Annotated in this window: 47 protein-coding genes, 2 pseudogenes and 1 riboswitch (1 of these 50 running past the window's edge); of the genes and pseudogenes, 6 read left to right on the forward strand and 43 right to left on the reverse strand. The window is 37.9% G+C overall.

From position 1 onward, the window contains the following. Positions 1-429: 429 nt before the first annotated feature. The 20 genes from FC84_RS07790 to FC84_RS07885 all read right to left on the reverse strand — a co-directional run bounded on the left by FC84_RS07790 (position 430) and on the right by FC84_RS07885 (position 28,571). Positions 430-864, reverse strand: coding sequence for a Fur family transcriptional regulator (locus FC84_RS07790; RefSeq protein ID WP_057757481.1), 435 nt, complete (start codon positions 862-864; stop codon positions 430-432). 17 nt (positions 865-881) lie between these two features. Further along, complete coding sequence (locus FC84_RS07795; RefSeq protein ID WP_083479594.1) at positions 882-3,065, reverse strand: LTA synthase family protein; 2,184 nt, start codon at positions 3,063-3,065, stop codon at positions 882-884. A 120-nt stretch (positions 3,066-3,185) separates the two neighbouring features. Beyond that, positions 3,186-4,214: a lysylphosphatidylglycerol synthase transmembrane domain-containing protein gene (locus tag FC84_RS07800; RefSeq protein WP_057757483.1), complete on the reverse strand. Its 1,029-nt coding sequence runs from the start codon at positions 4,212-4,214 to the stop codon at positions 3,186-3,188. 9 nt (positions 4,215-4,223) lie between these two features. Then, positions 4,224-5,243, reverse strand: coding sequence for a glycosyltransferase family 4 protein (locus FC84_RS07805; RefSeq protein ID WP_057757485.1), 1,020 nt, complete (start codon positions 5,241-5,243; stop codon positions 4,224-4,226). Beyond that, positions 5,240-6,445 (reverse strand): glycosyltransferase family 4 protein, encoded by a 1,206-nt coding sequence (locus FC84_RS07810; protein ID WP_057757487.1) that lies wholly within the window; start codon positions 6,443-6,445, stop codon positions 5,240-5,242. The genes FC84_RS07805 and FC84_RS07810 overlap by 4 nt, the downstream gene beginning before the upstream one ends. Before the next feature lie 327 nt (positions 6,446-6,772). Then, the gene (locus FC84_RS07815) at positions 6,773-7,513 is read right to left on the reverse strand and encodes a hypothetical protein (RefSeq protein ID WP_057757489.1); all 741 of its coding nucleotides are present in this window, start codon (positions 7,511-7,513) and stop codon (positions 6,773-6,775) included. A 17-nt stretch (positions 7,514-7,530) separates the two neighbouring features. After that, positions 7,531-9,420 carry an ABC transporter ATP-binding protein gene (locus tag FC84_RS07820; RefSeq protein WP_057757491.1) on the reverse strand — a complete coding sequence of 630 codons (1,890 nt, stop codon included), beginning with the start codon at positions 9,418-9,420 and terminating at the stop codon, positions 7,531-7,533. Next, the gene (locus tag FC84_RS07825) at positions 9,413-11,149 is read right to left on the reverse strand and encodes an ABC transporter ATP-binding protein (RefSeq protein ID WP_057757494.1); all 1,737 of its coding nucleotides are present in this window, start codon (positions 11,147-11,149) and stop codon (positions 9,413-9,415) included. Before FC84_RS07825 ends, FC84_RS07820 begins: the two co-directional genes overlap by 8 nt. Further along, the gene (locus FC84_RS07830) at positions 11,142-11,816 is read right to left on the reverse strand and encodes a TetR/AcrR family transcriptional regulator (protein ID WP_057757496.1); all 675 of its coding nucleotides are present in this window, start codon (positions 11,814-11,816) and stop codon (positions 11,142-11,144) included. The genes FC84_RS07825 and FC84_RS07830 overlap by 8 nt, the downstream gene beginning before the upstream one ends. 242 nt (positions 11,817-12,058) lie before the next feature. After that, positions 12,059-14,692, reverse strand: a complete 2,634-nt coding sequence (gene mgtA / locus FC84_RS07835; protein ID WP_057757498.1) for a magnesium-translocating P-type ATPase — start codon at positions 14,690-14,692, stop codon at positions 12,059-12,061. A gap of 296 nt (positions 14,693-14,988) precedes the next feature. After that, a riboswitch (M-box (ykoK) riboswitch) is annotated at positions 14,989-15,166 on the reverse strand. Positions 15,167-15,238: 72 nt separating this feature from the next. Next, a complete protein-coding gene (locus tag FC84_RS07840; protein ID WP_057757500.1) occupies positions 15,239-17,527 on the reverse strand; it encodes a glycoside hydrolase family 65 protein in 2,289 nt (762 codons plus the stop codon). Positions 17,528-17,703: 176 nt separating this feature from the next. Next, entirely contained in the window at positions 17,704-19,491 is a 1,788-nt protein-coding gene (locus FC84_RS07845; protein ID WP_057757501.1) for a glycoside hydrolase family 13 protein, read from the reverse strand. A 133-nt stretch (positions 19,492-19,624) separates the two neighbouring features. Further along, positions 19,625-20,479, reverse strand: a complete 855-nt coding sequence (locus FC84_RS07850; RefSeq protein ID WP_057757503.1) for a sugar ABC transporter permease — start codon at positions 20,477-20,479, stop codon at positions 19,625-19,627. Between the two features lie 4 nt (positions 20,480-20,483). Next, positions 20,484-21,833: a carbohydrate ABC transporter permease gene (locus tag FC84_RS07855; RefSeq protein ID WP_057757505.1), complete on the reverse strand. Its 1,350-nt coding sequence runs from the start codon at positions 21,831-21,833 to the stop codon at positions 20,484-20,486. Positions 21,834-21,915: 82 nt separating this feature from the next. Further along, positions 21,916-23,133, reverse strand: a complete 1,218-nt coding sequence (locus FC84_RS07860) for an extracellular solute-binding protein (RefSeq protein ID WP_057757507.1) — start codon at positions 23,131-23,133, stop codon at positions 21,916-21,918. A gap of 241 nt (positions 23,134-23,374) precedes the next feature. Then, the gene (locus FC84_RS07865; protein ID WP_057757509.1) at positions 23,375-25,051 is read right to left on the reverse strand and encodes an alpha-glucosidase; all 1,677 of its coding nucleotides are present in this window, start codon (positions 25,049-25,051) and stop codon (positions 23,375-23,377) included. A gap of 294 nt (positions 25,052-25,345) precedes the next feature. After that, positions 25,346-26,338 (reverse strand): LacI family DNA-binding transcriptional regulator, encoded by a 993-nt coding sequence (locus tag FC84_RS07870; protein ID WP_057757697.1) that lies wholly within the window; start codon positions 26,336-26,338, stop codon positions 25,346-25,348. Positions 26,339-26,449: 111 nt separating this feature from the next. Further along, positions 26,450-27,214, reverse strand: coding sequence for an ABC transporter permease (locus FC84_RS07875; protein WP_057757511.1), 765 nt, complete (start codon positions 27,212-27,214; stop codon positions 26,450-26,452). Continuing rightward, positions 27,192-27,848 (reverse strand): ABC transporter ATP-binding protein, encoded by a 657-nt coding sequence (locus FC84_RS07880; protein WP_057757513.1) that lies wholly within the window; start codon positions 27,846-27,848, stop codon positions 27,192-27,194. The genes FC84_RS07875 and FC84_RS07880 overlap by 23 nt, the downstream gene beginning before the upstream one ends. Before the next feature lie 258 nt (positions 27,849-28,106). After that, entirely contained in the window at positions 28,107-28,571 is a 465-nt protein-coding gene (locus FC84_RS07885) for a hypothetical protein (protein ID WP_057757515.1), read from the reverse strand. A 222-nt stretch (positions 28,572-28,793) separates the two neighbouring features. Here FC84_RS07885 and FC84_RS07890 point away from each other — a divergent pair, with 222 nt between their 5' ends. The 3 genes from FC84_RS07890 to FC84_RS07900 all read left to right on the forward strand — a co-directional run bounded on the left by FC84_RS07890 (position 28,794) and on the right by FC84_RS07900 (position 31,823). After that, complete coding sequence (locus FC84_RS07890) at positions 28,794-29,009, forward strand: DNA-directed RNA polymerase subunit epsilon (RefSeq protein WP_057757517.1); 216 nt, start codon at positions 28,794-28,796, stop codon at positions 29,007-29,009. Beyond that, entirely contained in the window at positions 29,009-30,706 is a 1,698-nt protein-coding gene (gene rnjA, locus FC84_RS07895) for a ribonuclease J1 (RefSeq protein WP_057757519.1), read from the forward strand. The genes FC84_RS07890 and rnjA overlap by 1 nt, the downstream gene beginning before the upstream one ends. A 169-nt stretch (positions 30,707-30,875) precedes the next feature. Continuing rightward, positions 30,876-31,823: a diacylglycerol/lipid kinase family protein gene (locus FC84_RS07900; protein ID WP_057757521.1), complete on the forward strand. Its 948-nt coding sequence runs from the start codon at positions 30,876-30,878 to the stop codon at positions 31,821-31,823. A gap of 100 nt (positions 31,824-31,923) precedes the next feature. On the opposite strand, the pseudogene FC84_RS07905 reads toward FC84_RS07900, so the two are convergent. After that, positions 31,924-32,106, reverse strand: a pseudogene (locus FC84_RS07905) (winged helix-turn-helix transcriptional regulator); the annotation flags it as partial. A gap of 208 nt (positions 32,107-32,314) precedes the next feature. On the opposite strand from FC84_RS07905, the pseudogene FC84_RS07910 reads away from it, so the two are divergent. Further along, positions 32,315-33,446, forward strand: a pseudogene (locus FC84_RS07910) (NADH-dependent flavin oxidoreductase). An 85-nt stretch (positions 33,447-33,531) separates the two neighbouring features. Here the strand turns inward: FC84_RS07910 and recD2 are convergent. From recD2 to FC84_RS07955, 9 genes are all read right to left on the reverse strand, one after another. After that, positions 33,532-35,982, reverse strand: coding sequence for an SF1B family DNA helicase RecD2 (recD2, locus tag FC84_RS07915; RefSeq protein WP_057757523.1), 2,451 nt, complete (start codon positions 35,980-35,982; stop codon positions 33,532-33,534). Positions 35,983-35,984: 2 nt separating this feature from the next. Then, positions 35,985-36,620, reverse strand: coding sequence for a tetratricopeptide repeat protein (locus FC84_RS07920; protein ID WP_057757525.1), 636 nt, complete (start codon positions 36,618-36,620; stop codon positions 35,985-35,987). An 18-nt stretch (positions 36,621-36,638) separates the two neighbouring features. Beyond that, entirely contained in the window at positions 36,639-37,307 is a 669-nt protein-coding gene (locus FC84_RS07925; protein ID WP_057757526.1) for a histidine phosphatase family protein, read from the reverse strand. A gap of 247 nt (positions 37,308-37,554) precedes the next feature. Beyond that, the gene (gene mnmA / locus FC84_RS07930; RefSeq protein WP_057757528.1) at positions 37,555-38,676 is read right to left on the reverse strand and encodes a tRNA 2-thiouridine(34) synthase MnmA; all 1,122 of its coding nucleotides are present in this window, start codon (positions 38,674-38,676) and stop codon (positions 37,555-37,557) included. A 14-nt stretch (positions 38,677-38,690) separates the two neighbouring features. After that, on the reverse strand, positions 38,691-39,035 hold the full coding sequence (locus FC84_RS07935; RefSeq protein WP_057757530.1) for a DUF1831 domain-containing protein: 345 nt from the start codon (positions 39,033-39,035) through the stop codon (positions 38,691-38,693). A 130-nt stretch (positions 39,036-39,165) separates the two neighbouring features. Further along, positions 39,166-40,317 (reverse strand): cysteine desulfurase family protein, encoded by a 1,152-nt coding sequence (locus tag FC84_RS07940; protein WP_057757532.1) that lies wholly within the window; start codon positions 40,315-40,317, stop codon positions 39,166-39,168. A 2-nt stretch (positions 40,318-40,319) separates the two neighbouring features. Continuing rightward, entirely contained in the window at positions 40,320-41,033 is a 714-nt protein-coding gene (locus tag FC84_RS07945; RefSeq protein WP_057757534.1) for a 5'-methylthioadenosine/adenosylhomocysteine nucleosidase, read from the reverse strand. A 43-nt stretch (positions 41,034-41,076) separates the two neighbouring features. Continuing rightward, complete coding sequence (locus FC84_RS07950; RefSeq protein ID WP_057757536.1) at positions 41,077-41,388, reverse strand: hypothetical protein; 312 nt, start codon at positions 41,386-41,388, stop codon at positions 41,077-41,079. Further along, complete coding sequence (locus tag FC84_RS07955; RefSeq protein ID WP_057757538.1) at positions 41,378-41,944, reverse strand: NUDIX hydrolase; 567 nt, start codon at positions 41,942-41,944, stop codon at positions 41,378-41,380. Before FC84_RS07955 ends, FC84_RS07950 begins: the two co-directional genes overlap by 11 nt. A 270-nt stretch (positions 41,945-42,214) precedes the next feature. Between FC84_RS07955 and FC84_RS07960 the strand changes: the two genes are divergently transcribed. Together FC84_RS07960 and FC84_RS07965 are read left to right on the forward strand one after the other, a co-directional pair. Further along, positions 42,215-43,222 (forward strand): 5-bromo-4-chloroindolyl phosphate hydrolysis family protein, encoded by a 1,008-nt coding sequence (locus FC84_RS07960; RefSeq protein WP_057757540.1) that lies wholly within the window; start codon positions 42,215-42,217, stop codon positions 43,220-43,222. Further along, a complete protein-coding gene (locus FC84_RS07965) occupies positions 43,215-44,417 on the forward strand; it encodes a toxic anion resistance protein (protein ID WP_057757541.1) in 1,203 nt (400 codons plus the stop codon). The genes FC84_RS07960 and FC84_RS07965 overlap by 8 nt, the downstream gene beginning before the upstream one ends. Before the next feature lie 89 nt (positions 44,418-44,506). Here FC84_RS07965 and FC84_RS07970 read toward each other — a convergent pair whose 3' ends face one another. The 13 genes from FC84_RS07970 to FC84_RS08030 all read right to left on the reverse strand — a co-directional run. Then, the gene (locus FC84_RS07970) at positions 44,507-44,743 is read right to left on the reverse strand and encodes a cold-shock protein (protein WP_151425898.1); all 237 of its coding nucleotides are present in this window, start codon (positions 44,741-44,743) and stop codon (positions 44,507-44,509) included. Positions 44,744-44,768: 25 nt separating this feature from the next. Beyond that, positions 44,769-47,555, reverse strand: coding sequence for an isoleucine--tRNA ligase (gene ileS / locus FC84_RS07975; protein ID WP_057757545.1), 2,787 nt, complete (start codon positions 47,553-47,555; stop codon positions 44,769-44,771). A 252-nt stretch (positions 47,556-47,807) separates the two neighbouring features. Beyond that, entirely contained in the window at positions 47,808-48,578 is a 771-nt protein-coding gene (locus FC84_RS07980) for a DivIVA domain-containing protein (RefSeq protein ID WP_057757547.1), read from the reverse strand. A gap of 19 nt (positions 48,579-48,597) precedes the next feature. Beyond that, the gene (locus FC84_RS07985) at positions 48,598-49,398 is read right to left on the reverse strand and encodes a YlmH family RNA-binding protein (protein ID WP_057757549.1); all 801 of its coding nucleotides are present in this window, start codon (positions 49,396-49,398) and stop codon (positions 48,598-48,600) included. 32 nt (positions 49,399-49,430) lie between these two features. After that, positions 49,431-49,706 carry a YggT family protein gene (locus tag FC84_RS07990; protein ID WP_057757551.1) on the reverse strand — a complete coding sequence of 92 codons (276 nt, stop codon included), beginning with the start codon at positions 49,704-49,706 and terminating at the stop codon, positions 49,431-49,433. Next, a complete protein-coding gene (locus FC84_RS07995) occupies positions 49,706-50,146 on the reverse strand; it encodes a cell division protein SepF (protein ID WP_057757553.1) in 441 nt (146 codons plus the stop codon). Before FC84_RS07995 ends, FC84_RS07990 begins: the two co-directional genes overlap by 1 nt. A 33-nt stretch (positions 50,147-50,179) precedes the next feature. Next, positions 50,180-51,424, reverse strand: a complete 1,245-nt coding sequence (gene ftsZ / locus FC84_RS08000; RefSeq protein WP_057757555.1) for a cell division protein FtsZ — start codon at positions 51,422-51,424, stop codon at positions 50,180-50,182. A gap of 32 nt (positions 51,425-51,456) precedes the next feature. Further along, positions 51,457-52,920, reverse strand: a complete 1,464-nt coding sequence (gene ftsA, locus FC84_RS08005) for a cell division protein FtsA (RefSeq protein ID WP_057757558.1) — start codon at positions 52,918-52,920, stop codon at positions 51,457-51,459. 127 nt (positions 52,921-53,047) lie between these two features. Then, complete coding sequence (locus FC84_RS08010; protein WP_151425861.1) at positions 53,048-53,989, reverse strand: cell division protein FtsQ/DivIB; 942 nt, start codon at positions 53,987-53,989, stop codon at positions 53,048-53,050. Positions 53,990-54,023: 34 nt separating this feature from the next. Beyond that, complete coding sequence (gene murG, locus FC84_RS08015; RefSeq protein ID WP_057757565.1) at positions 54,024-55,136, reverse strand: undecaprenyldiphospho-muramoylpentapeptide beta-N-acetylglucosaminyltransferase; 1,113 nt, start codon at positions 55,134-55,136, stop codon at positions 54,024-54,026. Then, positions 55,133-56,518 carry a UDP-N-acetylmuramoyl-L-alanine--D-glutamate ligase gene (gene murD, locus FC84_RS08020; protein ID WP_057757568.1) on the reverse strand — a complete coding sequence of 462 codons (1,386 nt, stop codon included), beginning with the start codon at positions 56,516-56,518 and terminating at the stop codon, positions 55,133-55,135. The genes murG and murD overlap by 4 nt, the downstream gene beginning before the upstream one ends. A 12-nt stretch (positions 56,519-56,530) precedes the next feature. Then, positions 56,531-57,496, reverse strand: a complete 966-nt coding sequence (mraY, locus tag FC84_RS08025; RefSeq protein WP_057757571.1) for a phospho-N-acetylmuramoyl-pentapeptide-transferase — start codon at positions 57,494-57,496, stop codon at positions 56,531-56,533. A 71-nt stretch (positions 57,497-57,567) separates the two neighbouring features. Next, positions 57,568-57,671, reverse strand: the end of a protein-coding gene (locus FC84_RS08030) for a penicillin-binding protein (RefSeq protein ID WP_057757574.1). 2,077 nt of this gene lie beyond the right edge of the window; the window shows 104 of its 2,181 coding nt (coding positions 2,078-2,181); its start codon lies off the right edge, out of view; its stop codon occupies positions 57,568-57,570.

Raw genomic sequence — 57,671 nt, forward strand, 5'->3', positions numbered from 1 at the left:
GACTCATAAATTAATTTACTAGCGAATTGACTTCGTTAATGTTTGTTTATTACTAATGTAATAAATCCTGCACATTACTCGAAACTTTGTTCAGTTTTCAAAGGCCTACTGTGTCGCGATGACAACTTAATTATCATATCATGTAACACATCATCATGTCAACAAAAAGTTTTAATTAATTTATTTCTTAATGACTCACTCGCTGTTGACGACTTTTAAAAGTATACAGACTTCCGCAACTATTGTCAACAATAAATTCCAAAAAAAGCTAGGTCCCCAAGAACTAATCAATAGCAACCACCCACCTTAACCTTATTTAGACACATTTTCGTTAACACCATCCATAATTAAAACTCAATATTGATCTCACTAAAAAACAAAAATAGTGCTAAGTAAAATTTTGCTTTTACTTAGCACTATTCCTTATATCTATTTAGCCCTTTTCTGGCAATCCGGACAGATTGCATAAACTTCAATATTATTTCCTACCGTCTCATAACCAGTTAAATTGGTTACTAGTCGCTCAATTCGATCTAAATCCGGATAGAAAACATCTTCAACCTTACCGCACTTCTGACACACCACATGAAAGTGACGCACACTCACATAATCGAAGTGACTAGGTTCATTACTATATTTAAGTTCTTGAATGACACCTAAATCAGTGAATAAACGTAAATTATTGTAGACAGTCGCAATGCTAATATCTGCAACATGATCTTTGAGTTGGTTGAAAACATCTTCTGCAGTTGGATGGCTATGCGAATTAACTAATGTTTGTAAAATAGCCTCGCGCTGTGGTGTCATTCGAATCTTATTTTGTTGTAATAAAGCTCGAGCGTGATGATATCGCGCATTAGTCATTGATTTCACACCTAACTTTAATTGCTTGACGAAGAACTACTTGAAGAATCACCGGTACTAGAACTAGAGTTAGCATCACTATTTGCTGAACTGCTTGAGCTGCTATCACTACTCTTATCAGCTTCTTTTGAATCTGCTTCTAATTCTGGTGCATCAGTCTTATATAAATCTAAACTTGACTTACCGTCATTTTGATAAAGTAGACTAGTCTTTTCCTTCTTTTGCATCTTCTTGAGTAATTTTAATGATTTGCTGAGTTTATACGTGTAATCTTTAGCATCCACTGTCTTAAAACCCTTCGGTGTATAGAAGCGTAGTAAATCACCATTAATGACACTATCGGATAATGATAATTCTGTTGCCACATGATTAGTTAAACTCTCTAATTCTTTTTTAGTCGCCGCGTCGGGTTTCCTAATCAGAGACCCATCACTTGTATTATAGTACTTACTGCCAACTTTGGTGTACTTAGGTGTTACAAAATCGCCACTACGGAAAGCAACAGTCTGATTGCGGTCAGTTGCTAATAAATCCTGACCGAATTGAATATAGTCACTGTTATCAATACCTAATAAATTCTCAATTGTTGGTAAAACATCAATTTCGCCACCATAAGTATGGTTAATGCCACCCTTTAAGCCGTCCATATGAATCATGAATGGTACCTTTTGCCATTGAGCAACGTCAAAATCATTAGCTTTATCCTTGCCTAACAGCTTGGCAATGGCCGGCTTATGATTACCAGAAATTGCATAGTGATCACCATAGAAGACCAACATACTATTCTTATCAAGGCCAGTTTCTTTCAGCCAAGCCATGAATTCACCAATAGATTGATCCAAGTAACGCGCCGTCTGTACATACCCATCAACAGTCTTATCTCCAGTTGTCGTCTTGGCGATAGACTGATTCTTCTTATCTAATAGATAAGGATAGTGGTTCGTCACCGTGATTAGCTTAGCATAGAATGGTTGTGGTAACTGTTCAACATACTTCATGGAGTCTTTCATGAAGATTTTATCCTTTAGTCCGTAACCAACATCAAAGTTCTTACCGCTTTGGAAGTAGCTCTTACTAAAGAAATAATCATAACCCCAAGCCTTATAAGTATTATCCCGATTCCAGAAACTTGGCACATCGCCGTGGAACGAAGCAGTCGTGTAACCCTGGCTTTGTGAAAGAATCGCCGGTGCTGCTTGCCAAGTATTGGTAGAACCAGCAGTAACCATAGCCGCACCTTCAGAAAGGCCAAACAATGAAGTTTCTAACATTAATTCAGCGTCAGCCGTTTTACCTTGACCAACTTGATTATAGAAGTTATCAAAACTCAAGGTATTGTTTTCATGATAAATCTTATTCAAATTAGGTGTAACTTCTTGACCGTCAACTTTGTAATCAATCAAAAACTGTTGGAAACTTTCCAAATGAATAACAAAAACGTTCTTACCTTTGGCAACACCCTTATAGGTTGGGTTACCTACAACATGATTGTTTTTAATGTATTTTTGAACGGTCTTCATGTCACTTGCATCGGCATTGGCACGAACCGCACTTGTCTTAGTTGCTTTAACCACATCATAAACTGCATATGAATTAAGTCCCAAGTACTTAACAATGTAATTATTATCAAAAGTTCGCGTTAATAAACCAGACCGATCACTATTAGCCATGGTTAAATTAAAACCGAATAAAACAACTGCCAATAGTGAAACTAATCCAGCCACTGGTTTTTTAATCGGACGAATATCAACTTTTTGTAGTTTTGTTGCTAATAGGACAATGAGAATCACTAAATCAACAAACACTAAAAAGTCTGAAGGGTTAATAATGCCGACAATACTTTTACCTAGGTTATTGGAAACCGATCCTGAGCCCTTAATTAACGTTGTTGTTAAAAAGTCCGAAAATTCTCGATAATAAAGAATGTTCGCAAACAACCAAAATGTTGTAATAAAATCAATTACTAACATAATGATGTAGGATTTACGCCCTTTGAAATATAAAGCAATCCCAAAAAGTAAGATGGTGGTTGGTAATGGGTTTAAAGCTAATAAAAACTCTTGGACACTGCCACTTACGCCTAAGTTAAACTTTGTTTTATAAGCGTAATAAGTTTTAATCCAGAATAAAATAACTGCGAGTATGAAAAAGCCCCAGCGACTATTCCAGAACGCTTTTAATTTCTCAGCGAAAAACTTCATGTAAATCCTCCGTATATACTGCCAAATTCAAAATCATTCTAAATTCTAGCAAAAAATAGACCTTAAACTTAGACTCTTAGATAAATCGTAAAGAATTCTTTACTGAATATTCATATCTTCTTATTTAATTGGTCTTTTAAAAATTCGTCGAGGTCGAATCCCCATTGCAACAATTCCTAACAGCATGCCCAAATAGAATGTAATCAAACGCCACAATAACATACCTAAAATCAAAGCAGTCTGTCCAGGGATAAATGTGGCAAACAGGGTTTTAAAACTATATTCAGCACCACCAGTACCACCGGGAATAGGAAAGATCGACGTAATCATAACAATCATAACATGCATACAAAAAACCGTGATCAAATCAGCATGGGGAACATTCAAAGCTAGCAAAACGAAATAAGGTATTAAATAATACGCGATTAACTGAACCAGCGTGAGCAATGATGCTTGAATTACCTTTTTCTTCTCGCGCTTTAATTGTAGACTTTCTTCATGAAAAGTTTCAATTTTTTGCATCGCTTGATTGCGCCAACGTTCAACCTTATCCGAGTGAATAACGCAGCTTAAAAGATTGAAAAAACCCTGCGTGACGCCCTTGGTGAAACGATAGTAAAACATAATCATTAATAAAGCCCCAATGGTAATCACGTGTAATGCGAACCCACCGGCAATTAATATCGCTAAGCCACTGAAATTTGTCATTACCTGTTTAAAGCCTACCAACATTGTTAGGACAAAATTAATGAGTACCATTAATTGATAAATGATAAATTTCATTAGTAAGACAGAGCTGGCCCGCCCGCCTTCATAGCCAACCTGAATTAAAGCCACCAGTTGGGCCGGCTGACCACCAGATGAAAATGGGGTAATAGCGTTAAATAAGGCTTGAATTGGTGGCACCCGCAAAAAATTCCAAGCTGGTTGGTGAGGCTCCCCTGGCTTTTCAATTAATTTCTTTAAAACTAAGGCCTCCGCGACAAAAGAAAACAGCATCAATAAGACAGCCACGCCTAACCAAGTCCACTGTAAATGGGCTAACCCATGTTGTACCTGTTGAAAATTGGTCTCCTTTGCCTCACGCCAGAAAATGAAGACACCTAAGGAAATCATAATCACCAAGGCAATTTTATTTTTACGACTCATATTTTCCTCTTAAAATTTCGCTTGCGCGGTATAGAAATCGGCCCAAATTTTAGCCAGATGTTCAGGAGAATATTCTTGGGCGGCTTGTCGTGCTAATTGTTGATAATGCTTATAGAAGTCAGCATCCGTCATTAGTTTTTGTAGCGCTTGGTTAAATCCTGTTAAATCATCAGCACCAACATATTTACCTGCAATAATTGCTTCATAAAGTTCCAAGTTACGTAGTAAAACTGGAACGCCACAACTAAAAGCTTCCAATACTGACATTGGAAACAACTCGTCAAATGATGGCAAGAAGAACAAATCTGCTAAGTTCAAATAATCCGCAATTTCAGTTCGTTTAACAATGCCAGTAAAAATAACATTCTTAGGTGGATTTTCAACAATCTTTTTGAAATGATCATACCCATCAGTCATCGGTCCAAAAGAAAAGCCCCCCGCCCAAACAAATTGAACATGGGGATTTTTCTTAGCCAAATTAACAAAATCATCAACGCCCTTACGCTCTTGGACTTGCCCAGAACCAAAGACAATAAATTTATCTTTAGGGAGTTGGTATTTTTCACGTAACGCTAGTTTATCTTGAATAGAGCGATCAGGAAATTCCACTGGTGAAACAAAATTAGGAATATAGGTGATTTTTGACTTGGGAATACCATAAGCTTCGATTTTAGGAATAAAGCTAGGATTAACAACCACCAATTGATCCATTCGCTTATAAAATTTAATCATATACCAATAGAAAATTTTCTTGGCAAATTTAGGCATTCTTAAAGAACCTTCAATTGTTTCCGGTAAAAAATGAACATAGCCAATGGTTCGGCCCCGCTTCTTAGAAAAAGTCGATAAAAAGAATTGTGGATCAATCGTATGATAATGTGTAATATCCGCTTGACCATGTTTGTTAATCGTTACGGTAAATTGATCTTGCAGGCGATCTTTGAGTAAACCAACTAATTCTAAGTAGGCACTCCCCACACCTTGGCCAGCCACTTTGTCAGCTGATGAGAACATGTTAATTCGAATCATAAGTGCTCCTCACTGCGACCAGTTAAACTTAGTCGATTAATATTGGTTAAATTATAGCTATCAATTGCATCGTGATAAAACGCCAATATAGAATCACCAAAATGGTCTGCAGAAATTTCATATAACTTATCTTTACGGGGCTGAGGATCGGCAAAAGCATGCGGATGACGAATATAATTCTCGATTTGCGCCTCCATCTCAGGTAAATCCCGAAAAGTAGTACCAATATCAGGATCATCAAAGACACTATCTGTATATTCACCACTACGTACAACACATTTCAAACCAGCTGCCATTGCTTCAATATAAGTTAAACCTTGTGACTCAGTATCACTTGAAGAAACAAATAAATTAGCTAGTTGATAATACGGTGCAATTTGTTCATGCTTCACTTCACCGACAAATGTTACGGCCGAATCAATTCCTAAATCGGCAACTTGCTCCTCTAACTCTGCCCGTTCTGGCCCATCACCCACAATTAAAAAGCGTAAGTCAGGTAATTGTTTTTGTAAATCAGGAAAAACTGATAGTACTTGATCAATTCTTTTCTCACTAGCAAGGCGACTTAGGGTCATGATAACTGGTGTTTGCTCAGTATAACCTAGTTGTTGGCGCAACTGCACAACTTGCTCTGAATAATCTTGATCATAAGCAGTAATATCAATTCCTGTGGGAATAACTCGAATCGGTATTTTGACACCATAACGCCGCAATGATTCAGTTACTCGTTGGCTAGGTGCTACAACTCCATCCATATGGTTAACAAATGCGCGAACGAATTGTTTAACATGATAAGGTTTTAGTAAATGACCATTTAAGACATAGTGTAAATAATCTTCATACATTGTGTGGTAAGTGTGAACACACGGAATCTTCAAGTTTTTGGCAACAAATTTACCAATCCAGCCCATAGAAAATTCGGTTTGCGTATGTACAATATCTAAATCGAGCTCTTTAGCCACTTCTAACGCGTGAAACAGACCTCTAACAGCTACGCGGCGATCAGTGAAGGAAACAAACGGTACACTAGCAAAGCGAAAAACGTTCGGTTCTACTTCTTCTTTATCAACGCCTGGATCTGTCGTTGTAAAAATATAAACATGATGCCCTTTGCGCTCTAAATCATCTTTTAATGTTCGAATTGAAGTCGCTACACCACTAACTTGAGGAAAATAGGTGTCAGTAAATAGACCAATATTCATGCCTCTTCCTCCTCCGCTCATTATTCATAATCAAATTATAGGGGTAATACTAAACCAATGCAATTCACAACTATAATTCTAACAATATTGTTCGCTATTCGTAACAGACTATGGGCTGAAAAAGTGACATTCTCAACGAAAATGACGCCTTTTTAATAATGAATTAACAATTAACCAATTAAGGTATTTAAAATTCAACTCAGCAGCGCTATACTAAAGTTACCTTGGCAGGGGCAATTCATTGCTCGATTTAAAAAGAAACTCCCAACGTTTAGCTTTAAGCTAAATATTGGGAGTTTCTTTTTGATGATAGTATTTGTTTAAAATTTATTTCTTCACTAGGTACATATATAGCCCTTTATCAGAGAAACTAGTTTCAAACGTAATGCCCTTATTATGGATATTATCAACTGTCGTTTGCCCGTTTTGAGCATCTTTAGCTAATTTTTGGTAATCTTTCAAGACTTGTTTACCATCTGCACCTACTGCTGTGGAAAGTACAGTTAAGCGCATGGCAAAATCTTTCATCTTCGTCTTGTCTTTCATGTACTTCACTGGAAAGACATAGGCGATCCCAACAACTTGTTGGTTTTGCACGTTGGCCCGAATGCGAATGCCATCATGATTGTAAAAATCTACCAAGCCATTTTTTTGTGTCATAGGTAAAGGATCCGCCACAATCTTCATTTGCTGATTGATCATATTATACTTCATAGCAAATTCTGGATAAGTTGCTATCGCCTTTGTCTTTTTCACACTAACTTTTTTAGTTGTTGTTTGACCAGCTTTTTTAGCTTTAACAGTTACTGTTGTTTTCTTCAATTGACCCGGAACTTGAATAACAAAAGTACCATCGTTATTAGTTCCTTTTTGAATAGTTCCGTCACCAATTTGATAAGTAACTTTAGCGCCTTTGCTAACTGTTCCTTTTACAACCGCCACTAATCCATTTGTTGCATAAGTGTCTTTAGTTGGATTAAGTTTGACTGTTCGGCTCTGACACCCTGCTAATACAGCAACAGCAGCAACAGCCAAAGCAAGACTGGCGATTAATTTTTTAATTTTCATTGTTAATTTCCTCCAGTCTAAATGGCAACGTTGCCTGAGAATTGTGAATTATACAAGTCTGCATAGAAGCCGTTTTCAGTCATCAACTGATCATGCGTACCAGTTTCAACAATTGAACCGTGATTCATGACTAAGATATTATCTGCATCACGAATTGTTGAGAGACGATGGGCAACAACGAAGCTTGTCCGTCCCTTCAACAAACGATTCATCGCGTGTTGAATATGCATTTCTGTCCGTGTATCAACAGATGAGGTTGCTTCATCAAGAATTAGAATTTCTGGATCCGCAACAAACGCACGCGCAATCGTCAACAATTGACGTTGACCTTGAGAAATATTAGATGCTTCTTCATTAAGAACAGTATCGTAACCGTCAGGTAATTGACGGACAAACTCATCAACGTGCGCTGCTTTAGCGGCTGCAATAATTTCGTCATGAGTGGCATCTTCACGACCATACTTCAAGTTATCGTAAATGGTACCGGTAAATAGCCAAGTATCCTGTAAGACCATTGCAAAGTGACGTCGTAAATCTTCACGGCCCATGTTACGCGTATCGGTACCTTTCAAACGAATTGAACCGCCGCTCACATCATAGAACCGTTCCAACAGATTAATGATCGTTGTCTTACCAGCACCAGTAGGACCAACAATTGCCACCATCTCACCTGGTTTAACGTTTAAATTATAATCTGTTAACAACAAATCTTTACCTTGATAGCCGAATTGAACATGATCCATCGTCAAAATATCAGAAGTTGTTGTATCATCAGGAACATCAACTTTAGGGTTCGTCATATCAGGTTCATCAAACACTTCAAAAATTCGTTCTGCAGAAGCAACTGTTGCTTGAATCGTATTAGCTAAGTTAGCTAATTGGGAAATTGGTTGAGAAAATTGTTGCGTGTATTGTAAGAAGGCTTGAACATCACCTAAAGTCATATTACCATTGGCAACTTTAACCCCACCAAGAACAGCCACAAAGACGTAGCCCAAGTTATTAACAAAGGTCATCAATGGCATAATCAAGCCAGAAATCATTTGAGCTTTCCAAGCTGAAGCATATAACTTTTCATTTTCTGCTTCAAACTCATTAATTGCTGTTGCTTCATGGTTAAAACTCTTATTAACAATGTGGCCGGCATAGTTTTCTTCAACTTGATCGTTGAGTAAACCTAAGCTCTTCTGTTGGGCAGCAAAGTATTTTTGTGAGCGCGGTGCAACCACACCTACAACGATTAAACTTAATGGAATCGTCGCAATTGCTAACAACGTTAATTGCCAGCTAATAGTTAGCATCATCCAAAGCGTCCCGACAAACATCACCGTACTGGTAATCATTTGGGTCAAGCTTTGTTGTAACGTCCCGGCAATATTATCCATATCGTTGATAGCACGAGACATAATATCACCGTTTGAATGGGTGTCGTAATAATTAATTGGTAAAGTCTGCATTTTTTCTTTCATTTGCTTGCGCAGACGATAAACCGTATCTTGAGAAACTCGCGTCATTACGAACTGCATAACAAAGTTTAACAAAGCTGAAGCTAAATACATAAAGATAACGGTAATAACAATTTCTTGAATCTTGTCAAAATTGACTGGATAGTGATTCATGGCAATGCCGGCTTTTTGATTGGCTGCACCACGCATTACACCTTTAAAAATTTCAGTTGTTGCTTTACCTAAAATCTTAGGCGTTTGTACTTGAAGAACTTGGGAAGCGATGGCAAAAACCATGACCACAACCAAAGCAACACTATATTTAGACATATAACCAAATAAGCGTCGAGTTGTGCCCCAGAAGTTTTTGGGTTTGTCACCAGGCATTGCCATACCATGACCGCCAGGACCATGGCCACCTGCTGGACGAGTTGTGCTAGTCTTTCTTGATTGCTCACTCATTCTTGTCATTCCCTTCCTTAATTTGTGATTCAACAATTTCACGATACGTTTCGTTATTTGCTTTTAATTCTGTATGTGTACCTAAGCCAACCATCTTACCATCGTCAAGGACAATAATTTGATCTGCGTCAGCAACCGTCGAAACCCGTTGACCAACAATAACCACAACGGCTTTTTGAATCATAGTATCTTCGCGTAAGGCCTGACGTAAATTAGCATCAGTCTTAAAGTCCAAAGCTGAGAATGAATCATCAAAAACATAAACTGAAGCTTTTTTAACTAGCGCCCGCGCAATTGCCAAACGTTGTTTTTGTCCGCCAGAGAAGTTATTACCACCCTGTTCGACAAAAGTATCAAGTCCGTCTGCCTCTTTAATGAAATCAGCAGATTGGGCAATCTCTAAAGCATGCCATAGTTCATCATCAGTTGCGTCCGGGTTACCGTAACGTAGATTCTCACGTAATGTTCCCTTAAACAAGACCGCCTTCTGTGGCACTAATGAAATTTGATCTTGTAAAGCATGTTGATCAACATCTTTAACATTTAAGCCCTTGACCTTTACGGCTCCTGTTTCAACATCATAAAAACGTGGAATTAAATTGATTAAAGTAGATTTACCAGAACCAGTACCACCAATAATTGCCAGCGTCTGTCCAGCTTTAACATGTGCGTCAACACCCGTTAATGCTAATTCTTCAGCACCGTGATAACGGAAGTTAACTTGGTCAAAGTCTAAACTAGCTGCAGTATCATCAGTAAAGACTTGTGGTTGATCATTATCTTTAATATCAGATTTCAAATCAAGCACTTTGTTAATCCGATCAGCTGATGCTTGACCACGAGGAATAAAGACAAAGACCATTGACAACATCATAAAGCTCATTAAGATTTGCATCGCATAAGTCATGAAGGCTAACATATTACCAACTGCCATTGCTTGGTTAGCAATCAAATGACCGCCATTCCAAATAATCGCAATATTAGTACCACTCATAATCAAGGTCATCAAAGGAAACATGACCGCCATAATCGAATAAACTTTACGAGCATTTTTGGTGTAATCAATGTTAGCATCATCAAAACGTTTTTGTTCAAATTGATCACGAACAAAAGCACGAATAACGCGAACACCTGTTAAACCTTCACGAAAAACTAAGTTTAAGCGGTCGGTTTTAGTTTGCATAGCTTTAAATAATGGCACTGCAAAAAACATAACAATACCAACAAAAACAACCATGATTGGGATAACAACAACGAAGATACTAGTTAGTTGGGCATCTTTTTGATACGCCATAAAACTTGCACCAACTAACATAATTGGTGCCATGATCATCATTCGCAACGTCATCATAGCAACGTTTTGAATCTGAACCACATCGTTTGTTGTTCTCGTAATTAATGATGAAGTCCCAACCTGATCGAACTCATCATTAGACATGTTCAGAACTTTACTGTAGATGTCTTGGCGTAATTTCTTACCTAATCCTTGTGACGTCTGAGCAGCAAGTAAAACATTTCCAAATGAAAAAACAACTGATAAAACAGAGACAGCCAACATCTTCATGCCGGCACTCCAAATATAATTCGTGTCGCCTTTAGCAACACCGTAGTTAACTAAGTCTGAAGTTAAATTTGGTAAGTATAAACTCGTGATAACCTGGCCGACCATAAACAAAACAGCAAATAAAACAGCCCAGCCAGACACGCGCTTCTTGGCAAGTTTAAGCATTCAGTTCCCTCCCTGTATCTTCTATTAAAACACCGTGTTCAAGCCAATCCAGCAACAAATCGAACTTGGCTTTAAATGGTTCTGTCGCTAATTTCTGACTTGAATCACGCTGTGCTATAAAATAATGTGCAAATGATTGCCCCATGAAACTTAGCAATGTGTGAAATAACAAATCAAATTCATCCCTTGAAACGCGAAGTTTCGTAAAGTCTGTCTGATCTTTAATATTTTGCTGCCATTCCGGTAAATTTACCTGATGATTCTGAGGGCGATGATGAATATCCCGTTTCATCAAATGATGATAACCTCGATAATCCATTTCCATAATAACGTTTTGCAATAACTGACTATCAGCAGCAGTTGTAAAACGATCTAAGGTTCTATGGAAGGTTTTCTTAACCGCAGCAAAAAAATCGCCATTTTGCACCTTCAAATTGTAAGTAAGATCATCCTTAAAAGATTGGCGGAACGTTTCTATTAAATAAAAATAAAGATCTTCTTTATCTTTGAAGTATTGATAAAAACTACCTCGTGGAATTTCAGCTAATTTAATAATATCGGTTACTGTAACTTGAGAATATGGAGCGTTTGAAAAAGCTTGACGCACCGCACCCATAATTTTATTTCGTTTAGTTTCCGGTAATCCTAAAAAAGTTTTACTCGGCATCTTACGCCTCCTTCCTTAATAAAGATAATTAATTAATGTAAATAAAAAAATGACACCATGTCATGTGACAAAGTGTCATTATAAACTGATTATTTTATAAAAGCAACAAACTAGCTAAATTTTGGGCATTTATTTTTAAATTAACAGCAGTCAAAAATAATTTCATTAACTTTAGAAAATGACCACAAAAATTTACAGAAAACGAAATTCATTAACTTCATTATAAGGTAATAAGTTAAACACTATAATAATTCCGCATATTTACGAAGGTACAATTGTTTAACAAACGTCACTAAGATTAAGTAGGCCAGCACCGTTGCCAATAACCAAGGCCCGTAATTAATTGGCAATGCTGCTAGTCCGATATCACGACCCAGTCCTGTAAAAGGTAGCAGCGAGCCAAAAGTAATTTCTACTGCTGATGCAATTAACAATGGTTTAGCTGCTGTACTTTGTAAGAATGGTACTTTAGGTGTCCGTAAAGCATGTAAAACTAGTGTCTGTGTCCACATTGACTCAATAAACCACCCAGCATGAAATAAAGCGGCAAATGCCAACTGTTGTTGTGCGGATAAGGTTGGGTAAGCTCCACCGATAACTGTTGGGCAAATAACAAAATACATTAAAGCATAAGTTGTAATATCAAATATTGAGCTAGTCGGTCCAAACCAAACCATAAATTTACCAATACTATCAGCAGTCCAACGTTTGGGATGTTGTAAAAACTCAGCATCCATCTTATCCCACGGAATCGCCATACATGACAAATCATAAATTAAGTTGAGTAAGAGTAACTGAATGGGCAACATTGGCAAAAATGGTAGAAAAATACTTGCAACTAATACTGAAAACATATTACCAAAATTAGAGCTTGTTGTTGCCTTAATATACTTCATGGTATTACCAAAAGTTTCGCGGCCAACTAATAACCCGGATTCAAGCACACGTAAATCTTTGTCAGTCAAAATAACATCGGCAGAATCTTTAGCCACATCCACCGCGGTATCAACAGAAATCCCCACATCAGCCACTTTCATCGCCGGCGCATCATTAATACCATCACCCATAAACCCAACCGTGTGACCATTTTGCTTTAGTAATTGCATAATGGTCTTTTTTTGTTGAGGATTCAATTTGACAAAAATTTGATGACGCTCAACAGCATCGGCCATCTGCGCCTCATCTAGTGAATTCAACTGTTCACCAGTAATTAAGGCCACGCGACCAAGCCCAACTTTTTGAGCCATCGCACGTGTCACTAGTGCATTATCACCAGTTAGCACTTTAACATTAACGTCTAAATTATTTAATTCTTTAATCGCTGTCTTTGCACTTGCTTTAGGTGGATCCAAAAAAGCAAGATAGCCAAGCAAAATCATTTCCTTTTCATCGCTGACTTCAAAATTAGTTTTAGTTGCTGGATATTCTCTTTGAGCAAGACCTATGACCCGTAACCCCTGGCGATTTAAAGAAGCAACTTGATTTAAAACTTGCTGAGTCAAATCAATATCTAACGCCTTAATTTGTCCCTTGATTTTAATTTTAGTTGCAACCTCCAACATCTCTTCCATAGCGCCTTTAGTAATTAAGTGAACTTCATCATCGCCTTCGCGCACAGCCACGCTCATACGCCGACGTTGAAAATCAAAGGGAACTTCGTCAACTTTTTCAAATTGAGTTAGCACTTGTTGCTGCTTTTGAGCAGTTGTAATAATGGCCGTATCCATTAAATTTTTTAAGCCAGTTTGTAAATTGCTATTTAAATAAGCTTGTTGTAAAACCGCTGAATCTATTTGTCCATCACAATTTAAATACGTATCTAAGATAATTTGATCTTCAGTTAAAGTTCCCGTTTTATCTGTACATAAAGTATCAATTGCCCCAAAGTTTTGAATAGCGCTAAGATGTTTAATAATCACATTTTTATCGGCCATCTTTTTAGCACCACGAACTAAATTAGTCGTCACAATCATCGGTAACATTTGTGGTGTCAACCCCACAGCTACTGATAATCCAAATAACAACGCTTGAGTCCAGTCACCCTTTGTAAAACCATTAATGATAATAACCGTTGGTGCCATTAAAGCCATGAAGCGAATCAAGAGCATCGAAGTTTTTTGCACCCCAATATCAAAACTAGTTGCTTCAGGTTTTTCGCCCAGATCTTTAACCACACTGCCATAAACAGTTTGATCACCGGTTGCAATAACGATTGCTTGACCAGTACCGCTAACCACGTTACTTCCCATAAAGACTAGGTTAGGATAACTTGTTTCAGTCGCTGCTTCCGTAACTTCAACATCAGCTTTTTTCTCAACAGGATAACTCTCGCCTGTTAGTGCTGCCTGTGAAATTGTTAAATCTTTACTTGTTAACAGCCGCATATCCGCTGAAATCATATCCCCAGCTGACAGTTGAATTAAGTCACCACAAACCAAATTATCCATGTCAACTTCGCAATCTTTGCCGTCACGTTTAACGATAATCTTAACTTGAACAAGCGACTCCATTTGAGTTGCAGCTTGATTAGAACGTACCGACTGTATTAATGACATTGTGCCACTAATAAAAACCATCACGATAATGATGATGACACCAAATAAACTCTTATCTGCCGGTGCTGCGTGAACATAGTCTGTAAAAAACGAAATCACCGCTAGCGCAATTAAAACGAGTGTAAAAGGTGTAATGTAAGCTTTAATTGCTTCGACAATAAATGGTGTTTTCTTTTGATAAGTGAGTTGATTACTCCCATATTGCTGACGTGCAGCTTTAACTTGTTCAGCCGTTAGCCCTGTTTTAGGTGTCGCAAATTTTTGCTCAACTTGTTCTTTGGTTGCCCGAGCAAATGAATCGTAATCAATTTTTTTCTTCATAATGTTTCCTCCAATTCATGATCAAAACGAGTTAGAGAAACAAAGAATTAAGGACGAACGATCGTCACAATAACCAATGTTTCAACAATCAACTGAAAACTGTGACCATCATCCATCAACTTTCATCTCACTTTCTTGGTTAGTTGTCATCCAATGATTAAAGATTAGTAACATAATTTTACCAATGAAATCACACTCCCTTTTATTGCTAGGTTTGTACTAACTATTAACGACACAAAAAAACCTTTCGCTAAAATCCAGCGAAAGGTTAAAAGAACTCCACAAATAAATAAGCTCAATTGATCTAGTCGTTGGGCTTTAGCACTGTACAACGTAGTTAAAAGTCGTTACTTTTAACAGCTACCTTATGGAAAGCCTTGTCTTCGACAATCCCTGTTCTACCCATTGGTGTCTCTCGACGTTTTTGGGCAGTAGCCTGTGTTTGTATAGGAGCCTCACCTAACAAATCATATTCGTATTTATTTTTAATTTAAAGCAGTTAGAACTTATTGTCAAGGAAGAATTCGCCATTGCTAAATATGAAACTTAGTTAGTGACAACTTTATCCTCATCAGTCTTTAAAACTATAGATTGACCGTTTACTTCTAGTTCAAGATTATCACCTGATAATAAAGTTAACTTACTGTTTTCATGACCAACTTTTACTGCTAATAAACGACCACGGAAGTTGATTTTAAATTGATAGTTAGTCCAATTTTGTGGGCAGAATAACTTAAATGATAATTTACCTTCATGGTGACGCATACCAGCAAATCCTTGAACAATCGCTAACCAACTACCACTCATAGACGTGATGTGTAATCCATCATCTGTATCGTTGTTATAGTTATCAAGGTCAAGCCGCGCCGTTCGTTCATACAGATTAACTGCCTTGTCTTCCTCACCAATTTCAGCCGCAATGATGCTATGAATACATGCCGATAATGACGACTCATGAACCGTCATTGGCTCATAAAAATCAAAATTACGTTTCTTTTCTTCAAGCGTGAATTGATCATTTAAGAAATAGATACCTTGTAAAACATCAGCTTGTTTAATGAATGGTGAACGTAAAATCTTATCCCAAGACCAATGTTGATTAATTGGTCGTTCATCTGGTGATAAAGTTGAAACTGGTCGTAGATCTTTATCAAGGTAACCATCATTTTGAACAAAGATACCTAATTCCTGATCTTCTGGGAAATACATATGATCAATAATATCTTGCCACTTTGATTGCTCATTTTGGCTAACAGCTAATTCCGTGGCCTTTTCAGAACTAACTTTATTTAAGATTTCTAAAGTATATTTCAAAACCCAAACAGCCATTTGGTTGGTGTACCAGTTGTTATTAACATTATTTTCATATTCATTAGGACCGGTAACACCATGAATCATATACTTCTGAGCACGTTGAGAATAATGAACGCGATCAGCCCAAAATCTTGAGATAGCCACGAGAACTTCAATCCCTTGGTTAAGGACGTAAGTTTCATCGCCTGTGTAATCAGTGTAATCATAAATAGCATGAGCAATAGCGGCATTGCGGTGAATTTCTTCAAAGGTAATTTCCCATTCATTGTGGCATTCAATTCCATCAAATGTCACCATCGGGTACAAGGCACCATTAAGCCCTTGTTGTTGAGCATTATGAAAGGCTCCTGGCAATTGATTATAACGATACTCCAACAATTGTCGAGGTACAATTGGTTTAGTAACTGCTAAATACATTGGCACGATGTAGGCTTCAGTATCCCAGTAAGTAGCACCGCCATATTTTTCACCGGTGAAGCCTTTAGGACCAACATTCAAGCGTGAGTCCTCGCCATAATACGTCATAAATAATTGTAAAATATTAAAGCGAATACCTTGTTGGGCTGCTGGGTCACCATCAATTTGCACATCTGATTGTTCCCAGCGTTCTGCCCAAACTTGATCTTGTTCAGCTAAATGTTCAGCATAGGTTTTCTGCTGTGCTGCTTGTAAAATTGCCGTGGTTTGAGCCAATTGTTGTGCTTCCGGAACATCTCGACTGGTGACCACTGCGACTTGTTTTAATAATGTTAAAGACTGATTTGCCGTTAACGTGGCGGAAATCTTTTCAGCAACGGCTAATTCACTAATCTCTGATGCTCTGGTATAGTCCGCATCTGTTGTAATTAAATTTTGCATTTCTTCAGTAACTGTAAAGCGTGGCGTCCCAAATGGATTGGCTTTTGTTTCCATCGTTAAACTATAATGCTGATCAGATTGCTCGCCATGGTCTTTTAATTCCCAGAACATTTCATCATAGTTGGCATCTTCATTATGCACTGCGCCGTTAATCATTGGCCGTAAAATCAACTCGGCCTTTCCCGTTAAAACAGTTGCTTTAACTGAAATTAAGCCTAATTGTTGCGTGACATTACTCATAAAACGATCAAATTCAAACTTAACTTTAGTGGTATTAAATTCACCAATAAAACTGCGATGTAATGAACCGTTTTTCATGTTCAAAGATAAGTTAAAATCAGAATAGTTAATTTTAGCTAAGTCGACGTTTTCGCCATTAACTGTAATTGGAATACTTAAAAAGTCTGGCGAATTAATTGCCTTACCAAAATAATTTGGGTAGCCATTCTTCCACCAACCAACTCTGGTTTTGTCGGGGAACCAAACACCGGCTAAGTAGGTGCCTTGATGTGTATCTCCAGAATAATCTTCTTCAAAGTTACCCCGCATGCCCATATAACCATTACCAATTGATGTGATACTTTCTTGTAATCGTTTATCAGCAACTGCCAACTTGCTTGTTCTGACCACCCATGGATCAATATCAAATAATCGTTTCGTCATGTTTCTACTCCTCTGTTGCTGAATAAATTCGTCATTATTAAGTGCTTACATTGGCATTATTGCAACATCTAGGCCTTAATTCAAGCTAGATTGAGATGTTACCGATATCAGAATTTTTCAAAAATAACAGTCCATGAAATAACACATTTTTCATTATTTAGTCGTTTAACTTAACCTCAAATTGACTGGCTATAAATAATAAATCCCTTCTCTAATAACTGCTGATCAATTAAGTTTTGGCTGAGTAATAGTTCACCAGAAACATTGACTGGTTGTGGTTGTGTGCCTAAGTTAAAGATCGCGGTTATTTGCTGATCGTCTTGGCGACGAGTCAATTGGACCAGCTGTTGATCATCGTCTACTTGATCCCAAATAAACTCACCTTGAGTTAATAGATCTGCATTTTGTAAACGTAATTGAATTAACTGTTGATAGAATTTAAATAGCTGCTGATCTTGAGTTGTCTCGTCCCAATTCATCGGCTTGCGGCAATCAGGATCGTTGCCTCCATCCATACCAATCTCATCGCCATAATAAATGCAGGGTTCACCTTCTTGCAAGAACGTGAACGCCAAGATCTGGCGCATTAGGTCCTTATCATGATCACAAACAGTTAATAGGCGCGCGGTATCGTGTGAGTCTAACGTATTAAGCATCACTTCGTTAACCTGACGTTGATATAATGTTCGCTGATAATTTAAACCATCAACCATGCGGCTAGGGGTTAAACTATGCTTTACAATTCCGTTAATCATTGTTTCTGTATAGGCGTAATTCATCACTGCTGAGAATTGATCGCCTGCTAACCAAGGTTGCGAATTATGCCAAACTTCACCAAGAATATAAAAATCAGATTTCAATTGATGACAAGTTTCGGCAAAACGACGCCAAAAAACATGATCCACCTCATTAGCAACATCTAACCGCCACGCATCAATATCAAACTCCTTAATCCAGTACGCAGCAACGTCTAGTAAATATTGCTTAACTTCAGGATTAGCCGTATTTAATTTTGGCATGTGTGGTGTGAAGGCAAAAGTGTCAAACGTTAATTTTTTGGCATTTTCAAAATTGTCAGTTTCTTCATAGGCTACTGGGAATTTATTGATGTGGAACCAGCTAGCAAAGCGTGAATTTTCTTCGTTGGCTAAAACATCTTGCCATTGAATTGACTGATCGCCAATATGATTAAAAACAGCATCAAGCATGACTTTAATTCCGCGTTGATGAGCGGCTTCAACAACTCTTCTGAATAAATCCTTATCTCCAAAATCAGGGTCAATTTCTAAATAATCAATTGTGTCATATTTATGATTGGAATAAGCCTTGAAGATCGGACAGAAATAGATGCCATTAATCCCTAGTTCTTGTAAATAATCCAAGTGGTCTAATACGCCTTGTAAGTCACCACCATAATAGTCAGTCCGATTAGGGCTTAAATCACTACGCCATGGTTTAACGCCAACAGGATCATTGTCCTTATCGCCATTAGCAAAACGCTCAGGAAAAATCTGATACCAAATTGTGTGACGAACCCAGTCTGGTTCTTTAAAGCGATCAATCTCGTGTAAATAAGGCATCCGGAATGGATTGCCATTGGTACCAATTAATTCAGTTGTAAACGGAAATACACCACGGTCACCATATAATACTTTTTGACCATCTTGACCTACTACTTCAAAATCGTATTGCACCCGTTTATAAGGCACTTGAAGCGCTGCCTCCCAATAGTCAAAATCTTCAGTTGTTGCTATTTTATGCATTGCTATCGTCTGATAATCCCAATGAGAACTACCAGAGTTATTGGTTAAATCATCAGTTGTACTAACATAAGGATCACCGTAAAAACAATTGACTTCAGCAACATCGGTACGTTTTGTTCTTAAACGAACTCGAAAATCGTTAGGCTGGTATAAAAAAGCAAATTCACTTTCGGGGCGATGATAAATTGCAGCAGTTTCCATTCATGAATACCTCTCTTTTAAAACCGAATAATTATCAAACACATTCTAGTCATGATGAATTATTCTAAATTTTTATAATCTAAAATTAAACAAAAACCATCCGTTTTGCTGGATGGTTTTTGTTGTGGCTAAATTAACCTTTATCTGCACCAGCAGTAATGCCGCTAACGTAGTAACGTTGCAAGATAATAAATAAAATCGTGATTGGTACAGCGATAATCACACATCCTGCAACAAAGGCTGTGAAATACTGACTGCTTAAGCCCTTAGTGTTAGACATCATATTAAAGAGACCATAAGCAACTGTCTTATTCTTAGGACTGTCTGTGGAAAGAATAATACTTGGGAAAATAAAATCTGTCCATGGTGCCATGAAAGCTGTCAGTGACGTATAAATAATCATAGGCCGATCTAATGGCAAAATAATATGCGTAAAGACTTGCCACTTAGTTGCGCCTTCTAGTTCAGCCGCCTCATCAAGAGAACGAGGAATAGTATCCAAGAAACCCTTCATGACATAAAAGCCTAAACCAGCACCGCCAATATAAACCAAAGTCAAACCTGCTAAATTAGTCATACCAATTGCTTTTAACATATAATACAAAGCAATCATTGACATAAAACCGGGAAACATGCCCAATACTAAAGCAAACTGTAAAAATGGCTTACGTAGTTTAAAGCGTAATCGCGATAAGCAATACGACATCACTGTTGTCGTAAATGTATTGACGACTGCACAGATGACTGCAATAACAAAGGTGTTTAAAACCCAGCTACCAAAGGGATATAGTTTACTATTAAAGATTTTGGCATAATTACTAAATGTCCATTGCTTAGGAATGAATGTCGAGACAAAGCCAGACAAGTTAACTGAGAAGCTAGTCATCACGATCCAAACAATCGGAAAAACCCAAACGATTGCTAAAACAATCAGCAAAATATATCTAAACGTTAAAGAAAGCTTTCGTTGTTGTTTATATGAATGCATCGTATTAGCCCTCCTTAAACGCATTTGTACGACGATAAGTTAATAGTGAAAAGATTGCAGAAATAACGAAGATAATAATACCTAAAGCTGCAGCAATATTATAATCAGGAACTGATTGCATTGTTAGTTTGTATAACCACGTTACCAGCAAGTCAGTTGATCCAGCTTGGTAGAATTTAGAATTCAGTGGGCCACCACCAGTTAATAAGAAAATAACGTTGAAGTTATTAATATTACCAATGAATTGTTGAATTAAAGATGGCCCCATGACAAAGAGAATCTGTGGGAAAGTAATACTACGGAATACTTGGAATGGATTAGCACCATCCATCTTAGCCGCTTCAATTTGATCTTGCGGTAAGTTTTGAATAATCGCCGTAGCAATTAACATGGTTACTGGAATACCAATCCACATATTAGTTACGATAACTGTTATCTTCGCTAAGTTAGGATCTTGCAAGAAACGAATTGGTTGTGAAATCCAGTTCATTCGTTGTAACCAACTGTTTACTGGACCCGCATTGTCCCAGAACATTGACATCATCAATAAAGATACGAACTGCGGAACGGCAAAGACAACCACAAATAAGGTCCGGAAGAAACCTCTGAATTTAATTCCTTTAGATTCAATCAATAATCCTAATAAAACCCCGAAAAGGAAAGTGGTAGCTGTTGCTGCCACAGCCCAAATTAAAGTCCAACCTAAAACCGGGAAGAAAGTTCCTGCCATATCACCGGTTAAAATTTGACCAAATGATTGCAAGCCAGTCCATGAAAAACCGATTGGGTGATATTGGTTAAAGTTGGTAAAAGCCATCGTAATCATATAAATAGTTGGTGTTACAGTAAAAGCAAATATACCAGCTAATGGTAAAAACATTAATAATTGATGTAATCGTGAATCTAATAATGTTGCCAAGTCTTCCTTGGTCGAAGGAATATGTTTACCATCACGGTTTAAAGCATAAAGATGACGCGTTGACTTCAAGCTAACATAGTAAAGAATCAATAACAGAATTATTAAAATAATAGAAACAATACCAAAAAGTAAAATAACCATTGAAGAATCAGGTTGTTTAGTTACCCAAATACCTTGTTTTTCATCAAAAACTCGGGTGAGCTTTTTGATTTTACCTAAACTACTTAGAAGGCTAATTGCACTAATACCGCTGTAGAAGAACCAGACTAAGAAAGCAACTTCACTGATTAGAAAGATCAGACCTTTGAGCCATTGTTTGTTTTTTAGCTGGCTGATCCCCATGATGATGAAGCTAAGTTTTGTAGCCCAATCTCCTTTTTGCCAGGTTTCTTTAAACGTGGCCTCAGGCGCTGTGTTTGCGTTCTTTTTAAACATACGTTTACGGTCCTTTTCTTAATCTAATCTTGAAAAGCAAAGAGGTTAGGCAACCCTAACCCCTTTGCAGATAATACCAGCATTACTTCGAATCTTTAGAGATTTGCTTTTCAAATGATGCAAGTTGAGTCTTGTAATCTGCAGGTTTAGTCTTACCAGTGTATGCATTATCAACTAATGGTGCTGCTAAGTTCCAGAACGTTGCCATTTGATTCATCTTAGGCATAACAACACTCAAATTAGCTTGTTTGATAACGGCTTTGGCAACAGGATCTGCTTTAACGACTTTATTCTTTTGAGCTTTTTTAGCAACTGGAATAGCATTAGTTCCCTTGTAAAGAGCTACTTGTGAAGACTTGTTAGACAAGTATTGTGCCAAGGTAGTTGCTGCTAATTGATTCTTTGATTTAGCGTTAACAGCTAATGTACCAACACCAGAGAAAGACTTCATTTGTTTGTCGCCTGATTCAAAGTTTAACTTAGGTAAGATTGTGACACCAAAGTTATCACCCAAAATCTTCTTAACACTTTGACCATCCCAAGGACCGTCAAGAATTGCTTGAGTCTTACCGTTTTCTAAATCACTTAACAATGCTGAACCTGATTGGCGAACACCTTTATTGTTCTTTTGAGCAGCTAACCAAGTCATAACTTCGACGCCTTTTTCGTTATTAACCTTGGTACCGTTTAATTTTTCACCTGATTTACCATATAAGTTAGTTCCGTTGGACAAGAATGCTGGATACCAGTTATAGGCATTGGTAAAGTCAGTACCGATAACACCTTTTGATGTCAAAGTAGACCATGAACTAACTTCATCAGCTGATAATTTAGATTTGTCATAGTAGATAATGTTTGATTGAACATCTTGTGGATAAGCTAGGTATTGCCCTTTCCAAGTAACGGCCTTACCAGCTAATTTAACATCATTTTTCTTAACCCATTTTGTTGCTGAAGGTGATAATGGGTTAATATAGCCTGCATTATACATTGCACCAAGTTGATCATTAGGTGCTTTAAAAACATCGGCTGCTTTTGAAGGATCTTTAGATAAGTCTGTTTTAGCTGAAGCTGAGCCTGAAGGACTAGTTGAAACTTTAACTTTGACTTTTGGATATTTTTTCTCGAATTGTTTAACTAATTTCTTATATGAAGGGACATTGTTTGTATCAACCCATAATGTGACATTACCTTTTGGTTTTGCTGTTGCTGCTGAAACACTTTGGCTATTGACAGATGCTACTGTTGCAAGTGCTAATGCAGAAGCACCAGCGACCATAATCTTTTTCCATGATTTCATTTTTAGTTCCTCCCAAATAAAATATGATTTCGCTTACAAGGGTCATTATCACAGCTTGCTCTTTTATAATCAAGACGATTTGCCTTGTTACCGATAACAGAAAAAGCGTTATTGCAAAGTTATTGATTATAAACGATAAACTGACCTTCAAAATGAATCCGCTTCAACTATTATTTTTAACAATTTAAATAAATCTGTTTTCAGTAAATGACAAATTTATTAACGGTGTTCACTAGTTCAATTAAAGATGTTGACTCACAAAAACAACACTCGCCCATGGACCTAATAGTAATTCTCGCTCTTTAAACTGCCAGTTTCCGGTTATTAATTGTGGCTGTTCGGTTAATTTATGGGGCAAAGTAACTGTTTGTTCTTGCTGAGAAAGATTGGTAATAACTAACGACGACTGATCTGTTGATTTTCGTTGATACATAATCACTGACGTTGGTGCATTTAATAGCTCAAAGTCGCCAATTGCAAAAGCTGGTTGCTGTTTAAGTCTCAATAACCGACGATAAAAATTCAAAATACTATCTTGATCGCTTTCTTGTTGAGCAACAGTAGTCGACGCAGGCGCCACTCTTAACCAAGGTTCATGAGTAGAAAAACCATTATTTGAACTTTGATCCCAACTCATTGCTTGGCGCGCAGCTGTTTTGTGAACTTGCGAAAGTGCTTTTAAGACAGCTTGTTTTTGACCTTCGGGCACTTGCTGTTCTAAGTCCGTTACGGTTTGATCTTGAAATGCAGAGAAACGCGTTAGTTCAGCGCTCTTAAGGCCTAACTCTTCACCGTAGTAAATAATGGGAATTCCTTTTTGTAAATACAACATGGTCGCTAGCGTCTTGAGACTCTCCGTTGGATATTGCGGATCACCGTAAGTCGTTGCCATTCTTGGTAAATCGTGATTGCTAAAATATAAGGTCGGCTGTGTTGTTTGTGCTAAAGTCGTTTGCCATTCAACAATAGAGACCGGTAAACTAGCAACGTCTAGTACTTCTGGTTGAGGTAATTGTAAAGTGGTTGATAAAGAAGTAGCTGTTTTTTTCTTTTTAGGTAAATTACGAAAGCTAACAATAGCATCGCATAAGGCTCTGCCATTGGTCTTGCGTGTGTACAACGCTGCTAAATTAGGATCAGCTGAAGCGCCCTCACCTAAAATAAACAAATCCGCATTAATCTTGCGTAGTTCATTAATAAATTCTTGTAAATACGTCACTACATTGGGCAAATTAGCAAACATCGGCTCTGCTACAACTGGTTGAGTTGAATCAGTTGGATAGTTTTGGCGTAAGTTACCTTTAGCAATATGAATAAAAGCATCAAGTCTTAAACCATCTATTCCCTTTTCAACCCAGAACTTAGCCACTTCAATCATTGCTTCACGTACTTCTGGATTACGCCAATTCAAATCCGGCATATGTTTATCAAAAAGGTGGAAATAGTATGCGCCTGGTTCAGTTGGATGTTCTTGCCAAACAGACCCGCCAAAAAATGAGCCCCAATTATTTGGTGGTAAACCATTATCAGTCTTCTGCCAAATATAATAATCACGAAACAAACTATTAGGACTCTTTAAAGCATCTTGAAACCAAGGATGCTGGTCAGAAGTATGATTTAAAACAAAATCCATTAATACATGCAATCCCAATTGGTGTGCTTTTTCGATTAACTCAGTCATGGTTGCCATATCGCCAAATTTCGGATCAATCGTATAATAATTCGAAACATCATAACCATTGTCGACTTGTGGTGAAGTTAAAACTGGGTTCAACCAAATTGTATTAACCCCTAACGACTTAATATAATCAAGGCGATTAATTAAACCGCGCAAGTCACCTAAACCATCATTATCACTATCCTGAAAACTTCGCGGGTATACCTGATAAATAATGGCATTATCATACCATTTCGTCATATCTAGTCCTCCTAATCCGAATAACATTTACTTATCTATCTTAGAAAACCCTTGCACAAACAACAAGTAATTCTCTCAATGTTATCGGTAACAGGTTTAATCTGACGACTAATCATGACTTTTCTTCATGACCTTTAAAAAAGCTAAGACAAAAGCTAGCTTAATCTTTTAAATAGACCAATGACGAATATTAGCTGTTAAACGCATTCTAAAAGTCAGATCATTCTGCTTAAAATGTAAAAAGCTAAATCCAAATTTGGATTTAGCTTTTTACGCTCTCGCTTATTTAAATTTTTAACTGCGATGATAATTACGAGTAGTCTGGCGCCGAATTAACTCTGGCGAAAACATCACTTCAACACGATTGTTACGATCAGGATCATGATCTTCGCTCATGGGCAAAGCTAGATTAATCTTTTGTAACAATAAGGCGGCAACTTTACTCCCCATGGTCATGACCGGCTGTTTGACCGTTGTTAACTTTGGGTCAGCAATTTGATCTAAAAAGACACCGTCAAACCCAATAATGCCAAATTCATCGGGAATATTGCCGTGCATATGTTGAATGCCGCGTTCAACCCCGATAGCTAAGCGATCACTTGAACAGACAAAACAAGTGTTGGGTTTAAATTCATGCCAGTGGTTTTCAACATAGTTCTGGGCTTCAGAAGAGTGATTGCCAAAACGAACGATTTGTGGGTTACGGCCATCTTTTTGCATGGTATCCATATAACCGCGTTCGCGCGAATATTCAAATGACTCTTTTAACTCAATACCAAAGAAGATAATTTGGTCATAACCATCATTAATTGCAGCACTAGTCGCCAAAAACGTACCATATTTGTTATCCGAATCGACATAATCATAATTATGTCGATTCTCACCAAAAAGAATCGTTGGTCGGTTCAATTGATTAAGCCAATCAAAGTCATCTCGCCGTGCACCAGTGATAATATAACCATCACAGTCACCAATATCGGCATTTTTTTGTGTAACTACTTGCAACGCATACTGATGTTCATTCAATGCCTGGGCAACGCCCATTAATAAAGTGGCGTAATAAGGTTCAACCGTATCAACTTTTTCCAGAATAATTAACTTAATAATACGAGTCGTATTAGCGGCCAACGCTTTTGCAGCAAAATTCGGCTGATAGTCTAATTCTTTCATGGCTTTGAAGACAAGTGCTTTCAATTCATCTGTCACTTGTTCAGGATGATTAATCACACGAGAAACTGTCATCTTCGAAACATTTGCAGCTTTTGCCACATCAGTTAAAGTTGCGATTGTACTCACCTACTTCTATGAATTACTCTCATTATATCCAGCTGGGATTTGATTAACAAGCCTAGGTCCAACTGATCCAATTAACCGATCAGTTTTGCCATCTACATTAAACTAGCCATCAATTAATTGATCTTGGGCATTAAAGTAATTCTGGTAGGCTGCATAACCAGCTATAATTGAGCCTAAGCTCGTCGTGGTCATTAACATGAAGGTCACCATAATTTGGTACTTAATCGCCCTAACAGGATCAACACCAGCAAAAATCAAACCAGACATCATACCGGGCAAACTAACAAGACCAACTGTTTTAGCAGAATCAATCGTTGGCTGCATCGCAGTTTTAATACTAGCCCGTAAAATAGGTAAAGAAGCTAACTTCTTATCTGCACCTAAGGCCAATTTTTCCAAAATCTGTTGATGCTGATCGTGAAATTGTTGATTCATGCTACGATAACACAAACCAATCCCCACCATTGAATTACTGGCAATCATGCCACTAATTGGAATAATCTGAGAGGGAACAAATTTAATGGCACCTGAGGCAATCAAAACGCCCATGGTGACGTAAGTACTGACAAAAATAGCAATTAATGAATCTAAATAACGTTTATGCTGATTCGGATTACGTTTATACGCATTCCAAGCGGCATTAAGGACAATGAAGAAACTCATCGCACTTGTTAAAACAACATTGTTAACGCGGAAAATATATTTTAATAAATAACCGACAATAATCAGTTGGATAACCGCCCGCGCAATACTATAAAAAATATCTTTGGTTAGATTTAATTTTTCCCGTTCACTAATGGCCACGCCGATTAATACCAGCGCAAAAGAAAACACCAATGATAAATTATTGACTGATAGCTGATTCATCGACAATCTTCCCTTCCTTAATCCAAATAACCTGTTGTGCCTGTGCCAAAATATCACTTTCATGAGTTACTAATAAAATAGTCACCCCGTCAGCATGAACCCGTTGAATTAATTTTTTAACAATGGCTTTACTGGCACTATCTAGCCCAACGGTTACTTCATCAAGTAATAAGACTTTAGGCAAGAAAATCAAATTACGAATCAAGGCTACCCGTTGCCGTTCACCGCCAGATAACTCCGTAATTTTCTTAGTTAAATATGATTCAGGTAGATCGACCAAATCTAACAAATGATCAACTTTAGCTTGTTCGAATGCTTTGCCGCGAACAAGAAACGGAAATGCCAAATTATCTTGAACAGTCTCGCCAAAGAGCGTTGGTTGTTGAAAACAATAGGAAACTTCTTTGCGATAATCTGTGGTTGGATAACTTGCTTGGGCCTGATTGTTAAATAAGATTTCCCCACTTGTCGGTGTTAACAGTGTCGCGATTAACTTTAATAGCGTACTTTTACCACCACCGGAAGGACCACTAATGGTTAAGTAATCACCTGAGTTAACTTGTAAATTAATACCATTGATAATTGGCTTCTCCTCGACAACAAAGTCAACCTGCCGCATTGTTAAAATTGACATATTTCGTCAGCTCCCAATAATTAAAATAGCTTATTTTTATGATACTAAGTTTTATAACAATTCTAATCTAGAATACTTTATCATGATTATAACAATTTTTACAATACCATCTGATTAATCAAAAATTATGTACCACTCAAAATTAATAACAAAAAACGGGCACATATTTCCTCCCGCTTTAAGTGACTACCATATGTGCATATATTGCTTCACTCGGTAAATGAGTGCGCGACCTAAAAATTCAAGGCTATTTTTAACCTATTTATTTTTGGGAACGTGATGTTCTAAATTATCTGCATCAATCTTTTCCATATCGCCAACATACTCTAAGGTAGTTGGGTTATTTAAGTAAACCACATCGAAATGAAAAGTTGTTCCACGTTGCCAACATTCCGTAACTAATAATCGTGCTGGTAAATCTAACCCTTCATTTAAGACCACACTTAATTGTGGTGCGGTAATCTTAATTTCGTCATCACAGCTTAACTGCACCAGATACTCATAAATCAAAACATCACGATGCCAAATTGAAACAGGAATTGAACTTTGTAAAGTTTCTGGCAATACTTGGGGTACTTTCTTTTGGATTTTAGGTAATAACGACCGCATTTGCCGATCAAGTTGTTTTTGATAATGAATTTGTCGTTGACGCAGCCATAAATGATGAACCGTAAAATAACAAACAATGGCTGCAATAATAACCAGAATAATTTGCCACCACATCAAGGACACCTCTTCTCAATCAGACTACCTTTAGTATACGGTGCTACACCCCTAAAAACTATTAAAAAGAATTAAGCTCGTTATCTTCAATGCCATTAGACAGGACTCGTTGCCGATTTAGTTAGTATACAATTCCTTGAAAATATGATAACATCAACATAACTGTTGTGTAATGCAACCAAATCGAGCGGAAAAATTAAACAAATAAAAGGAGTTTTTATATTGATTTTTAAAGTATTATATCAACCTGACAAAACACGTAATCCTCAACGAGAATTAACACAATCACTTTATTTAGAGGCTAACTCTGCTGTTGAAGCACGAGCTCTTGTTGAAGAGAATACGAACTATAACATCGAACTTATCCAAGAATTAACTGGTAATTTCTTGGAATTCGAACAAAAAGAGCCAAGTTTTAAGCTCACGGAGTTTAATTAATGAACAACAAACGGCCTAAGATTCAAAATAATGAAACGGCAGTCTATGCCATTGGCGGTTTGGGTGAAATTGGTAAAAATATGTACGGTGTTCAATTCCAAGATGAAATCATCATCATTGACGCCGGAATTAAATTTCCTGAAGATGAATTATTAGGTATTGACTACGTTATCTCTGATTATAGTTATATTGCAGATAACATTGATAAAGTCAAAGCACTGGTTATCACCCATGGCCATGAAGATCATATTGGCGGTATTCCATTCTTGCTTAAACAAATTCCTAATATTCCAGTTTATGCTGGTCCTTTGGCAATGGCTTTAATTAAAGGCAAGCTTGAAGAGCACGGTTTACTAAATAGTACAGAATTACACGCCATTAACGAAGATTCTGTCTTAAAATTCCCTAAAGTAAGTGTCACCTTTTTCAGAACTACCCACTCGATTCCTGACACACTTGGCATTGCTGTGCATACGCCTCAAGGTGTCATTGTTGAAACTGGTGACTTCAAGTTTGACCTAACGCCAGTTGGCGATCAACCAGCACCAAACTTACAACGTATGGCTAAACTTGGTGAAGAAGGCGTGCTCTTATTAATGTCTGATTCAACCAATGCCGAAGTACCAAACTTTACTAAGTCAGAACGCTTCGTTGGTAACTCTATTCGTCATATTTTCGAAGGTATTGAAGGGCGAATCATCTTCGCTTCTTTCGCTTCAAATATTTCACGTGTTGCCCAAGCTATCTCAGCTGCAATCGAACATCATCGTAAAGTTGCAGTCTTTGGTCGTAGCATGGAAACAGCTATCGTCAATGGCCAAGAGCTTGGCTATTTAAAGATTCCTGATGGCGTTCTAGTTGATGCCCATGAGATCAATTCATTGCCCGCTAATGAAGTTATGATTCTCTGTACCGGTTCACAAGGTGAGCCAATGGCTGCTTTAAGTCGTATTGCCAATGGTACTCACCGTCAGATTTCTATTAATCCTGGTGATACCGTGATCTTCTCTAGTAATCCTATTCCTGGTAATACGATCAGCGTTAATCATTTGATCAACCAACTCTCTGAAGCTGGTGCTAATGTTATTCACGGTAAAGTTAATAACATTCATACTTCTGGTCACGGTGGTCAGGAAGAACAAAAATTAATGCTTCGCTTAATCAAACCTAAATTCTTTATGCCAATTCATGGTGAATATCGTATGTTGAAGATTCATACTGAATTAGCTGAATTATGTGGCGTCCCTCAAAAGAATAGTTTTATTCTTGAAAATGGTGATGTGCTTGCACTCACTAAAGATCGTGCTCGTGTTGCCGGTCACTTCCCTGCTGATGACGTTTATGTCGATGGTAGTGGCATTGGTGATATTGGTAATGTGGTTTTACACGATCGCCACGTTCTCTCCGAAGAAGGATTAGTCGTTGTGGTTGCCACTATCGATTATCAGAAGAAATTAGTATTAGCTGGTCCTGATATTTTGTCACGCGGTTTTGTTTACATGCGTGAATCAGGTCCATTAATTGAGACAGCACAAAAGCGCATCTATGGTTTAATTCGTAAGATGTTCGCTGAAGAAGAAAAAGTAACTGAATCAATGTTACGCGATGCTATTATTGATTCCTTACAAAACTTCTTGTTTGAACGAACAGAACGACACCCATTGATTCTACCAATGCTTATCTCAACTTCTAATTAAAAATTAGCTTATCAGGCAGTCAACCCAGATCAGGTTTGACTGCCTGATTTTTTTGATTGAAAAAGCCAACTGTTTTAGTACCGTTAATTGATAACTTATTTGCTAATACGACTTTTAATAAAAAATGTTATAATAGTTTTTTACCATCCATCATTGCGGAGGGATTTTTTTGCCCAATTTTTCAATTATTATTAATCTAAAAGCCGGTTCTGGTGCTGCCGCACAAGCTTGGCCACTCTTAAAAACAGAATTAGATCATCAACGGATTGATTACACACCTTACTTCACAGAATATTCTGGTCACGCCATTGAACTAGCTAAAAAAATTGGCGACACCGCAGACGATGATTTTATCGTGGTAATCGTTGTTGGTGGTGATGGTACTGTCAACCAAGTTTTAAATGGTTTAGAACAGTCCGCACATCCGGAAACACCCATTGCTTATTTCCCGGCCGGTTCTGGTAACGACTTTGCCCGTAGTCTTCAGTTAACCAAAAACGCCCCTACTTTTGTTGAAAACCTCCAAAAAATTCATCGTAGTACCAGTTTGAATGTTTTTAAAATCAAATTAGGCGACCGAGCTGATCAAGCGTACCAACAACAAAAATATCTAATTAACAACTTTGGGGTTGGCTTTGATGCTCATGTCGTTCACATGACTGAACATTCACCTTTGAAGGCGAAGTTAAATCGGCTGCATCTTGGCAAATTTGCCTATGTCATTAATTTGATTGCTGTTTTCAAAGACCAACAAACTTACGATCTTAAAATCATCGGTGAGCAAGTTGAAGAATTTAAACAGGCTTACTTAGTCACTTTGACCAACATTCCATACTTCGGTGGTGGTGTTAACATTATGCCTACTGCTGATCCTCATCTTCACGACTTAAACTTAGTTGTCATTGAAAAACCAAGTTTACCGAAGCTGTTGCAATTATTTATCCGTATTCTAACCACGGGTAGTCATCTTAAAGATCCAGCTGTTCACGTCTTTAAAGGTGACCAGCTTAAATATGAAATAACACCGAAACAATTCGGCCAAATGGACGGCGAAGACATGGGCGCACATCAATTTATTGTTGAAGCTAGCAATGCCAGTCACCCATTTTGGATTTAAAAAACGTCTGTTAACCCAAGTTGATAACTTGTGGATTAACAGACGTTTTTTTGTTAGTTTAATCTCTTACTTATATCGACAACTATAAGGCTAAAAAGCCATCGTGCTCTAGTTCTCGTAATTGTTGCGTCAACATTTTTTGAGTAACTTGGGGAATGCGGTGTTTTAGCTCGCCGGAACGAAGTGGCCCTTGCCCTAAATGACATAAAATAATCGGCTTCCATTTACCACCGATTACTTCAAGGGTTGCTTCCACACCCAATTGATAAATTTTTTTCGTCATTAAAACTCACTCCTGCTCCATTTAGTACTTTTTAGTGCCTATCGCACTTTAGAGTGCATACTTACTTTTTGTTGGTATATCATTTATACCCATTTACGTCGACAAAATCAATACTACTAAATCTAATCACTAAGGAGTGTCATTAATGAAGAACTATCAATTTTTAACACCACTTGAATTTCCTAATGGGGTCACACTAAAGAATTGAATTGTGATGTCACCAATGACAACAATGTCGAGTTTTTATAATGGGATGGTCTCTAATGATGAACTGGATTATTACCAAGCCCGCGCCGGTGGTCCCGGAATGATTATCACTGCCGTTGCCAATGTCTCAGATAACGGTAAAGGTTTCGAAGGTGAATTATCTGCTGCTAGTGATGATATGATTCCTGGATTAACTAAATTAGCCGCTACCATTAAACAAGACAGTGCCAAAGCTATTTTACAAATTTTCCACGCGGGTCGTAAATCTAATCATCAAGTTTTACGCGGTGAATAGCCAGTTAGTGCCAGCGCAATTGCTGCAGTTTACCGTTTACCCACCAAATTCTGAAACACCACGTGCATTAACTGAAGTTGAGATTCAACAAATTATTCAAGATTTCGCTGCAGCTACTAAACGTGCCATCTTGGCTGGATTTGATGGTATCGAGCTTCATGGTGCTAACACCTATTTGTTACAACAATTTTTCTCTGCAAATTCTAATCAACAAACTGATCAATGGGGCGGTTCTTTAGAGAAGCGTATGACCTTTCCTTTAGCTGTCATTAATGCAGTTAAAGCAACAATTAAAGAAAATGCATCTGACCAGTTTATTTTAGGTTACCGTATTTCGCCTGAAGAAATCGAAACACCGGGTATTCGTTTAGCTGATTCATTAACTTTTGCCCAAACGATTAAACCTTTGATTAGTTATCTACATTTATCAATGGGTAGCTATCAAAGAACCTCACTAAATAATCAGGACGATAAAACACCATTATTAAACCAATTTGCAGATGTTACCAATCATGAATTACCATTAATTGGCATTGGGTTCGTTGAAACGCCTACCGATGCGGAAAATGTTTTGGCCGGTGGTGCCGATTTAGTTGCCATTGGTCGTGAACTTTTACGTGAACCGCAATGGGTTCAAAAAATTCTTAGTGACGATGAAGCTAGTCTTCGTTTCAAAATGAGTCCTAATGAAATGGACGAATTAGCAATTCCACGTGTCATGCAAGTTTACTTGCGCGAATCATTTGCTAAGGTCATGCACTTTACGACTGATAAAACTGCAGGTGAAAGTTATCAAAATCAAGTTGCCCCAATGGAGGGATTTGAGAAAAAATTATAAGCTAACAGCACAACACTTTCAATTTTCAATAATAAGGCAAACAGGTCGCAACTTTAAAAAGTCGCGACCTGTTTTTTGTATTGAACTAATTAATTGCGCCATTTGGTGTTATTCCATCCATGCCAATCATCGGATCGATTGTTCCTGAAGCAATTAATTGAGCTGTTAAGCGATAATCACTGGGCTCATTAACTGTTGATTCACCCTTGTTTACTTCTTGAGCAGTAAGGTCAGTTTTAGCCACATTATTTTCTGAACTTGTTTCAGTATCAGAAGCAACTTCTTCAGGCTGTAATAACTTTTTAATCCGCATAGCTAATGTTGTCCGGCGTTCTTCGCCCTCAGACATAATGGCTTTTACAAAAGCTTCTTTTTGGCCCACCATCACGAGTTTATCCTTGGCGCGGGTAATTGCCGTATAAAGTAATTTTCGTTGCAGCATACGACGATTTTGCATGGTTAACGGTAAAATAACGAGTTGATACTCACTACCTTGTGATTTATGAATGGACACACAATAAGCCAGACTTAAATTACGCCAATCTGCTTGGGTCAATTCAACTTCTTGTCCAGAAAAATCAACAAACAATTTAGCCTGATGATCGTTTTTCTTTCCAGCAACTTCAATGCCGGTAATACGCCCAATATCGCCATTATAAATACCGCGCTGACCATCATTTTGTAATTGAATTACCTTGTCACCAATCCGATATTTAACATCGCCAAAGACCACTTCTTTAGTTTGAGGGGTTTTTTTAGGATTAACTAGTGCTTGAACATCATTATTCAATACGTCAATTCCGGCAACACCCCGATACATTGGCGCTAGAATCTGAGTCTCTTCTAATGAAAAACCGCGGGCCGTTGACTTAGCCACAACTTGTTCAATAATATGAGCGACTTGCCCCGGTAAACAAGTAATAAATGAGCGATCTGGTAAATTAGCCGTTAAATTATCTGGAACATGCCCTTGATTAATTTCTTGTGCTAAAGAAACAATTGTTGAATCCGCAGATTGCCGATAAATCTTGGTGAGCTTCGTTGTTGGAATGCAACCACTGGCAATTAAATCGGCAAAAACACGCCCTGGTCCTACCGAGGGCAATTGATCTTGGTCACCAACTAATAAGACTTGCATTCCTTCAGGAACTGACTGAACTAATGTTTGAAATAGTTGTTGATCAACCATCGACATCTCATCAATAATTAATAAACGCCCATTAATTTCTTGTGCTTGGTCTAAGTAATGGGGATCATCAACAGCGGTTAACCCTAGTAAACGATGAATGGTTTGTGCAGGCAGGCCAATGGTTTCACTTAACCGCTTGGCTGCTCGACCAGTTGGTGCAGCTAACTGAATTGGAAAAGTTCCATCTTCGTAATCTTTCGGATCTAAACTCAAATGATGTTGCTTTGCAAACAGAACCACAACCGCATTCAAAATTGTTGTTTTTCCTGTTCCTGGACCACCGGTTAAAATACTTAATGGATTATTTAATCCCATCTTAATAGCATCAATTTGATGTTGGTCATAAGTAACTTTTAACCACCGAGATAAAGCCTTTAACTCTTTAGCAAACGACTTTTCAGACCATGGTTTAACTTTGGCCGTCGTTAATTTTTCTAAACGGTTGGCAATATCAAATTCACTTTGAAAACTGGCGCGCAAATAGATTCGTTTGCTCTCAACAATAATGCCACCTTGACTAGCTAGTGAGACTAATTCTTCCGCAATTTGTTGATCAGTTGGGACTTGGCCACGATTAGATTGCAACAATTGCAATGCACCCTCTAAAACCGTTTCTGGATCTGAATAAGTATTCCCATTGATAGCTTGATCATTACGCAAAAATTGAATCAGCGCAGCTTCAATTCGCACCGGTGCATCAGCCGCAATTCCTAATTGCTCGGCGACTTGGTCAGCCCGTTTAAAGCCAATTCCCTGAATATCGTAAACAAGTTGATACGGATTCTTTTTAAGAATTTCCAACGCTTCTGTATGATACTTCGAAATGATCTGATCAATTAAACGAGGGCCAAAGCCAAACTCACCTAAACTAATCATCAATTGTTCCGTACCATGTGACTGTTTTAGCTGTTGAATAATAGCCTCTTGTTGTGTCTTTTTAATACCAACCGTGGCTAATTTATCTGGATTGGCTAACAATTGATCAATCGCACTAATCCCTAGACTATCAACAATCTTTTTAGCTGTGGCTTTACCAATTCCCTTAAATTGAGAACCTGAAAAGTAATTAATCAAACTAGCCTCAGTATCTGGACGCACTAAGGCGTAACTCTCCGCCTGAAACTGTTGGCCATATTTAGGATGTTCAACAATTAAACCTGTGAATTGATACTTTTCTTCTAGATTAAGGTCACCAAAACTGCCGGTTACGATCATCATTTCATCGTTCCAGTCAAAATTCTTTTTAGTTACTTTAACCGAAATTATTTTAAACAGACTGGTTGGATTTTCGAACAAAACGCCGTCGATAAATCCTTCTAACTCTGCATTGGTTGAGATTGTCTTCATGATTACTCCGCTAAAATCAATTTAACTGCATCGCCGTACTTCTTCGGTGCCACCTTAGCTGCCTGTTGTAGTAGTTGCGTTCCAGCTTCTAATTGCTGCGTGTTTAATAACACCGCACCCGCTGTAAAAGCTATATCTGGATTGTCAGGTTCTAATTTAAGTGCCTGTTGTGCATAAGGCAAAGCTTGCGTCCACAATTGTTGCTTGGCAAAAATTTGGGCCAATAAGAGATTTTCAGTAAAACCAGCGTTCTTATCTTCAACTGCTGTTAAAGCAAAAACTGTGGCACGAGGTAAATCAGCTTGTTCAAAATAAATGACCGCTAACATATAACTGGCTTCACGGGCATATTCTGAATGCAAAATAGTCGTTAACAAGGCAATCGCTTGATCGTTTTGTTGGAGCTGATGAGCGATAATTGCACGATTATAAGTAATATCAGCCCGATCTGGCGCTAAAACTGCTGCCCGTTGTAATAATTGTCGTGCTTGGGTTAGATCCGTAACTTGAATTAACATTGTCGCCAGTTGAACTAATAAATCAACATTATTGGGATCGGCATTTAAAAGCTGGGTTAATTTAACAATAGCTGTTTCTCGTTGACCTTGAGCAAATAAGTCTTGTACTTCCTGATTCATTTTGATCTCCCTACTGCATTAAATCGTATCTGTTTTACCAAGTTTCTTCCCTAAATATGACGTCTCATTCCAAAGTACTTTTTCGAAATGTTGACCATGATCTTTCGTCTGTACGATCGTCAAACTCGTATTGGTTAACCCACCCTGTTTACGTAAATCCGGTAATGGTGTCTCTAACAGTGATTGGATTAATGCCGTCAACGCTGCACCGTGACTAACGATCAAAATATTATCGTCATCGTTAGGAAAACGCCGAGCAATATCTAAAATAATTTTGCGCATTCGCATAATTAATTGGGTAAAAGTTTCGGCATGAACCCGATTATGTTCAAATTGGTCAGGATGATGACGAAAATCATCAACTGCTTCAGGATACTTAGCTTCAACTTCTTTAAACGTCTTACCTTCCATAATACCTAAATTAAATTCTCTTAATCGTGGCTCAATATGGATGGGAATATCTTGATTTAAGTTTTCACTTAAAAAAACAGCTGTTGTTTGAGCGCGTAATAGTGGACTTGTATAAATAGCCCGGAACTTAACGCGATGTGCCAATAAAAATTGTGCCAAACTATGAAAATCATGATAGCTATCTGGTAACAACGGTGAATCACCGCCTGCACCTTGATAACGGCCCTCTAAATTCCATTCTGTTTTACCATGTCGTACAAAGAAGAATTTCGTCATATACCCATCCTCAAATTTATGTATTAAAACGTGCGCAAAGCAACTGTCGGTAAGTTGTTTAAGGGAAAATCTTGCCGCATTAATACACGTCAATCTTTCACCTTAAACAAATACCAGCAACCCGTTGCTTTCGCACTGTATTGAAAAAGAGCGGTAACAGAATTGAAGACGCGGATTTGTCTTCAAAGACAACATGTCGCGCTTCAAAAGGTAGTCACTACCTTCTGTCACAGCTCTCATTTATTCGCTATACATATTGTAAAGCTTTTGTATGGTCATAAGCAACATCAATCACGCCGCCGCCTAAACACTCAGGACCGTCATAGAAAACAACGGCCTGACCAGGTGTAATTGCGCGAACAGGCTCATCAAAAACTACCGTTGCACTAGTACCATCATCATTCATCTTAACTGTCACACCAGTATCAGCTTGACGATAACGGAACTTAGCTGTGCAATGGAATTCCTGAGCTGGTGCAGCACCAGTAATAAAGGAAATATTTGAAGCCTCAAGACTAGTTGCATAGAGCAATGGATTGTTAAACCCTTGATCTACAATTAAAGTATTTGTTGACATATCCTTACCAACAACAAACCAAGGCTCACTAGAATCACTGCTACCACCAATGCCCAAGCCAGAACGCTGACCAATTGTATAATACATTAAACCATCATGCTGACCTTTTAACTCGCCAGCAGGTGTGCGCATCTCGCCAGATTGTGCTGGTAAGAACTCTTTTAAGAACTTCTTGAAGTCACGCTCGCCAATGAAGCAAACACCTGTTGAATCGCGCTTAGTAGCTGTTGCTAAACCTGCCTTAGCTGCAATTGCGCGAACTTCAGGCTTGCGTAAGCCACCAAGTGGGAACATAACTTTTTGTAATTGATCTTGTGATAAGGTATTTAAGAAATAAGTTTGATCCTTATTATCATCTGCTGCCCGAATTAAGTGAACAGTGCCATCTGCATCATGATCAAGTTGTGCATAATGTCCCATGGCAATATAATCAGCATTCATTTTTATCGCATAATCAATAAAGGACTTAAACTTAATTTCCTTGTTACACATCACATCAGGATTAGGTGTACGGTTATGACGATACTCGTCTAAGAAGTACTCAAAGACCCGATCCCAGTATTCCTTTTCAAAATCGATTGAATAATAAGGAATACCAATCTGATCAGCAACTCGAGCCACATCTTCATAATCTTCTGTTGCCGTGCAGACACCAGAATCAGTTGTGTCGTCCCAGTTCTTCATAAAGACACCAATCACGTCATAGCCTTGCTGCTTTAATAACAATGCGGCTACTGATGAATCAACGCCGCCACTCATGCCCACAACAACGCGGGTCTTAGAATTATCCATGATTCTATTCGCTCCTATTCTGGAGCAACAATTAAAATATCGCGCTCCATTAAATTCTCAATTTGATAGTTAAATTGTTCCACAACGTTAGCTGTTTTTTCATCTTTAAAAATATTAACAGCCTTCATCCCACTAGGATCAGTAACAGACATCTTTAAAGTATCGAGTTCTGCCCCAATCGTAATTTTTAATTTATTGCCAACTGCATATGGTGAATCACCACTTAAAGGCCGATCTAATTGAAAGCTACCCCGATTAGTTTTAACAAAACCTGTATCGCGTAGTGCATATTTTTTAATTTGAGGGCTGATTTTGAAGATTCGTTCATCGCCCAAAACTTTTGCTTCATCTTTTGCCATTAAAAATCCCTCTTTTTCAACTTGATATTAAATACTAAGGACATTATAACAAAGAATGAAACATGCAAGCAATTTCTCTAAAAAGCACTACCAGCCACTTGTCTGAAAAGTAACTAGGTCTTTAGTAATACTAGTTTAAATAATCTTGAGTAACTTCAGTAATTGCTTGAGCCAATAAATGAACACTTTCTTCAGTGTTTTGATCGCCAAAAGATACTCGCAATGACTCACTAATTTGTGGTGCATCCTGATCACCAGTAATGGCCGTCAAAACATGAGAAGGTTCTAAGCTGCCCGCTGTACAAGCAGAGCCCGCAGAAACAGCAAACCCCTTCAAGTCCAAGTTCATTAAGGCTAAGGTAGATGGCAATCCCTTAATCCAAATATTCAATACGTGAGGTAAAGCCTGATCCGGTTGTGGACCATTAATTGCAAAGTCAACTTTGTTAGTCTTTAAATCAGCAATTAAAATTGCTTTTAAACTTTGTAGCTTTTCTCGTTTAGCTTTTTTATTCGCAGGTGTTAAATCCTTAACCGCTTGTGCTAGGCCAATAATACTAGGAATATTTTCCGTGCCAGCACGGCGTAGATGTTCCTGTTCACCACCATGCATAAATGGTTCCAGATTAACTTTTTCGTTCATATATAAAAAGCCAATTCCCTTAGGACCGTGTAACTTATGACCAGAGATCGATAATAAGTCGACGCCCATTTGTTGAACATCAATATCCAAAATCCCATAAGCCTGAACGGCATCCGTATGGAAAATAGCCTGATGATTTTTTAAGACAGCGCCGATTTCAGCAATCGGTTCAATGGCCCCAATCTCATTATTACCCGTCATAATCGAAACTAAAATCGTATCAGGTCGTAAAGCAGCCTTAACTTGCCCAGCAGTAACTAAACCATGTTCATCAACCGGTAAGTACGTAATGTCATAACCAAGCTTTTCCAAAAAACTCATGGTTTTTAAAACAGCTGGATGTTCAATTTGCGTGGTGATAATATGTTTACCATGTTCTCGATAGGACACCGCCGTACCTGAAATCGCAGTATTATCACCTTCAGTGCCACCACTGGTGAAAATAATCTCGTCTGTCTTGGCATGAATGCTGTTAGCAATCACTTGACGGCTCTGATCAAGTAGATGATGGCTTTGACGACCAAAATAATGCGTGCTTGATGCATTACCAAAATCATCAGCTAATGCTTGACTCATTGCCGTCACAACGGTTGGACTCATCGGGGTTGTCGCAGCATTGTCAAAATAATAATGAGTCACTTTTACTCGTTCCTTTCTAAATTAGCAATATTGGGAATTGCCTTTAATAATAATTGAGCTGCATTCTTACCAGCTTGTTTAACGAATTCGTCAAAACTAACCGTTGCATCAGCGTCACCATTGTCACTAATAGCGCGAATAATAAGGAATGGTTTATTAAAGTTACCGGCAATTTGTGCAACTGCAGCACCTTCCATTTCAATAGCAGCTACATCTGCAAAATTACCCTTAATTGCCGCAACATGATCGGCGCTGGCTACAAATTGATCACCAGTAACAATTAAACCAGTTGTTGCAGGTAAATTAAGTTCTTGTGCTGTTTGTTCAACAACGTTTAACAAGTTTTGGTTGGACTTAAAGAATAAGTCTTGGCCTGGCAATTGACCTACTACATAATCGCCGCCATTTGTCACATCAACATCGTGATAGGCTAATTGTTGGCCTAAGACCAACTCACCAATCGATAATCCTTGTGCCACTCCAGCAGCAGATCCTGTATTAATTAACGCATCAACGTGGAAATGATCGAATAACACCGTTGCTGTCATCGCTGCTTGAACTTTACCAATTCCTGATTGAGCTAAAACTAATTCAGTTTCTCGATAAGTACCAACCGTAAATTCAGCGCCACCAATTGTTTCAGTTGTAAGGGCTGATAACTTTTCCCGATATAAAATAATTTCTTCTACCATTGGTACAATAATTCCGATTTTCACTTAAAATACCCCATTTTCAATTGACTAGTTTGCAAACATTTCATTAAACAAAGAATAAAACTAAATAAACAATTACGATTAAAATAGCGACAATACTAATTGCCCAATTAAGTCGCCGACGCATATTAGGATGAATTGTTTTAGCATCCTTGAATTGTTGTTCCTTTGCTTGTTGACGTGCTACTCGCGACATCGAAGCCGTTGCTTCTGATGTTTCTGACCCTGCTACTTTATCCAAATCAGCCATAAAACGGCTACCACTATGGGCAGCTGTTTGGTTGGTCTTTGATTGGTTAGTAAAGCGCTGGCGTAATCGTTGGAAAAAGCCAGCTGATTGCTTTTCACTATGCTTCATGTTGATCCTCTTTATCTGGCAATTGTTCCCAATATTTAACCGCTAATAAGGTTTTAGCATCAATAAAGTCTGATTGTTGCAATAATGTTTGAATTTGTTTAAGGGTTAAAACCTTAACCTCTAAAAATTCATCTGGATCTAATGAACGTTTTTGAGGCAATTCATGTAAGTCCGTTGCTAAATATAGATGCATCTTTTCCGTTGCAAAACCAGGAGAAGAATAAAACCGACTTAATAAACGCCATGAATCAGCAGCATAACCAATTTCTTCATTTAATTCACGCTTAGCAACTGCCAATGGATCTGTTTCGTTGGGATCAATTTTACCAGCAGGAATTTCAACCGTCTCATGGTTTAAAGGTGCTCGCCATTGTCGCACAAAAAACGCATGGTCTTGATCTAATAATGCCAACACAGCAACAGCACCATGATGTTTAATAATGTCACGGTATGCTGACTTGCCATTAGGCAACGTTACCGTTTGTTGATGAACATCCAAAATATGCCCTTGGTAAATCAACTCATCATTAACGACAGTCTCTTTAAAATCATTCATGAAATCACTCTTTCCACAATGTTACTATGATACCTTATCTGTTTCACACTGTAAATTATTTTAGCTTACTTTTTGTACATATAACTAATTCTGATGATTGTTTAACTAAATAACAACATTATACATTGAATAATATCATTAAAACATGGCACCACAGGCCGAAATCAACCTAACTTGCCAAAGCATGAGATTAAAATCAACCCTTAGCCTTATTCAGCTTTATTTCAGATATGCTAGAATTTGAATAGAAAGTTGTGATGGAGGTCTATCATGAACAAAAAAAATCTACTTAAATTGTTATACCTAATTGTTTTCTTCGTTACCGTTGGCTCAATTGTCCTTTTTGTTGTCTCAAGTGGGACTAATGTCTTTAGTGGTCTTTTAACGATTGGTTTGGTTGCTTTAGCAGCGTTAATCATCATCAAAGCCATCAAGCAACAAACTGATAAAAATTGGTTTTTAAAATTATGTGCCGGACTTTTTTACTTCTTAACTGCAGGAACTGTGCTCGGCGCCTTACTATCATTTGTTGACCACGGCGTTGATCAAGACGGTTCGATTGCTTTAGGAATGTGTGCGGTATTCTTTGCTGGTATCAGCTACTTATTTGTTGGCATCAAAACCAATCGCACTACTAAAAACGAATCTTTTGATCAGCCAATTAGTGAAAAGATGTTAAGCCACTATCAAGAAACTGGTTTAAGTGATACTGATATTAATGTCTTCCGCGAAACGATGGCAGATGCTAAACAACAAATTATTGAATTACAAGCAACAATGACTGCTGTTCCTAAATTACGTGCCATTAATTTGAACCATGATACTTTAGAAGTTAGTAAAGCTATGTTTGCCGCTTTAGTCAGAGAACCACAACGTTTACAGGAAGCCGCTGATTTTTTGTATAAGCATTTACCAAACAGCGTGCAAATTGCTAAAAAATATCAGGAAATTAGTCGTCACGAAATCAAAACTGCTGATACTTACGCCGTTCTTGATCGTAGTGTTGAAGTGCTCGCTAATCTAAGCGAACAAATGAAAAAAGACTACACCAACTTTGTTGCTGATGATATTTCTGAACTTTCCTCAACCTTGGATTCAGTTAACAACCCGCGCCAACAACCTGATTTTAGCAGCAATAGTGAAAGCTCAATCGCACAAATGCAAGATCAATTAAGCCAAATCCAAAAAGATTATTTAGATAAACAAGCCGCAACTAAAGCAGCTGATAATCAATCCGCTCCACAAACTAATAAAGATGGTGATGTTACCCATGACTGAAAAGAACAACGATCAAAATAACTTATATGATGACTTATTATCGACGCCATTTGCTGATGACCAGTTGACAAAAGCAACACCTCAGGCCCCAAGCGTCGATCATGCCCTTGAGAAACTCTCACCAGATCAACGCAAACAAGCTGAAGCATTAGCTGAACAAATTGATACTAAAAATCAAACGGCAGTTTTAAATTATGGTGCTAACGCCCAGAAGAAACTGTCTGAGTTCTCCCAACAAATGTTAAATCAAGTTCAAAGCCAACAAACTGGTGAAATTGGTGGCGCCTTAACTGATTTAATGTATCGTCTAAACGAGGCCAATCCTTCAGAATTACAAGCTGAAGATAACAATGTTTTTCGCAAGTTATTTGGTAAAGTTAAGCGTTCCGTTTACGAGATTACAGCCAAGTATCAAAAAATTGGCGCACAAATCGACACCATCGGTACCAAATTAGAGCATCAAAAAAATGAATTGCTCGTCGATAATAAAATGTTAGATGGTCTTTACGAACAAAATAAAGATTACTTTGATGCCTTAAATGTTTACATTGCTGCTGGTAAAGTTAAATTGCAAGATTTACAAGAAAATCAAATTCCGCAACTACTTGCAGCTGCAGAGCAATCCGGTGACCAAATGCAAGTTCAAGAAGCCAATGATCTTAAACAGTTTGCTGACCGCCTAGAAAAACGGACTCACGACTTAGAATTAGCACGCCAAATTACGATTCAACAAGCACCACAAATTCGTTTAATCCAAGGCACAAACCAAGCACTTGCCGAAAAAATTCAAGCGTCAATCAACACAGCAATTCCATTATGGAAGAATCAAGTTGCGATTGCGTTAACCTTATTACGGCAAAAAGATGCGGTTACTGCTCAACGCCAAGTTTCACAAACAACTAACGACTTATTGACGAAAAATTCAGAAATGCTGAAAATTTCCGCTATCGAAACAGCTAAAGAAAACGAACGAGGTGTCGTTGATATCGAAACCTTACAAAAAACGCAAAATGATCTCATAGAGACACTCCAAGAAACATTGAAGATTCAGCAAGAAGGTCATACTAAACGACAACATGCTGAAGTCGAGTTACAAAAGATGGAAGACGAATTAAAGAATCACCTATTGGCATATAGCCACGGTTCAACCAGTGACGGCTCACCTTATCGAAAAGACGTCACAGATTCCAAATAAGCTTTATCATAAAAAGATCCTGATCACCTAGAAGCGATAACTTCTAAGTGATCAGGATCTTTTTTTATAGCTTAACTAACGACTAAAAATTAATACTCATCATTTGAATCGGATTCTTTTATTTCGTCTTCTAGAATTTCAACATTAACAGCTTGCGGGCCGTTTTCACCCTGAACAATTTGAAATTCAACTGGTTGCCCTGGTGTTAGTGTTTTAAAGCCACTACCTTTAATTGCTGAAAAGAAAACAAATGTATCAGGCAAACCCGGCGAGCTAATGAAGCCGAAACCTTTTTGCTCATCGAAGGAACGAACTTTACCTTGAATCATGGCTAAGCCTCCTATCAAAAGTTTACTTGTTTGTATCAAAACCTTCTTCAATAACTTCTGGAAATTCTTGACGAACAATGGCGGCACAACTTGCGCATAAATTAGGCAAATCAGTGTCACTACCAACATCCGTCAAAGTCTTCCGGCAACGATCACAAACTTCACCTGGTGCATGTTCAACCTTAATTGCAAAATCATTGAACTTAGTTGTATCTGCTGGCACTTGATCATCACTAATCGTTAACTTAGAAACGATCAATAATTGTGCTAAATTAGCATCTAACATTGATAAGATATTTTTCAACTCTGTATTTGGATAGATAGTAATAGCAGCTTCCAATGATTTACCGATGATTTTTTCATTACGCGCTTCTTCAAGTGCACGGTGAACATCATCACGGAATTTCATGAAGTTAGACCATTGAACCAACAATGTATCCTGACTAACTAATTTCTTAACTTCTGGCATTTCTGCTAATTGCACATAATCTTCTGGTTCAGATAGATATGACCAAACTTCTTCAGCTGTATGTGGCAAAATTGGCGTTAAGAGCTTAGTTAAGTCAACTAAGCACTCATAGATCACTGTCTGCATAGAACGACGCTCAGGGTCGTTTTCAGCGTCAATATAGACAACGTCTTTGGCTACATCTAGATAGAAGGCTGATAAATCATTTACCAAGAAACTATTGATTAATTTATAAACCGTTGCAAAATCATATTCGTCATAAGCAGCATACACTTTAGTCATGACTTCATTTAATCGAGCCAGCATGTATTGATCAACTTCGCGTAAATCCTCATAAGCGACTTTGTTTTGGTTAAGATCAAAATCTGTCACATTGGCTAACATGAAACGCATTGTATTACGGATCTTACGATAAGATTCAGATACTTGACGCATAACATCCATTGAGACAGCCACATCAGAACTTGTATCAACAGAAGCTACCCATAAACGAATGATTTCAGCACCCATTTGTTTGAAGATATCATTAGGGTCAATGACATTTCCTAATGACTTACTCATCTTATGACCCTTAGCATCTAACGTGAAGCCTTGTGATAAGACTTGTCGATAAGGTGCTTGGCCAGTAACAGCGACACTTGTAATAATACTTGAATTAAACCAGCCACGATATTGATCAGAGCCCTCAAGATACAAGTCAGCTGGGAAACTTAAATCATCGCGTTGTGCCATAACTGATTGATGAGAAGAACCTGAGTCAAACCAAACATCCAAGATATCTTTTTCTTTAGTAAATTCACCATTAGGACTGCCTGGATGAGTGAATCCTTCCGGTAACAACTCTTTGGCTGTCTTTTCATACCAAACAATTGAACCATGCTCAGCAAATAAATCTGCCACATGATTAATCGTTTCTGGTGTAATAATGGCGGTTCCATCTTCAGCATAGAAGATTGGCAATGGCAAACCCCAAGCCCGTTGACGAGAAATAACCCAATCGCCACGATCACGAATCATATTATAAAGACGTGTTTTACCCCATTCAGGGAAGAACTTAACGCCGTTAATTTGTTCTAGAATTTGATCACGGAAAGCATCAATTGAAGCAAACCATTGGGTCGTTGCTCGATAAATAACTGGTTTCTTAGTTCGCCAATCATGAGGATAACTATGGGTAAAGAAACTTAATTTAAGAAGTGAACCATTTTCTTCTAAGGCATCAGTTACCATCTTATTAGCATCATCATAAAAGACACCCTCAAAACCAGGTGCATTCTCGTTCATGTAGCCTTGAGCATCAACCACTGAATAAATAGGTAAATGATACTTCATCCCAACGTTGAAGTCATCAGCACCATGGCCAGGAGCAGTATGAACTAAGCCGGTACCATCATCTAAAGTAACATGATCGCCAAGAATAACTAATGATTCCCGATCATATAATGGATGTTTAGCCGTAATCAATTCTAAATCTTTACCAGAAACATGTTTTACAACTTGGTAATCTTCAAAACCAATAGCTGCAGTAGCTTCAGCTAAACGTTCAGTAGCAATGACATATTTTTGACCATTTGCTTCAATGACACTGTAATCAAAGCGTGGGTTAACGGAAATTGCCAAGTTAGCTGGAATTGTCCAAGGTGTTGTAGTCCAGATGATTAAAGATGTATCTGCATCGAGCACACCCTTGCCATCAATGACTTTAAAAGCAACAAAAATTGAAGGTGATTTAACATCATGATATTCAATTTCAGCTTCGGCTAAAGTTGACTCAGAAGATGGTGACCAATAAACAGGCTTCTTACCTTTATAGATATAACCTTTTTCAGCCATCTTACCAAAAATTCGCACTTCTTCAGCTTCGAATTCTGGTTGTAAGGTGATATAAGGATGGTCCCAATCGGCAGAGATACCTAAACGTTTAAAACCAGCTTTTTGCTTCTCCACTTCGCCCATAGCATAATCAAAACATAATTTACGATATTCAATTGGATCCATTGTCTTACGGTCAATACCTTGTTTAGCCAATTGTTGTTCGATTGGTAGACCGTGAGTATCCCAACCAGGTACGTAAGGTGCACGGAAGCCATGCATTGACTTGTAACGTACAATAATATCCTTACTAACCTTATTCATAGCATGGCCTAAATGGATATTACCATTGGCAAATGGTGGGCCATCATGCAACATAAAGGTTGGCTTACCTTCATTTAATTTTTGTCGTTGTTCGTAAAGTTGATTTTCTTCCCAATCAGCTTGCCATTCTGGTTCACGCTTAGGCAAACTACCGCGCATTGGAAACTTGGTTTTGCCAAGATGCAACGTATCTTTTACTCTCATCAATTTTCCTCCTCAAAATCATAACAAATTATATTAATTAAAGTACAAAAAAATCGCCCTATCTAATATAGGACGAGATTCCCGTGGTACCACCTAAATTGAAAGGATAAACCTTTCCACTCATTACTAGTTATTCGATTGTTGCCCAAGTTGATGCACGATGAATTGACATATCGACCTCACACCGTCGTCGACTCGCTAAAATGTTTAATTTCATCGCTTAGACTTGAACATCATTTAATAATTTATATTTTACTTGTCTTGATCGGGAAAAACAATAGTAACGCCATCCGCTTCATTATCAGCTGGTGCTTCCTGTTGTTCTTCTGGTTGATCATCGCGAGTCCGATGTTGGAAAACTGGTTGGTCGTCATTATCGTCAGTAACTTCATCTACTGGCGCTACGACATCATTTACCTCTTCCACATGCTCTGCAACGACTGTATCTACAACTTCTTGATTGTCAGTTTGAACGTCTGCGTTATTACCATTATCAGTAAAACGAGCATCTGCAGGATCAACGACAGCCTGATTCAATAATGTTTCCCATTCAGGTGCATTAACCATTGCCAATTGTGATTCCAACAGAACTTGAAGTTTTTGATGGAACACACGAGTACTCTTACGTAATTCTTCAGCTTCAACTGTTAATTGACGAGAACGATCTGTTGCGTCAGTTAAAATTTGATTAGAACGGTTAGTTGCATCACGAACCAAAGTATCAGCTTTCTTTTGTGCTTCTGCTTTAGTTAATTCAGCTTCTTGATGTGCATTAGCTTTAACGCGTTCGCCAGCATCTTGCGCAACAATAATTGATTGATTTAAAGCATCCTTCAAATCTGTAAAGTAGCTAACACGTTCCTGACTTTCTTTTAATGATTGTTCAAGTTGTTGATTTCTCAATAACAAATCATTGTAATCAGCTGCGACTTGGTCAAGAAAATCTTGAACTTGATCAACATCATAGCCACGGAAGTGTGTTTCGAATTTTTGATTTTGAATATCATTTGGTGTAACTGCCATTCTAAAATCTCCTTATCAATTAATGACTTAATGATTCTCGTCTTAAGGTTGCTATTTCTAATTTATAACGTTCTTTACGTGTTTTCCCGAGCACTTCACGAATTTGGATGCGTCCATATTTTCGTACACTTAACATATCAAGTAAATCCACTTGAAAGTCAGGATGTTCATTGACACTCCAATTCACTTGAACGCGTGAGTTCTCTACCAAGTCTTTTGCACGTTGGCGAGAGATATTAAAAGTTTCGGCAATAATTGTATCCAAGCGCATTGATGTGACAATAATCGTCTCATCCTGCCAGTCAACAACTGGTGTCACAGCTTCCAGTAATGGCACCGATTCAACGCGAACATTTATCGGACCGATCTTGGTTATTTGTTCCGTAAAAAATTGAGACATTGTCTCAACACCGAAAAACTGCCACCGCTCACCGTCAGTAATAATATCACCAAATTGACTGCGGTCCAAGCCTGAGTTGACTAATGTACCTAAAATCCGACCATGTGAGAGTGTTGCAAATTTGGTGGGATACTTAATTTCAAATAATTTAATTTGAAAGTCTGCTGACTCTGGTTGAAAATAACCTGGCGCAAAAATAACACGTTGACGCTCTGCCTGATTATAACCACCGTCTTGCCAATAGCGAAAGGTATCGTCTAACTTGCCCAGCACAGCTTCAATTAAGAAAACTTGGCGTGGATCTAAAAAGTCAGTTAAAATCGGGCGATACTCATTAAGGGCTTGATTGCGCCAATCATTAATGCGTTCTATAAACGGGCGTTCTTCGGGGCGGAAATGTTGAAATACGGCACTATCCAATCTTCTCACTCCTTATCTTTTACCCTAATTGTTTAAAAAACACCAAAGAAAAGCAACGAAAGTAACCTGCGAACCAAATAAATTAGGAAAAACGCAACAATTGGTGAAAAACTAATACCGCCAATTGTTGGTATGAAACGATCGATCACGTCAAATAACGGATCGACCAATTTACCAACAATTTCACCTAATTTTGATTGACGCGCCTGCGGTACCCACGACATAATGACGTCGATGATAATCACATAACTATACGCGGTTAACGCATAGTTTAGTAAGAGATAAATGCCATTTAAGAATGTTATCATTAATCAAAATCCTTATCACTTTTCAAAACGTCTGAAATTGAACCTTGAATTTCAAATTTAGCTGGTGTACATAAGAAAATCTTATCACCAACACGTTGAATTTCACCTTTAACAGCAAAGACAGTCCCAGTCAAAAAATCAATAACTCGACGTGACTGAGCTTCTTCCATTTGAGTAAAATTAACAATTACGGCTTGATTATTTAATAAGCTCGTTGAAATTTCCTTTGCATCAGCATAAAACTTAGGTTCGGAAATTACAATTTTACTTGAAGTTGCAGCAGAACGAGTACTGTTACTCAAAGGCACAACATTACTTGAGGCGATCTCAAGTTTTTCTTCATTTTGACCATTATTCATATTAACTGATTGTTGATCAGTCATTTCATAATCGTCATCATCTGTCATACCGAAGAAACGATTTAGCTTTTCAAAAGCCATATTAATTCACCTCATCACGATTACGCTGACTGATTACTTTTGACGACGTTTCAAAAATGGTGGCATATCGTCATCATCTTGGTCAGAGTAATGATTATCTTCGTTAGTCTGACGTGATTGATATGTGTCAAAATTTTGTTTTTCGATATTTTCGAATTCACGATTCAAATTATCTGGACGTTGAGAAGACTTACGGTTATCTGTTTCAGATTGTAAGATGTTCCATGGATCGTCCTCTTTTTTTGATGCAGGTGTTGCATTATTAGTTGTTGGTTGAACATTAGTATTACGAGTTGGCATTACTTTACGTTTCTTAGGAGTGCCATCACCGATACCAGTTGCAATAACTGTTACCCGCACTTCATCACCGATACTTTCATCGATTGAAGTACCCCAAATAATATTAACGTTAGAAGAAGCAGCTTCAGAAACAATTTGTGCAGCAGCTTCCATTTCATACAAGGTCAAGTCTAAACCACCAGTGATGTTCAACAGAACCTTTTGTGCACCTTCGATAGAAACTTCCAACATAGGAGAAGAAATAGCCTTCTTAGTTGCGTCTTCAATTCTGTTTTCACCGTTAGCAGAACCAACACCCATTAAGGCAGTACCTTGATCCTTCATAACGTTCGTAACATCAGCAAAGTCAAGGTTAATGTAACCAGGTGAAGTGATTAAATCAGAAATACCTTGTACACCTTGACGTAATACATTATCAGCTTCATGGAAAGCTTCACTTAACGGTGTCTTCTTATCAATCATTTCTAACAAGCGGTTGTTAGAAATAATGATTAAAGTATCGACGTGTTCTTTCATTTGAGCGATACCTTCAGCTGCAAAACGAGCACGATCAGGACCTTCAAATGTAAATGGACGAGTAACAACACCGACAGTTAAAGCGCCAAGATCTTTAGCAATACGTGCAACTACTGGTGCAGCACCAGTACCAGTACCACCGCCCATACCGGCAGTAACGAAGATCATATCAGCACCTTGTAAGGCGTTAGTTAATGCTTCTTCACTTTCTTCAGCAGCTTTTTCACCAACTTCTGGTTTTGAACCTGCACCAAGACCACGTGTTAATTTTGGTCCGATTTGAATTTTAATATCAGCATTTGATTTATCTAAGACTTGTAAGTCAGTATTAGCAGCAATAAACTGTACACCTTGAATTTGTTCTTCAATCATACGGTCCAAGGCATTGCCACCAGCACCACCGACACCAATAACTTTAATGACGGCGCCGGAAGTTTGGTTTTGATCTTTTGATGCATCCATTTGTGATTTCCTCCTATGGGTTTAACGGTTTTCTAATCGAAAAATTTATTAAAGAAATTGCGAATTTTACTTTCTGATTCAGGTTTATTTTCTTGTGATTCGCTAGACTTTTGCGCTGGCCGTACGTTATTTTGTGGCTTTTCCGTAGACTGTTGTGCTTGAGTCGAACTTGAATCCTGACTATCCTGCTCGTCATCTTCAACATCGCCATTAAATAATGACTTCAAGTTGTTGAAGAAGCCACCGTTTGGATTACTATCACCAACTTGAGAACGTTGTTCAACTTGTTCACTAGCGGTGACAGGTTGTTGGCTATTAAGAGCTGCTAGCGCATCTTTATTAATAACGCTTGTCACTAATAAGTCGATCTCGCTTAAATCAGCAGCGTAACTTACAATACCTAAAATCGTTGCAAACGAGGCATTGCGTAACCCCATCTCTCTTGGCGCAAAGATACGAACTTTTTGACCTAGCAAGTCGGATGCAAGTGATGTAATACTCATTGTCTCTGCAACACCACCAGTTAGCACAACACCACCTGGTAAATCTAAAGCTTTAGCAGAATCAAGTTGTTTTAATAATCGATCAAAAATTTGTTCAAAACGTGCTTCTAAGATTTCTGACAAATAAGTTTCGTCAACCATCATAGGATCGTCTTTACCAACAATCTCAACAGGGAATTTCTCGGTAACAGAAGTTGCCTCAGGATCAGCAACACCATAATTACGTTTGAGCTTTTCAGCACTACCTAATGAGGTGTTGAGGACAACTGAAACGTCTTTAGTTAAGTTCTGACCACCTTCGTCATCAGCTGCGACAAACTTAAGATCATGATCACGAATAACGTAAGCTGTGGATTGTGATCCACCCATATCAATTAAGACAGTTCCAAAATCTTGTTCACCGTCATTTAAAGCAATATGTGCTAATCCTAATGGATTAAGTACAAAATGCTTCAACTTTAAGCCAGCACGTTCCAAAACTTTGCGAATATTATTCACAACAATTGAAGGTACTGAATAACAAATAGCTTCAAGTTCAATACGAACAGCAGACATGCCACGTGGATCAACAATATGCTTTTGTCCATCAACAATGAATTGTTTAGGTACAATTGCCACAACTTCTCTTTCAGGAGGTAAATTCCGCGAAAGAGCAGCGGCTGCAACTTTACGTACTTCAACAGCTGTAATTTCTTTAGGTTGATCAGCGACAATGGTCATTCCCTTAACTGGTTCAATAACTAAATCCTTAGCTGGAATGCCAACGACAACTTGATCAAATTTAATATTAGCTTTTGTCTGAGCCTGATGGACTGCTTTGCGAGTTGCGGTAACAACTTTGTCAATGTCAACAATCACGCCGTTCTTAAGACCACGTGATCTTTCGCTGCCAATGCCGATTATGTTCAACTTATCATTGACTGCTTCGCCAACAATAACTCTAATTGCAGTTGTCCCAATATCGAGGCCCACATATATTTGAGCTTTATCCATTAAAATAAAGCCTCCTCGATTATTTATTTAAAATTCGTTTAATTATAGTAAAAAAACTAGCACTTACTAAAGTTTAACACATCGCGGATATGATAATAAACTGTTATTTTCGTTTACAAAAAAAAGTTTACTTTTTCTCATCAAAAGGAACAAAATAGGCCCCAACCTCTAAATCAACGATCCCTTTTTTCTTGGTTTGAGCAACGATATTGCCATAATATTTCAAACGATCAATCACTGTTCGTGAATCAGCAACAACTTCATTGCCATCATTCATATATAAATGAATTCGGTAAGGATTAGTTTTGCTTGGATCTGACTTAATTTCCGAAATAGCGTTTTGAATTTGATTAGGCATTTTGGCATACAACTTAATAATTCGATTCAATTCTGGGCCAGATTTAAAACCATCATATACTGGAAAATTCCCCAGTGGTTTTGCCAAAACTTCATTATCAATATAGCCATTGCTAAGTATGCGCTGATAACCATTTTTATTAGCAAAAAAGCCAACGGTCTGATGCTCTTTAACGACGATCTCAACCTTATTCCAATGATTAAATTTCAGCGATACTTGTTTTAAAGCCGGTAATTTTTGTTTAACCGTAGAAGCAACCCGATTACGGTGAAGCCACGTTGTCGAAACATAATCCTTACCACTTAAATGACTCGCATCAATAACATCTTGTGCCGCCGTTAATTTAATTCCGGTTACCGAAACGTCCTCAATTTTTGCTTTTGGCGAAACGTGGTAGATTAAGCCGCCCATAATTGTCCCAAAGAAAACAATGATGAAAACGACCTGCCAACTCAATTGCCGTCGTTTTTCTTTGCTTAACTTTGGTCGGATCGGTTTTGATTTAGGTGGTGAGCTTTGTTTTTGTTGTGTTGACTGACGTGCTTGCTTTTTCTTTTTAGATGTTGTTGCAGTTTTTGATTCAGTTACCTTAGGTTTATATTGTGGATTTTTACGTCGTTCATCTTGTTCTTGCTTGAATTTTTTCCACGATTCTAATGTTGCGCTGGGGTTACGCTCAGCAACGTTTTTTGAATCATCGTTTTTTTTCACCAAGACGCTCCCCCACCTTTCACAATCTTACTTATTAGTGACGATACGCCCGAATTAAAGACATCATTTCTTCGATCATCTTGTCACTTGCATCTGTTGTTGCCAATTTTAAAGAGGCCATATGCATTCGTTGCCAAACTTCTGAATCCAACAAAATATGATCAGCTGCAGCAACTAAAGAACGACCATTTAATTCCATTTCTGGTAACAGTAAAGCTGCAGAATTCTTAACTAAATAATCTGCGTTTTTACTTTGATGATCATGTGTCACATAAGGACTAGGAATTAAAATAGAAGGAATTCCTAAAGCAGTCACTTCGGCCAACGTTGTTGCACCGCTTCGACCACCAAAAACTGCAATTTCCGGTAATAGTTGACTCATATTATCTAAATAAGCCAACACTTTAACGTTTGGTGCTGTTTTTTCAGTGCCGATTTCTTTGATGACATTGTCATATAAAGCTCGGCCGGTTATAAAGATAACCTGATAAGGTTTCTCGGAAAATTCTGGAATCCCCTCAACAACAGCTTTATTCAAAGGTGCAGCGCCACGTGACCCACCAACAATTAATAATGTTTGTAAAGCGGGGTTTAAGCCCAATTCAGCAAGCATGCCCTGCGGCTTTAATGCTGATACCTCTTGAGCACGAGGATTGCCTGTAAAAACGAGTTTCTTTGATTCTGGAAATTGATGAGCTACTTCTGGAAAAACGTAGCAAATACGATCAACAAAATGAGCTAAGAATTTATTAGATACACCAGCTACTGAATTCTGTTCATGAATCATCGTCGGAATGTGTAACCGACTAGCTTCATAACAAACCGGCGCACAAACATAACCACCAGTGCCAATTACAATATCTGGTTGAAATTCTTGAATTAACTTTTTAGCCCGTGTCAAACTCTTATGGAAAAGCGTTAATGTATGGAAGTTATCAAAAGTTAGTTTACGTTTAAATCCTTGTATTTCAATGGTTTCAAAAGGAATGCCTGCTTTAGTCACAATATCTGCTTCCAAGCCTTTAGCAGTTCCTACATATAGAACTTCATCTAAATCTAATAAACGCCGTTCTTGCAATCTCTTGATTAACGCCAGCGCTGGATAAATATGTCCACCAGTACCGCCACCAGAAATCATCAATCTCATTTTGCTTGCTCCTCAACTTTACCTGTTATTTCTTCAACTGTTTTAATGAATAGATCGCCACGATCTTCGAAAGTCTTGAACTGATCCCAACTAGCCGCAGCCGGTGACAATAACACAATTTCATTGGGTTCTGACAATTTAACGGCTTGCTGTGTAGCCTCAACTAAGTTGTCAACTTTAATAATAGTTGATAAACCTGCTTTTTCGCCAGCATCTTTCATCAAGTCAGCCGTTTCACCGTAGACAACCATTGCTTTAACATCTTTTTTAATCAAGGGAACTAATTCATCAAAGACAAAGCCGCGATCTAAACCACCAGCAATTAAAACAATTGGTTGTTCGAAACTTTGTAAGGCAACGGTTGTAGCCTCGATGTTAGTCGCTTTTGAGTCATTATAAAAACGCCGACCTTGCCATTCTTCAACGAATTGAATACGGTGTCGAACACCGGCAAAAGTCCGTAAGACATTGGCAATAGCTTCATTGCTAACACCTTTAATTTTAGCAACGGCAACAGCAGCTAAAACATTTTCAATATTGTGTTGCCCAGGTATTTTAATAATAGCGGCTGGACAAATTTGCTCTTCTTTAAAACAGATTAAGCCATCTTGAACGTAGCTGCCTTCGTGGGATAAGCCTTGACGTGAAAATGGCACGACCTGTGCCTGTGTCCGTTGACTTAACTCACGCCATTCTTCAGTATCCCAATTAATTACAAAATAATCAGCAGCTGTTTGATTTTTAACCAAATTCATCTTAGCTTCAATATAATTATGACGATTACCGTGGTAATCAAGATGAGCTTCATAGATATTAGTTAAAACAGCAATATGTGGTTTAAGCTCAGTTGTACCCAATAATTGGAAGCTAGATAGCTCTGTAACCATTGTTTGATCAGCTTTAATTGTTTGTGCAACTTCTGAAGCGGGCACTCCAATATTACCAGCTACAAACGAGCGTGGCACTTTTAAGCCTTCATTTAACATTAAATTAATTAATGTCGTCGTCGTGGTCTTACCGTTAGTACCAGTAACACCAATAAATTCGCCTTCTAAAACTTCATAAGCTAATTCTGGTTCCGTAATAATTGGCATGTTTAATTCTTGCGCACGCTTAACCATTGGATTCGTGTAGGGGATACCTGGGTTTTTCACCATAACGCTAAAATCTTCATCCAATAGTGCCAAGGGATGACTCCCAGCAATAACGCGAATGCCAGCCTCAACTAACTCTTGGGCAGAAGGATTCTCAGAAAGTGGTTTAATGTCATTAACCGTAACTAGTGCACCTAACTTATGTAACAGCAAAGCAGCATGAACACCGCTCTTTGCCAAACCTAAAACAATAACTTTTTTATTTTGATAATCTGTAATTTCCTTCATCAACCTGCACCTCTACAGAAACAATAGTAAATAAATAATTGAACCGATCAAGCCAGCAGTCCAAAATGCCAAGACAACTTTTTTCTCTGATCCCTTACCCCAGACAATCTCAAAATGATGATGAATTGGTGACATTTTAAAGATTCGTTTGTGGAAAGTTTTAAAAGAAAAGACTTGTAAGATAACTGAAGCAGTCTCAATAACATAAACAATACCAATCAATAACAATGACCAAGGACGTTCAAGAATAATCGAGATAGCTGCTAAGCCACCACCTAAAGCCAGTGAGCCAGTATCGCCCATGAAGATCTTAGCAGGCAAATGGTTAAAAATTAGAAAAGCCAATAACCCGCCAACAACTGCTAAACAGATCATGAAGATAACCGTATTATGTTGCTTAGCCGCAATAATGGCATATGTTCCGTAAGAGAAAACACCCAATCCGCCAACTAAACCGTCCAAACCATCGGTTAAATTAACAGCGTTAGAAAAACCAACAATCCAAAAGGCCACAAAGACGGCAAATAAAACCGTGGAATCAACATTGCCAACAAAAGGAATTGGTAACGTTGTTGGCATTTGATCGTGGAAATAAATAATTAAGAAGAAAACAGCCGTTATCACTTGGGCGCCAAACTTCTGCTTAGCAGTTAAACCTAAATTGCGTTTCATTGCTAATTTAACAGAATCATCAGCAAAACCAATCGCACCATATAAAAATAGTACTAACGTAAATAACCATAATGTGGTATTAACTTGTTTCATTAATAAACCCACAATAAAAATCATGATCAAACTAGCAACTAAGAAGACCAAGCCACCCATTGTTGGTGTACCTGATTTCTTCTCATGCCATTTTGGTCCTTCATCACGAATCTGTTGTCCCTCATCATGGCGCCGTAAATAATTAATAAAGTGCGGCATGGCAATTGCTGTTAATAAAAACGTACCAAATAGCGCTATTAATGGATATATCATGAGTATCTCGCTCCAATTATTATAATCATCGTGCTTTTGTCTTATATTTAACTAACCGTGTAACATGACGATTAATCTGGTTCTTTTAATTTAACTGTCACTGTATCATCACTAGGAATAATATTGCCGGCCTTAATACTCTGTGAGCTTGCATAACCTGTCCCGGTTAATTTGA

This window comes from Lapidilactobacillus dextrinicus DSM 20335, from assembly GCF_001436095.1.
Lineage (GTDB): Bacteria > Bacillota > Bacilli > Lactobacillales > Lactobacillaceae > Lapidilactobacillus > Lapidilactobacillus dextrinicus.

Bases quoted from the DNA above. Each gene is read 5' to 3' on its own strand.
- FC84_RS07790 (WP_057757481.1), bottom strand. From the start codon at position 864: ATGACTAATGCGCGATATCATCACGCTCGAGCTTTATTACAACAAAAT.
- FC84_RS07795 (WP_083479594.1), bottom strand. From the start codon at position 3,065: ATGAAGTTTTTCGCTGAGAAATTAAAAGCGTTCTGGAATAGTCGCTGG.
- FC84_RS07800 (WP_057757483.1), bottom strand. From the start codon at position 4,214: ATGAGTCGTAAAAATAAAATTGCCTTGGTGATTATGATTTCCTTAGGT.
- FC84_RS07805 (WP_057757485.1), bottom strand. From the start codon at position 5,243: ATGATTCGAATTAACATGTTCTCATCAGCTGACAAAGTGGCTGGCCAA.
- FC84_RS07810 (WP_057757487.1), bottom strand. From the start codon at position 6,445: ATGAATATTGGTCTATTTACTGACACCTATTTTCCTCAAGTTAGTGGT.
- FC84_RS07815 (WP_057757489.1), bottom strand. From the start codon at position 7,513: ATGAAAATTAAAAAATTAATCGCCAGTCTTGCTTTGGCTGTTGCTGCT.
- FC84_RS07820 (WP_057757491.1), bottom strand. From the start codon at position 9,420: ATGAGTGAGCAATCAAGAAAGACTAGCACAACTCGTCCAGCAGGTGGC.
- FC84_RS07825 (WP_057757494.1), bottom strand. From the start codon at position 11,149: ATGCTTAAACTTGCCAAGAAGCGCGTGTCTGGCTGGGCTGTTTTATTT.
- FC84_RS07830 (WP_057757496.1), bottom strand. From the start codon at position 11,816: ATGCCGAGTAAAACTTTTTTAGGATTACCGGAAACTAAACGAAATAAA.
- mgtA (WP_057757498.1), bottom strand. From the start codon at position 14,692: ATGAAGAAAAAAATTGATTACGATTCATTTGCTCGGGCAACCAAAGAA.
- FC84_RS07840 (WP_057757500.1), bottom strand. From the start codon at position 17,527: ATGACGAAACGATTATTTGATATTGATCCATGGGTGGTCAGAACAAGC.
- FC84_RS07845 (WP_057757501.1), bottom strand. From the start codon at position 19,491: ATGGAAACTGCTGCAATTTATCATCGCCCCGAAAGTGAATTTGCTTTT.
- FC84_RS07850 (WP_057757503.1), bottom strand. From the start codon at position 20,479: ATGCATTCATATAAACAACAACGAAAGCTTTCTTTAACGTTTAGATAT.
- FC84_RS07855 (WP_057757505.1), bottom strand. From the start codon at position 21,833: ATGTTTAAAAAGAACGCAAACACAGCGCCTGAGGCCACGTTTAAAGAA.
- FC84_RS07860 (WP_057757507.1), bottom strand. From the start codon at position 23,133: ATGAAATCATGGAAAAAGATTATGGTCGCTGGTGCTTCTGCATTAGCA.
- FC84_RS07865 (WP_057757509.1), bottom strand. From the start codon at position 25,051: ATGACGAAATGGTATGATAATGCCATTATTTATCAGGTATACCCGCGA.
- FC84_RS07875 (WP_057757511.1), bottom strand. From the start codon at position 27,214: ATGAATCAGCTATCAGTCAATAATTTATCATTGGTGTTTTCTTTTGCG.
- FC84_RS07880 (WP_057757513.1), bottom strand. From the start codon at position 27,848: ATGTCAATTTTAACAATGCGGCAGGTTGACTTTGTTGTCGAGGAGAAG.
- FC84_RS07885 (WP_057757515.1), bottom strand. From the start codon at position 28,571: ATGTGGTGGCAAATTATTCTGGTTATTATTGCAGCCATTGTTTGTTAT.
- rnjA (WP_057757519.1), top strand. From the start codon at position 29,009: ATGAACAACAAACGGCCTAAGATTCAAAATAATGAAACGGCAGTCTAT.
- recD2 (WP_057757523.1), bottom strand. From the start codon at position 35,982: ATGAAGACAATCTCAACCAATGCAGAGTTAGAAGGATTTATCGACGGC.
- FC84_RS07920 (WP_057757525.1), bottom strand. From the start codon at position 36,620: ATGAATCAGGAAGTACAAGACTTATTTGCTCAAGGTCAACGAGAAACA.
- FC84_RS07925 (WP_057757526.1), bottom strand. From the start codon at position 37,307: ATGACGAAATTCTTCTTTGTACGACATGGTAAAACAGAATGGAATTTA.
- mnmA (WP_057757528.1), bottom strand. From the start codon at position 38,676: ATGGATAATTCTAAGACCCGCGTTGTTGTGGGCATGAGTGGCGGCGTT.
- FC84_RS07935 (WP_057757530.1), bottom strand. From the start codon at position 39,035: ATGGCAAAAGATGAAGCAAAAGTTTTGGGCGATGAACGAATCTTCAAA.
- FC84_RS07950 (WP_057757536.1), bottom strand. From the start codon at position 41,388: ATGAAGCATAGTGAAAAGCAATCAGCTGGCTTTTTCCAACGATTACGC.
- FC84_RS07955 (WP_057757538.1), bottom strand. From the start codon at position 41,944: ATGAATGATTTTAAAGAGACTGTCGTTAATGATGAGTTGATTTACCAA.
- FC84_RS07960 (WP_057757540.1), top strand. From the start codon at position 42,215: ATGAACAAAAAAAATCTACTTAAATTGTTATACCTAATTGTTTTCTTC.
- FC84_RS07965 (WP_057757541.1), top strand. From the start codon at position 43,215: ATGACTGAAAAGAACAACGATCAAAATAACTTATATGATGACTTATTA.
- ileS (WP_057757545.1), bottom strand. From the start codon at position 47,555: ATGAGAGTAAAAGATACGTTGCATCTTGGCAAAACCAAGTTTCCAATG.
- FC84_RS07980 (WP_057757547.1), bottom strand. From the start codon at position 48,578: ATGGCAGTTACACCAAATGATATTCAAAATCAAAAATTCGAAACACAC.
- FC84_RS07990 (WP_057757551.1), bottom strand. From the start codon at position 49,706: ATGATAACATTCTTAAATGGCATTTATCTCTTACTAAACTATGCGTTA.
- FC84_RS07995 (WP_057757553.1), bottom strand. From the start codon at position 50,146: ATGGCTTTTGAAAAGCTAAATCGTTTCTTCGGTATGACAGATGATGAC.
- ftsZ (WP_057757555.1), bottom strand. From the start codon at position 51,424: ATGGATGCATCAAAAGATCAAAACCAAACTTCCGGCGCCGTCATTAAA.
- ftsA (WP_057757558.1), bottom strand. From the start codon at position 52,920: ATGGATAAAGCTCAAATATATGTGGGCCTCGATATTGGGACAACTGCA.
- murG (WP_057757565.1), bottom strand. From the start codon at position 55,136: ATGAGATTGATGATTTCTGGTGGCGGTACTGGTGGACATATTTATCCA.
- murD (WP_057757568.1), bottom strand. From the start codon at position 56,518: ATGAAGGAAATTACAGATTATCAAAATAAAAAAGTTATTGTTTTAGGT.
- mraY (WP_057757571.1), bottom strand. From the start codon at position 57,496: ATGATATATCCATTAATAGCGCTATTTGGTACGTTTTTATTAACAGCA.